The organism is Pseudomonas koreensis (genome assembly GCF_036668835.1).
GTDB lineage: Bacteria > Pseudomonadota > Gammaproteobacteria > Pseudomonadales > Pseudomonadaceae > Aquipseudomonas > Aquipseudomonas koreensis_I.
The window spans coordinates 1-57094 of the sequence record NZ_JAZEVW010000015.1 but is presented as its reverse complement, the minus strand read 5'-3'; the positions used below and the strand labels follow the sequence as shown (position 1 = coordinate 57094).

General features: G+C 61.4%; 54 protein-coding genes (1 of these 54 cut by a window edge). 27 read left to right on the top strand and 27 right to left on the bottom strand.

What is annotated here, in order from left to right; translation table 11 throughout:
- The 14 genes from V6F91_RS26300 to V6F91_RS27635 all read left to right on the top strand — a co-directional run.
- Positions 1–229: the end of a GspE/PulE family protein gene (locus tag V6F91_RS26300; RefSeq protein WP_332769624.1), read on the top strand. The gene continues 1493 nt to the left of window position 1, outside the view; only the last 229 of its 1722 coding nucleotides appear in the window; its start codon lies off the left edge, out of view; it ends in the stop codon at positions 227–229.
- Positions 210–1013 carry a hypothetical protein gene (locus tag V6F91_RS26295; protein ID WP_332769622.1) on the top strand — a complete coding sequence of 268 codons (804 nt, stop codon included), beginning with the start codon at positions 210–212 and terminating at the stop codon, positions 1011–1013. Before V6F91_RS26300 ends, V6F91_RS26295 begins: the two co-directional genes overlap by 20 nt.
- Position 1014: 1 nt before the next feature.
- Positions 1015–1560, top strand: coding sequence for a PilN domain-containing protein (locus V6F91_RS26290; RefSeq protein WP_332769620.1), 546 nt, complete (start codon positions 1015–1017; stop codon positions 1558–1560).
- Positions 1547–2095, top strand: coding sequence for a GspMb/PilO family protein (locus tag V6F91_RS26285; RefSeq protein ID WP_332769618.1), 549 nt, complete (start codon positions 1547–1549; stop codon positions 2093–2095). The genes V6F91_RS26290 and V6F91_RS26285 overlap by 14 nt, the downstream gene beginning before the upstream one ends.
- Entirely contained in the window at positions 2095–2613 is a 519-nt protein-coding gene (locus V6F91_RS26280; RefSeq protein ID WP_332769616.1) for a hypothetical protein, read from the top strand. Before V6F91_RS26285 ends, V6F91_RS26280 begins: the two co-directional genes overlap by 1 nt.
- Complete coding sequence (locus V6F91_RS26275; protein WP_332769614.1) at positions 2610–4457, top strand: secretin N-terminal domain-containing protein; 1848 nt, start codon at positions 2610–2612, stop codon at positions 4455–4457. The genes V6F91_RS26280 and V6F91_RS26275 overlap by 4 nt, the downstream gene beginning before the upstream one ends.
- A gap of 2 nt (positions 4458–4459) precedes the next feature.
- The gene (locus V6F91_RS26270) at positions 4460–4933 is read left to right on the top strand and encodes a type II secretion system protein (RefSeq protein ID WP_099758586.1); all 474 of its coding nucleotides are present in this window, start codon (positions 4460–4462) and stop codon (positions 4931–4933) included.
- 5 nt (positions 4934–4938) lie between these two features.
- On the top strand, positions 4939–5313 hold the full coding sequence (locus V6F91_RS26265) for a type II secretion system protein (RefSeq protein ID WP_150594830.1): 375 nt from the start codon (positions 4939–4941) through the stop codon (positions 5311–5313).
- Positions 5288–5827 carry a type II secretion system protein gene (locus V6F91_RS26260; protein ID WP_332769609.1) on the top strand — a complete coding sequence of 180 codons (540 nt, stop codon included), beginning with the start codon at positions 5288–5290 and terminating at the stop codon, positions 5825–5827. The genes V6F91_RS26265 and V6F91_RS26260 overlap by 26 nt, the downstream gene beginning before the upstream one ends.
- Positions 5824–6216, top strand: coding sequence for a curli production assembly/transport protein CsgE (gene csgE / locus V6F91_RS26255; RefSeq protein ID WP_332769607.1), 393 nt, complete (start codon positions 5824–5826; stop codon positions 6214–6216). Before V6F91_RS26260 ends, csgE begins: the two co-directional genes overlap by 4 nt.
- Complete coding sequence (locus V6F91_RS26250) at positions 6213–6644, top strand: curli assembly protein CsgF (protein ID WP_332769605.1); 432 nt, start codon at positions 6213–6215, stop codon at positions 6642–6644. The genes csgE and V6F91_RS26250 overlap by 4 nt, the downstream gene beginning before the upstream one ends.
- 29 nt (positions 6645–6673) lie before the next feature.
- On the top strand, positions 6674–7534 hold the full coding sequence (locus V6F91_RS26245; RefSeq protein WP_332769603.1) for a CsgG/HfaB family protein: 861 nt from the start codon (positions 6674–6676) through the stop codon (positions 7532–7534).
- A 1224-nt stretch (positions 7535–8758) separates the two neighbouring features.
- The gene (locus V6F91_RS26240; RefSeq protein WP_332769601.1) at positions 8759–9127 is read left to right on the top strand and encodes a DUF6124 family protein; all 369 of its coding nucleotides are present in this window, start codon (positions 8759–8761) and stop codon (positions 9125–9127) included.
- A 164-nt stretch (positions 9128–9291) separates the two neighbouring features.
- Entirely contained in the window at positions 9292–9585 is a 294-nt protein-coding gene (locus V6F91_RS27635; protein WP_423815363.1) for a hypothetical protein, read from the top strand.
- Positions 9586–9922: 337 nt separating this feature from the next.
- Here V6F91_RS27635 and V6F91_RS26230 read toward each other — a convergent pair whose 3' ends face one another.
- The 6 genes from V6F91_RS26230 to V6F91_RS26205 all read right to left on the bottom strand — a co-directional run bounded on the left by V6F91_RS26230 (position 9923) and on the right by V6F91_RS26205 (position 16343).
- Positions 9923–10216, bottom strand: a complete 294-nt coding sequence (locus V6F91_RS26230; protein ID WP_332769599.1) for a type II toxin-antitoxin system RelE/ParE family toxin — start codon at positions 10214–10216, stop codon at positions 9923–9925.
- Positions 10197–10403: an antitoxin gene (locus tag V6F91_RS26225; protein ID WP_332769597.1), complete on the bottom strand. Its 207-nt coding sequence runs from the start codon at positions 10401–10403 to the stop codon at positions 10197–10199. Before V6F91_RS26225 ends, V6F91_RS26230 begins: the two co-directional genes overlap by 20 nt.
- 311 nt (positions 10404–10714) lie before the next feature.
- Positions 10715–12166, bottom strand: a complete 1452-nt coding sequence (locus tag V6F91_RS26220; RefSeq protein WP_332769595.1) for a curlin — start codon at positions 12164–12166, stop codon at positions 10715–10717.
- A 26-nt stretch (positions 12167–12192) separates the two neighbouring features.
- Positions 12193–12657 (bottom strand): curlin, encoded by a 465-nt coding sequence (locus V6F91_RS26215; RefSeq protein ID WP_332769593.1) that lies wholly within the window; start codon positions 12655–12657, stop codon positions 12193–12195.
- Between the two features lie 72 nt (positions 12658–12729).
- Positions 12730–14961 (bottom strand): Ig-like domain-containing protein, encoded by a 2232-nt coding sequence (locus tag V6F91_RS26210; protein WP_332769591.1) that lies wholly within the window; start codon positions 14959–14961, stop codon positions 12730–12732.
- 35 nt (positions 14962–14996) lie between these two features.
- Positions 14997–16343 carry a hypothetical protein gene (locus V6F91_RS26205; protein ID WP_332769589.1) on the bottom strand — a complete coding sequence of 449 codons (1347 nt, stop codon included), beginning with the start codon at positions 16341–16343 and terminating at the stop codon, positions 14997–14999.
- A gap of 417 nt (positions 16344–16760) precedes the next feature.
- On the opposite strand from V6F91_RS26205, the gene V6F91_RS26200 reads away from it, so the two are divergent.
- The 5 genes from V6F91_RS26200 to V6F91_RS26180 all read left to right on the top strand — a co-directional run bounded on the left by V6F91_RS26200 (position 16761) and on the right by V6F91_RS26180 (position 25263).
- Positions 16761–18209, top strand: coding sequence for a sensor histidine kinase (locus V6F91_RS26200; RefSeq protein WP_332769587.1), 1449 nt, complete (start codon positions 16761–16763; stop codon positions 18207–18209).
- Between the two features lie 165 nt (positions 18210–18374).
- Complete coding sequence (locus V6F91_RS26195; RefSeq protein ID WP_332769585.1) at positions 18375–21182, top strand: multicopper oxidase domain-containing protein; 2808 nt, start codon at positions 18375–18377, stop codon at positions 21180–21182.
- Positions 21179–22279, top strand: a complete 1101-nt coding sequence (locus tag V6F91_RS26190) for an SCO family protein (RefSeq protein ID WP_332769582.1) — start codon at positions 21179–21181, stop codon at positions 22277–22279. Before V6F91_RS26195 ends, V6F91_RS26190 begins: the two co-directional genes overlap by 4 nt.
- Positions 22280–22373: 94 nt before the next feature.
- Complete coding sequence (locus V6F91_RS26185; protein ID WP_332769580.1) at positions 22374–23864, top strand: sensor histidine kinase; 1491 nt, start codon at positions 22374–22376, stop codon at positions 23862–23864.
- Complete coding sequence (locus V6F91_RS26180; RefSeq protein WP_332769578.1) at positions 23833–25263, top strand: sigma-54 dependent transcriptional regulator; 1431 nt, start codon at positions 23833–23835, stop codon at positions 25261–25263. The genes V6F91_RS26185 and V6F91_RS26180 overlap by 32 nt, the downstream gene beginning before the upstream one ends.
- A gap of 150 nt (positions 25264–25413) precedes the next feature.
- Here V6F91_RS26180 and V6F91_RS26175 read toward each other — a convergent pair whose 3' ends face one another.
- The gene (locus V6F91_RS26175; RefSeq protein ID WP_332769576.1) at positions 25414–25761 is read right to left on the bottom strand and encodes a hypothetical protein; all 348 of its coding nucleotides are present in this window, start codon (positions 25759–25761) and stop codon (positions 25414–25416) included.
- Between the two features lie 138 nt (positions 25762–25899).
- Between V6F91_RS26175 and V6F91_RS26170 the strand changes: the two genes are divergently transcribed.
- A complete protein-coding gene (locus V6F91_RS26170; RefSeq protein ID WP_332769574.1) occupies positions 25900–26697 on the top strand; it encodes a class I SAM-dependent methyltransferase in 798 nt (265 codons plus the stop codon).
- Positions 26698–26823: 126 nt separating this feature from the next.
- Here V6F91_RS26170 and V6F91_RS26165 read toward each other — a convergent pair whose 3' ends face one another.
- The 19 genes from V6F91_RS26165 to V6F91_RS26075 form a co-directional block, all read right to left on the bottom strand.
- Positions 26824–27132 (bottom strand): addiction module antidote protein, encoded by a 309-nt coding sequence (locus tag V6F91_RS26165; RefSeq protein ID WP_332769572.1) that lies wholly within the window; start codon positions 27130–27132, stop codon positions 26824–26826.
- Positions 27133–27134: 2 nt separating this feature from the next.
- Positions 27135–27428: a type II toxin-antitoxin system RelE/ParE family toxin gene (locus V6F91_RS26160; RefSeq protein ID WP_332769650.1), complete on the bottom strand. Its 294-nt coding sequence runs from the start codon at positions 27426–27428 to the stop codon at positions 27135–27137.
- Between the two features lie 240 nt (positions 27429–27668).
- On the bottom strand, positions 27669–28361 hold the full coding sequence (locus V6F91_RS26155) for an N-acetyltransferase (protein ID WP_332769570.1): 693 nt from the start codon (positions 28359–28361) through the stop codon (positions 27669–27671).
- 69 nt (positions 28362–28430) lie between these two features.
- Positions 28431–29222 (bottom strand): ChbG/HpnK family deacetylase, encoded by a 792-nt coding sequence (locus tag V6F91_RS26150; RefSeq protein WP_332769567.1) that lies wholly within the window; start codon positions 29220–29222, stop codon positions 28431–28433.
- Positions 29194–30381 carry a GNAT family N-acetyltransferase gene (locus tag V6F91_RS26145; RefSeq protein ID WP_332769565.1) on the bottom strand — a complete coding sequence of 396 codons (1188 nt, stop codon included), beginning with the start codon at positions 30379–30381 and terminating at the stop codon, positions 29194–29196. Before V6F91_RS26145 ends, V6F91_RS26150 begins: the two co-directional genes overlap by 29 nt.
- 4 nt (positions 30382–30385) lie before the next feature.
- Positions 30386–31075 carry an N-acetyltransferase gene (locus tag V6F91_RS26140; RefSeq protein ID WP_332769563.1) on the bottom strand — a complete coding sequence of 230 codons (690 nt, stop codon included), beginning with the start codon at positions 31073–31075 and terminating at the stop codon, positions 30386–30388.
- A 68-nt stretch (positions 31076–31143) separates the two neighbouring features.
- On the bottom strand, positions 31144–33063 hold the full coding sequence (locus tag V6F91_RS26135) for a hypothetical protein (protein ID WP_332769561.1): 1920 nt from the start codon (positions 33061–33063) through the stop codon (positions 31144–31146).
- Positions 33060–34364 (bottom strand): oligosaccharide flippase family protein, encoded by a 1305-nt coding sequence (locus tag V6F91_RS26130; protein ID WP_332769559.1) that lies wholly within the window; start codon positions 34362–34364, stop codon positions 33060–33062. Before V6F91_RS26130 ends, V6F91_RS26135 begins: the two co-directional genes overlap by 4 nt.
- Positions 34361–35362, bottom strand: coding sequence for a polysaccharide deacetylase family protein (locus V6F91_RS26125; protein ID WP_332769557.1), 1002 nt, complete (start codon positions 35360–35362; stop codon positions 34361–34363). Before V6F91_RS26125 ends, V6F91_RS26130 begins: the two co-directional genes overlap by 4 nt.
- 13 nt (positions 35363–35375) lie before the next feature.
- A complete protein-coding gene (locus V6F91_RS26120; protein ID WP_332769555.1) occupies positions 35376–36512 on the bottom strand; it encodes a glycosyltransferase in 1137 nt (378 codons plus the stop codon).
- A complete protein-coding gene (locus V6F91_RS26115; protein WP_332769553.1) occupies positions 36505–37473 on the bottom strand; it encodes a glycosyltransferase in 969 nt (322 codons plus the stop codon). The genes V6F91_RS26120 and V6F91_RS26115 overlap by 8 nt, the downstream gene beginning before the upstream one ends.
- The gene (locus V6F91_RS26110) at positions 37470–38840 is read right to left on the bottom strand and encodes an O-antigen ligase family protein (RefSeq protein ID WP_332769551.1); all 1371 of its coding nucleotides are present in this window, start codon (positions 38838–38840) and stop codon (positions 37470–37472) included. Before V6F91_RS26110 ends, V6F91_RS26115 begins: the two co-directional genes overlap by 4 nt.
- A complete protein-coding gene (locus tag V6F91_RS26105; protein ID WP_332769648.1) occupies positions 38837–39889 on the bottom strand; it encodes a glycosyltransferase family 4 protein in 1053 nt (350 codons plus the stop codon). The genes V6F91_RS26110 and V6F91_RS26105 overlap by 4 nt, the downstream gene beginning before the upstream one ends.
- 35 nt (positions 39890–39924) lie before the next feature.
- Entirely contained in the window at positions 39925–41517 is a 1593-nt protein-coding gene (locus tag V6F91_RS26100; protein WP_332769549.1) for a GumC family protein, read from the bottom strand.
- 16 nt (positions 41518–41533) lie between these two features.
- Positions 41534–42556: a polysaccharide biosynthesis/export family protein gene (locus V6F91_RS26095; protein ID WP_332769546.1), complete on the bottom strand. Its 1023-nt coding sequence runs from the start codon at positions 42554–42556 to the stop codon at positions 41534–41536.
- Positions 42557–42577: 21 nt separating this feature from the next.
- The gene (locus V6F91_RS26090) at positions 42578–43225 is read right to left on the bottom strand and encodes a CpsD/CapB family tyrosine-protein kinase (protein ID WP_332769544.1); all 648 of its coding nucleotides are present in this window, start codon (positions 43223–43225) and stop codon (positions 42578–42580) included.
- On the bottom strand, positions 43225–43971 hold the full coding sequence (locus V6F91_RS26085) for a sugar transferase (protein ID WP_332769542.1): 747 nt from the start codon (positions 43969–43971) through the stop codon (positions 43225–43227). Before V6F91_RS26085 ends, V6F91_RS26090 begins: the two co-directional genes overlap by 1 nt.
- A gap of 14 nt (positions 43972–43985) precedes the next feature.
- A complete protein-coding gene (locus tag V6F91_RS26080; protein ID WP_332769540.1) occupies positions 43986–45020 on the bottom strand; it encodes an NAD-dependent epimerase in 1035 nt (344 codons plus the stop codon).
- Positions 45017–46369, bottom strand: a complete 1353-nt coding sequence (locus V6F91_RS26075) for a UDP-glucose/GDP-mannose dehydrogenase family protein (protein ID WP_332769538.1) — start codon at positions 46367–46369, stop codon at positions 45017–45019. The genes V6F91_RS26080 and V6F91_RS26075 overlap by 4 nt, the downstream gene beginning before the upstream one ends.
- Before the next feature lie 389 nt (positions 46370–46758).
- Here V6F91_RS26075 and V6F91_RS26070 point away from each other — a divergent pair, with 389 nt between their 5' ends.
- The 7 genes from V6F91_RS26070 to V6F91_RS26040 all read left to right on the top strand — a co-directional run bounded on the left by V6F91_RS26070 (position 46759) and on the right by V6F91_RS26040 (position 55274).
- Positions 46759–48456: a sulfatase-like hydrolase/transferase gene (locus V6F91_RS26070; protein ID WP_332769537.1), complete on the top strand. Its 1698-nt coding sequence runs from the start codon at positions 46759–46761 to the stop codon at positions 48454–48456.
- A gap of 799 nt (positions 48457–49255) precedes the next feature.
- The gene (locus V6F91_RS26065) at positions 49256–49909 is read left to right on the top strand and encodes an ABC transporter ATP-binding protein (protein WP_332769535.1); all 654 of its coding nucleotides are present in this window, start codon (positions 49256–49258) and stop codon (positions 49907–49909) included.
- On the top strand, positions 49906–52377 hold the full coding sequence (locus tag V6F91_RS26060; RefSeq protein WP_332769533.1) for an FtsX-like permease family protein: 2472 nt from the start codon (positions 49906–49908) through the stop codon (positions 52375–52377). The genes V6F91_RS26065 and V6F91_RS26060 overlap by 4 nt, the downstream gene beginning before the upstream one ends.
- Positions 52367–53434, top strand: a complete 1068-nt coding sequence (locus tag V6F91_RS26055) for a lipocalin-like domain-containing protein (RefSeq protein WP_332769531.1) — start codon at positions 52367–52369, stop codon at positions 53432–53434. The genes V6F91_RS26060 and V6F91_RS26055 overlap by 11 nt, the downstream gene beginning before the upstream one ends.
- Positions 53435–54151: 717 nt before the next feature.
- The gene (locus tag V6F91_RS26050) at positions 54152–54394 is read left to right on the top strand and encodes a hypothetical protein (protein ID WP_332769529.1); all 243 of its coding nucleotides are present in this window, start codon (positions 54152–54154) and stop codon (positions 54392–54394) included.
- A gap of 11 nt (positions 54395–54405) precedes the next feature.
- A complete protein-coding gene (locus tag V6F91_RS26045) occupies positions 54406–54603 on the top strand; it encodes a hypothetical protein (protein ID WP_332769527.1) in 198 nt (65 codons plus the stop codon).
- An 86-nt stretch (positions 54604–54689) separates the two neighbouring features.
- Positions 54690–55274 (top strand): hypothetical protein, encoded by a 585-nt coding sequence (locus V6F91_RS26040; protein ID WP_332769525.1) that lies wholly within the window; start codon positions 54690–54692, stop codon positions 55272–55274.
- A gap of 323 nt (positions 55275–55597) precedes the next feature.
- Here V6F91_RS26040 and V6F91_RS26035 read toward each other — a convergent pair whose 3' ends face one another.
- Positions 55598–56425 carry a glycosyltransferase gene (locus tag V6F91_RS26035; protein WP_332769646.1) on the bottom strand — a complete coding sequence of 276 codons (828 nt, stop codon included), beginning with the start codon at positions 56423–56425 and terminating at the stop codon, positions 55598–55600.
- Positions 56426–57094: the final 669 nt, after the last annotated feature.

Genomic DNA, 57094 nt, shown 5'->3' with positions numbered 1-57094 from the left:
CTGCGGCCACTGCCGGGGCAGCGGCTATCGCGGGCGCACGGCGATTGCCGAGTTGCTGCACCTGGACGACGAACTGCGCCAGATGATCGTCGAGCGCCAACCGATCAAACAGATCAAAGCCCTGGCCTGCGCCCGTGGTTTGCGCCTGTTGCGTGAGTCGGCGCTGGAATTGGTTGAGCAGGGGCGCACCACGCTGGAGGAGATCAATCGTGTCACTTTTATCGCGTGAGCGTTTTATCGCCGTGCTCGGCGCCAGCGGCGTTGGCCTCGGTCAGCGGCGTGGCAGCGACATCCTGTGGCTGGGCAGCGTCGGTTACATCGACGAAGGCTTCCAGAGCTACGCGGTGGCGCTGGACACCCTCGATCGCCTGCTCGGTGAACACGCCGGCGCCGGTGCCGAATTGTGTGTGGTGGTGTCCGGGCATTTCAGCCGTTTCTGCCTGGTGCCGTGGAGCGCGCAGATCAGCAGCCCGGAAGAACTGCGCGGCTTCGCCCAGCTGTGTTTCGAAGACCTGTTCGGCGCGCCGACCCAGGCCTGGAGTCTGGTGCTGTCGGCTGAGCCGGCCGGCTACGACCGCATCGCCAGCGCCTTGCCGCAGGACTTGCTCGAACGTCTGCGCACGCTGGTCAGCGGTCGCGGTCTGCGTCTGCGCTCGGTGCAGCCATACCTGATGGCGGCGTTCAACCGCTTCGACCAAAGCCTGGATGCCGGCGACTTCCTGTTCGTGGTTGCCGAGCCGCAACGCAGCGTGCTGTTGCTGGCAAGGGAAGGGCGCTGGGCCGGGGTGCGCTCGGTCGGCGGCAGCGACAGCGATGCCGCGTTGAATGCTCTGATCGGTCGCGAACGCCAGTTGCAGGCCTCGACCAGCGAACGCGCCTTCAACGTTTATCTGCACGCGCCGGGACGCCTCGATGTGCAACCGGATGTGGCGGGAGCGCACTTGCGCACGCTCGAAGACGACTCGATGACCGTGCGTGACGGCTTGTACGTCATGTCCCGGGCGGTGGCCTGACATGCGCGCGCTCAATCTGGATTTTCAACCGCGGCCGCGTTCCGGTCCGCTGGGCTGGAGTCTGCTCGGCGCCGGTGTGCTGCTCGCGCTGCTGTGCTTCGGCGTGCAGCAGCACCTCGACGCACACACCGAACAGCAGCAGGGCCATCTGCAAACCACCCAGCGTCAGCTCAACGGTGACAGCGGGGCCAAGTCCACCCTGAGCCCGGCGCAAACCCGCGAGCAGGCGCAGAACCTCGCCGAGATGCGCAAGGTTTCGCAGCAACTGCGCCGGCCGTGGGAACACCTGTTCGCCATGCTCGAAGCGATGCCGCGCGATGACGTCGCGCTGCTCAGCCTGACCCCGGATGCGCGCAAGGGCCAGGTGCGCATCAGCGCCGAAGCGCGCGATCTGCAAGCGATGCTCGATTTCCACAAGCGTCTGGAAGCCAGCGACGAGCTGTCCGACGTGTCGCTGCTCAGCCACGAGATCGTCGTCAAATCGCCGGAACAGCCGGTGCAATTCAACCTGTCGGCGACCTGGGAGATGGGCGATGCGAATCCCTAGACTGATCGTCCACGAATACCTGCAAGGCCTCGGCGTGCCGGGCCTGGCCGGGCTGGCGCTGCTGCTGGTGGCCGTGGCCTGGGCACTCGGCGGTTTGCTGCCGGGCTGGCAATCGTTGCGGCATTTGAGCCAGCAGACTCAGGCAGCCACCGAGTACCTGGCCAAGGTTGAAGACGGCAGCATCGCGCCGCCACTGGTGCCGCAGCGTCAGCTCGACGACTTCCGTAACAAACTGCCGGCGCAGCCGCAAGCCACCGTCGCCATCGACCGCATCTACGCCTTGGCCGCGCAAGAGCACATCACCCTGGCGCGCGGCGAATATGCCCTCGGCGTCGACCCGAAAACCCATCTGGCGCGTTACCAGATCCTGCTACCCGTGCGCGGCAGCTACCCGCAACTGCGGCGCTTCGTGCACGCCTTGCTCGGTCAGTTGCCGGCGGTGGTGGTGGAAGACCTCGAGTTGCAACGCAAGAAGATTGGCGACACCGACCTCAATGGCCGGATCCGTATGACCCTTTTCCTGTCGAGGTCGTGATGAATACCAAGCGCGTGACCGGGTGGGTAGCGTTCTTCGCTGTGGCGGCCGCGCTGGCGTGGTTGCCGGAATATTTCTCGCCCAGTGAAGACGCCGATGCCAACGAAGCAGCGCTGGCTACCCCGGCAAAAACCGCCAGCCGTGGCGCGCTGCCGGCGAGCGACACCAAGGCCAAGGACACCCCGATCAAGGACTTGAGCCCGGCCGGTGACCTGTTCGCCGCCAAGTCCTGGAAGGCCGCACCGGTGCTCGCCACGGTCACCGAACAAGCGATCAACCCGGCCACAGTGGTGCAAGCCCCGAGCCTGCCACCGGTGCCGTTTCAGTTCGTCGGTCGGCTGCATGACCGCAGCGACCTGCAAGTATTTTTGCAGAACGGCGAAAAGATCTACGTCGTGCGCAACGGGGATGTGATCGACGACACCTGGAAGATCACCGGCATTTCCGATCTGGAATTGAGCCTGGTCTACCTGCCTTTGCATTTGTCGCAGACCTTGTCTGTGGGGAGTACGCAATGAACCGTTCCCGTTTGCTGATGAGCCTGGGCCTGTGCGCCGGGCTGGCCGCCTGTAGCACTGCGCAGGTGGCCAACAAGGAAGCCGCTGACCTGATTGAACAGGGTCAGTACGAGGCGGGGCTGGCGCGTATCGAGGAAGGCCTGCGCGAGGACCCACGGGACACCGAACTGCACTTGCTGCTCAACAGCGGTCGGGCGAAAGCGATCACCGCGTTATTGACCTCCGGCGACACCGACCGCGCCCGCCGCGATTTCGCCTCGGCTCGCGTGGCCTACAACCGCGTGCTGACCATTGAGCCGAACAACCGCCGGGCGCAGGACGCCCTGCGTCAGCTCGACTACCTGCGCAGCATGGAAGAAAAGCTCGAACTGGCCCGTGGCGATCTGCGCCGCGGTGACATTTACGGCGCCGATCGCCAGGTCAAACAGATCCTCGAACTCGACCCCAACAACGAGGGCGCGCTTGAGCTGCAAGGCAACATCCGGCTGGTGCAGAGCCGCAACGTGATTGCCTATCCGCAGCTGCGCACCAAGCTCGATCGCCCGGTGACCCTGGAGTTTCGCGACGCCAACCTCAAGACCATTTTCGAAGTGCTGTCGCAGGTCGCCGGGCTGAATTTCATCTTCGACAAAGACCTGCGCCCGGACATGAAAGCGACGATTTTCGTACGTGACGTGCGCATCGAAGACGCCGTGACCCTGCTGCTGCAACAGAACCAGCTGCACCAGAAAGTGGTGAACGAAAACACCTTGCTGATCTACCCGGATTCGCCGCAAAAGGTGAAGGATTACCAGGAACTGGTGATGCGCACGTTCTACCTGACCAGCATCGACGCCAACACCGCGCTGAACATGGTCAAGACCATGCTCAAGACCCGCGATGTGTTCGTCGACGAACGCCTCAATACCCTGACCATGCGCGACACCGAAGACGCCGTGCGCATGGCCGAGAAACTTCTGCAATCGCAGGATCAGTCCAACCCCGAAGTGATCCTCGAAGTGGAAGTCATGGAAGTTGCTACCCAGCGCATCCTCGACCTTGGCCTGCAATGGCCCAGCACCTTCGGCGTGGTCAACAGCGATGGCTCGCCGGTCACGCTGCTGGGCCAGCTCAAGGGCATCAACTCCGACCGCATCTCCATTGGGCCTTCGCCGCAAGCCAAGATCAACGCACAGGACAATGACATCAACACCCTTGCCAGTCCGGTGATTCGTGTCAGCAACCGTGAGCAGGCGCGCATTCACATTGGTCAGCGCGTGCCGATCATCAGCGCCACGTCGGTGCCTTCGACCCAGGGCCCGGTGATCACCGAAAGCGTCACCTACCTGGACGTCGGTCTGAAACTCGAAGTGCAGCCGACCGTGCACCTGAACAACGAAGTGGCGATCAAGATCGCCCTCGAAGTCAGCAACGCCACGCCGCTGGAGCCGACCCGCCAGGGCACGATTCCGGTGCAGGTCGACACCCGCAACGCGCAGACCTCGTTGCGCCTGCATGACGGCGAAACGCAGATCCTCGCCGGGCTGGTGCGTAACGACCATGGCGCCACCGGCAACAAGATTCCCGGCCTTGGCGACATTCCCGGGCTGGGCCGGCTGTTTGGCAGCAACAAGGACACCGTCGGCAAATCGGAACTGGTGCTGTCGATCACCCCACGGATCGTGCGCAACCTGCCGTACCAGAGCCCCTCGGACATGGAATTTTCCACCGGCACCGAAACCAGCATGCACATCCAGGCGCCGGACCGTTCGCAGAGCTACGCGATGCCGTCGCCTGCCGCGCAGCCGCGTGCAGTCGGTGAGTCGGCCGTGGCCACCACCCGCGTCACTGTCGAGAAGCCTTGATCATGAACGCCTCCCAGCGCGGTTTTACCTTGATTGAAGTCGTGGTGACGCTGGCCCTGATCGGCCTGTTGGCGAGCATGGCCGCGCCTCTGACCGAGACCCTGGTACGGCGTGGCAAGGAACAGGAATTGCGCAACGCGCTGTACCAGATTCGCGATGGCATCGATGCCTACAAGCGCGCCTTCGACGCCGGTTACATCGAAAAGTCGCTGAACAGCAGCGGCTATCCGCCGAACCTGAAAGTGCTGGTCGAAGGCGTGCGCGACGTGCGCAGTGCCAAAGGCGCCAAATTCTACTTTTTGCGGCGTATCCCGCGTGACCCGCTGGTGCCGGCCAAACGTGATGACGAAGGGGGTTGGGGCGTACGCGCCTACGACAGTTCGGCTCAGAACCCGCGCGATGGCGAGGACGTTTTCGACGTCTATTCCCACGCCCGCGGCAAGGGCCTCAATGGCATTGCCTACCGCGAGTGGTGAAGCTCATGCGCCGGGAAAAAGGTTTTACCTTGCTGGAGCTGATGGTGGTGATGGCGATCATCGCCACGCTGATGACCATTGCCTTGCCGCGCTACTTCAACAGCCTCGAAGCGTCGAAGGAAACCACCTTGCGCCAGAGCCTGTCGGCGATGCGCGAGGCGCTGGATCACTTCTATGGCGATACCGGGCGCTACCCCGATTCCATCGAGCAACTGATCGAACAGCGTTACCTGCGCAACGCGCCGCTGGACCCGATCACCGAGCGCAAAGACCAGTGGGTGCTGATCGCGCCACCGGACGGCGTTGCCGGTGGCGTGGCCGACATCAAGAGCGGTGCTACCGGGAGGGCGCGTGATGGCAGCCAGTATGCCGAGTGGTAATCGCGCGCAGCAGGGCGGCTTCACCTACCTGGGCGTGCTGTTCCTGATCGTGGTCATGGGCATGGGCCTGGCCAGTGCCGGAGAACTGTGGTCGACCGCCTCGCGCCGCGACCGCGAACGCCAGTTGCTCTGGGTCGGCACTCAATACGCCCAGGCACTGCGCAGCTACTACCGCAGTTCGCCGGGAGTGGCGCAGTACCCGAAAGAGCTGGCGGACCTGCTCGACGATCAGCGTTTCCCGGAGGCGAAACACCATTTGCGGCAGCTCTATCCAGATCCGATCGGGCAGGGCGAATGGGCGCTGCAGCGCGGTTTCGACGGGCGCATCACCGGCCTCAACAGTCCGTCGGCCGAGCTGCCGTTGAAGCAGACGGACTTCCCGTCGCAGTGGGCGGATTTCCAGGGCATGCAGCGCTATTCGGACTGGCAATTCGTCGCTGAAAAAGCCTTTCTCGAGGGCAGCAATGGCCCAACGAAAGGCCAGTCGAATCTGCCTCAGGCGCTGCAGCCATGACTCGCCAGTGGTGGTGCGCGCTGATCCTCACCGTGCTGGCCTGTGGCGCCCATGCCGGTGAAGAAGACGAACTGATGGGCTTTGTCGTCGACGACACGATCTCGCACATCGGCCACGACTTTTACTACTCGTTCACCGAACGCCTGCGCGACACCAGCCCGATGGATTTCAACCTGGTGGTGCGCGAGCGCCCCGACGCGCGCTGGGGCAGCCTGGTGACCGTGGAATATCAGCAACGCCTGGTCTATCGGCGCTTCCTGCCGCCGAACACCGTGGAACTGAAGGACGAGGCCTACGCGGCCGCCGACTGGGTTCGACGCCAGGTTGTCCAGCGCAAGCTGGAGGCTCTGTTGCAGGACACCACCGACCTTGAGAAGGACGAACTATGAACACGACAACGTTCTCACGGCGCAGCGGATTGTGGATCTCGGGGTTGTTGATCGGGCTCGCCAGCGCTGCCGCTGTCCAGGCCACCGAACTGGTCTACATGCCGGTCAACCCGTCGTTCGGCGGCAACCCGCTGAACGGCACCTGGCTGCTCAACAACGCCCAGGCGCAAAACGATCACGACGATCCAGACATCCAGAGCCGTTCGGCGGTGGCCGGTACCTCGGCGCTGGAGCGCTTCACCAGTCAATTGCAATCACGGCTGCTAGGGCAGTTGCTGGACAACATCTCCACCGGCAATACGGGGAGCCTGTCCACCGACTCTTTCATCGTCAACGTCATCGACGACTCCGGGGCACTGAGCATTGAAGTGACCGATCGAGCGACCGGTGAAGTTTCGGAAATTCAGGTGAACGGCCTCAACCCATGACGGGCTGACGGTTCCGGGGAGTGATGGACATGAAAAAAATAATTGCGCTAGGGCTGCTGTTGGCAACATTACAAGGGTGCAGTCTGCGCGAGCCGATGCCGGCCGAGCAGGACACCGAAACCCCGACCCTGACCCCCAGGGCCTCGACCTACTACGACTTGCTGAAAATGCCCAGGCCCAAGGGGCGGCTGATGGCGGTGGTGTACGGCTTCCGTGATCAGACCGGGCAGTACAAACCGACCCCGGCGAGTTCGTTTTCCACCAGCGTGACTCAGGGTGCGGCGTCGATGTTGATGGACGCGATGCAGGCCAGCGGCTGGTTTGTCGTGCTTGAACGTGAAGGGCTGCAGAACCTGTTGACCGAGCGCAAGATCATTCGCGCGTCGCAGAAGAAGCCGAATACGCCGGTGAATATCCAGGGTGAGCTGCCGCCGTTGCAGGCGGCGAACATGATGCTCGAGGGCGGGATCATCGCGTATGACACTAACGTGCGTAGCGGTGGGGAAGGGGCACGGTATCTGGGGATCGATTTGCAGCGTGAATATCGGGTCGATCAGGTGACGGTGAATTTGCGTGCGGTGGATGTGCGCAGTGGGCAGGTGCTGGCGAATGTGATGACCAGCAAGACGATTTATTCGGTGGCGCGCAGTGCCGGGATTTTCAAGTTTATCGAGTTCAAGAAGTTGTTGGAGGCTGAGGTGGGCTACACCACGAATGAGCCGGCGCAGCTTTGTGTTCTGTCGGCGATCGAGGCGGCGGTGGGGCATATGGTGGCGCAAGGGATCGAGCGGCGCTTGTGGCAGGTGGCGGGGGATGTTTCTACGCCTGGGCAGGATGATGTGCTGAATCGGTATTTGACCCAGAACAAGATTGATCCGGATGCCGAATGAGGTTTTTGCTGTTGAGCTTGGCGGCCTGATAGCCGACCAGGCTCTCTCGGTCGAAACCGGTTCAAACCTGTAGGAGTGAGCCTGCTCGCGATAGCTATCTATTGGGCATCGACGATATCGCGAATGCACTCGGACCTTGTGGGAGCTGGCTTGCCAGCGATGGCGGCCTCACAGCCGACCAATCTCTGGCAGATGTACCCAGTTCCCATTGTGGGAGCTTGCTCGCAAAGGCTTTCTGTCAGGCGGTAGGGTGCTTTCTGATTAAGTACATATCCATTCCTGCGGCAACGGCTGCTTAGGGTTTCGCCCTTACGGCGACTCACTTTTTTTACAAACGCCTAAAAAAAGTAAGCAAAAAAACGCTTGCTCCTACGTACGGCCCGCTCGCTAAAGCTCGGGGTTCCTTCGCTCCGTGATCGATCCGGGCGCAGCGGCTACGGTTTGCTTCGCTGCACCTCCTTCCGCTGTGTCTGGCTGCGCCAGACGGTCGCTGCGCTCCCACGCCCGGATCAATCCCTCCACTCAGCCTTCCGACGTCGCCGGTGAGTCAAGATCAAAAGCAGGCGAGCTGACACTCGGCCTATTGAGTGGTGAGAAGCGGCGCATGGCTTGGGATTTGCGGTGGATTCGCCCCTCACCCCAGCCCTCTCCCCCTGGAGAGGGAGCTGATCTGCGTTGGCTTTGGAATCGTGTACGACTCGGTATTTCACGTCGGCACATCTCTCGCATCCACCCCGGTCAGTCCCCTCTCCCTCCGGGAGAGGGCTAGGGTGAGGGGGCTTTTGATTTTCGAAACTCGAGATCGACTCGGTATTTCAGGCCGACGTACCTTTCGCATTCACCTCGGTCAGTTCCCTCTCCCTCCGGGAGAGGGCTAGGGTGAGGGCTGCGATCTCAAGTTTGTTTAAAGAAGTGTCTGAACTCGCAGAACCTTCCCACAAGGTTTTCAGGTTGTCCGTCGGACGGCCGGTCTCTAGCCTGTGCTTGTCGCTGCCAATTCAGCGGCCGGGCCTGGAAACCCGAAGACACGAGAGAGCGAATACGCCTTTCATAACGTATGCTTGCGCACTTCATTGTGTGCACGCTGTTATGGCGGTTGTGCGCGGGAGACATTCGTGTCTGCCGGGTTGCTCTCTCCCGGATTTCCAGCCTGCGTACAGCTGCCACCCATTTTTCCTGGAAGTCGAATGGGCCAGTTGCAACTATCAATGAGAGAGATTCACCATGAAAAAACCAACCCCCAACCCACCAGAACCAGACACCAACACCACATCCCCCTACGCCTGCGTCGACAGCAAAAAACTCCACAAAGCCGCCGACCGCGCCCTCGATTTCTACCTCAATCCCACCGCTCACATCATGTCCAGCGCCAACGAGCCGGAGGCGATGTACCTCGCCAACCCCAGCTACAACACCGAATCCCTGCTGGCCAACGCCAGCGAAACCCTCGGCTCGGCCGGTGAAATGCTCAACAACTTCGCCGCCTCCCTGGATCCCTCGCACCGCAAGACCGCGCTGGGCATCGCGCAGGTCGTCATGCTGGGTGAACTCGCCGTCAACCAAGCCCTCGATCACGTCGAACTCAAGCACTGAACACACCAATTGATCGTTCCCACGCTCTGCGTGGGAATGCAGCCCCTGACGCTCTGCGTCAAATTCGCAGTTTGGAACGCGGAGCGTCCCGAGAGGCATTCCCACGCAGAGCGTGGGAACGATCAAGAACAGAGACCGGCTTTTACCCTCGGTCAGGAGGCACCATGGATCCGCTGTTTTCCACAACCGTTCCAGATTTCGAAAGCGAAGAGCAGGCCGCCAGATACGACCGTTGGTTCCGTGCTGAAGCCCAGAAGTCACTCGATGATCCGCGCCCCAGCAGTCCGAATGAGCAGGTAATGGCAGAGATGAAGGCGTTGATGGCCGAGCTACGGATCAAACATGAGGCTCGTGAGGCTTTGCGCAAAGAAGCCCCGACGCCCCACATTGATCGTTCCACGTTCTGCACGGAAACGATCAAAACCCAAGACCTCGATCACATGGAACTGCACGATTAAGCGCCCTCGCCGTACGCTGGAACTCTTTTTACTGAAATTGACTGTAGGTTTTTTGAAAGAAACACAGGTTCCAAAGTAAACCTTGTCATTGATCATGTAATTAAATGGCTTTTTTTCACCATCCACGAACCCCATTACATTTAGGGCAGTGACGAGTGTCCCAGGAAATTTTTGAGAGGCTGTAATTGCAGAGACAACCTTAAAGGAGTTTTCAGAGCTTCCGGAATCGATAACCTTTGGTTTTGAGTTCACTGAGTTTTTCAGGGTGCCGAGGGTTACTGCTGAAGCTAAAAAACCGCGCTCCTCAAGGCAACGCGGTTTTTTGTTGATGAATGGCTCAGAAAGAGTCGCGTCGCGGATATTCCTGACGCGCATGCAGAACGTTCACGATTTCGATCCGATCCGTAACTCGATAAATGATCAGATAGCTGGAATTTACAACGATCTCCCGAGTACCGGCGATCCGGCCTGATCGATAGAGATAGGGATGATCAGGAAGATAAGCTATGGCCTTTCCAACTGCCTTCAAGATCTCCTTGGCTGCTCCAACATTCCTTTCGACTATGTATTCGAGCACTGTTACCAGCTTCGCCCGCGCTTCGGGCCTCCACTCAATCGGCCTCGAAACCATTGTCTTTTGCCTTGATCAAGGCATGTATCTCGGCCATTACTTGGTCATGCGAAAGATTCGGGCGGGGATCATCGAGAGAGGCCTGTACTTCCGCTCTGAACCAGCGGTCATAGCTCGCAGCCTGTTCTTCAGGATCAAGATCCGAGACGACTGGGCACAGCGGGTCAATCATCTTTGGGTCGATCATGGCACCTCCGGGATCAATGTCTGGAAGTCTATGCGGTAAGGGGAATGTTGTCGTGGTTGTCTGGATGAATTGCACGTTGGCAAGCTCCTTTGGGTTCAGGTTGTCCCGAAAAAATCCTAATCCTTGCGCTTCCGACGGCCAACCGCCAGACATGGTAGGAAAACGTGCAGCTTTTCTAGAAATCATTCCTTTTTCTGTAGGACGTGGCGGGTCTTAAGTTTTAAAGCGAGCGTGTCGTTGATTGGTCCTACGGACACAAAAAAACCGCGACCCCCCTCACCAGAGAATCGCGGCCCTTCAACACCCAACCCCTACTGCTGCAACACCGTCGCCTGGTTAGCCGACCCGAACTGCTGAATATTCGCGGTCTGGGTCATGCCACTCTGGTCGACATTGGCGATGTTTCCCGTCCCGCCCTGGGTCACGTACGCCACGTTCATGGTATCTGCCTGTTTCACCGTGATCTGGTTATCGCTGCCATACAGCTGCGCGGTATACGCCTGGTTGCCCGAGCCCGACTGGTCGAACGATGCGCTGTTGCCGGTGCCATTCGATGAACCCTGCACCAGGTTGCCCGTGCCGCGCTGATCGGAAATTAGAATGTTGTCGCTGCCATTCTGATCAAAGTACAGCTCGTTATACGACTCGGCCTGGCTGACGGTGGTCTTGTTGCCGGTCCCGGTCTGGCTGGTGGTCATCACGTGGCCGACGCCGTCCTGGGTGAAGCTGGCGATGTTGCCATTGCCGGCCTGGGTGACGGTGGCGCGTTGGTTGCTGCCGAACTGGCCGCCCGATTGCGGGCCTTTCCAGTTGCTGGCGTAGACCTTGTTGTCGTCGCCCACCGAGGTGGCGCTGAGGACGTGACCATCGCCGCTCTGGTAGGTGTAATGCACGTTGCCGTTGCCCACCTGGTACAACGCCAGTGTCGAGTTGACCGACTCGAACTGGTCGGCGTAGATCGCGTTGCTGTTGCCGAGCTGGGTGACGGCGGCGTTGTTGTTGGCGCCGAAGCTTTGGTCGACCACGGTTTCGTTGCTGTCGCCGTACTGGTTGATCGTGGCCTGGCTGGCGGTCTGCGCGTCTTGCCAGATTTCGGTGCCGTTGAGGTTGCCGAACTGGTTGATGGTGATATTGCCGCCAAGGCCGTTGCGCTGATCGCTGTAGGCGTAGTTACTGTCGCCGGCCTGGTTGATGCCGATCTGCCCGCCGTTGTGCGTGACCTGTTCGGCGGTGCCGTAGTTGGCGGTGCCGAACTGGGTGATCACCGAGCTGTTGCCGCTGCCTTCATAGAGTTGTTCGATGTTGGCTTCGTTGTTGTCGCCGTACTGGAAGGTTTTGCCTTCGCTGCCGTTCTGCGAGTCCTGGTAGACGAACGAGAAGTTGCCGCTGCCTTGCTGTTGTTGCAGGGCATTGTTGGGGGCACCGAAGCCCAGCGACTGGCTGGCGTGGGCGGTGTTGAAGGCGCCGACCTGTTGTTGAGTAATGGTGCCGTTGTCTTCGTAAAGCTGCTCGGCATAACCGGCGTTGTAGTCGCCGACGGCGTCCTGGATGATCACGCTGCTGGCGTGGTCCTGCACGGCGGCGGCGTCGTTGCCCTGGCCGAACTGGGTCTGGGTGGCGGTGCTGAACGGTGCCTGAGTCTGTTTCACGTTGGCGATGTTGGCGGTACCGGCCTGGCTCTGGCTGGACAGGCTGTCGTCCGCCATGGCCTGGGCACTGATCATGACCAGGATGGCGGCGGTGAGGGGCGTCAGTTTGAACATGATGAACTCTCCGATGATTGCAGTGCTTAGCGATATTGCTTGACCGAAACGCTCATGCCGTTGCCCGACTGGGTCACGGCGCTTTGCAGCCCCGCGCCGGCCTGCTCGATGCTGGCGTCGTTGTTGTTGCCGTTTTGCGCAATCTGCGCGCGGTTGTGGCTGCCGGTCTGGGTAATCGAGGCGGCGTTGCCGTAGCCGTTCTGGTTGATCAGCGCCATCAGGTCGCTGCCTTGCTGCAGGATGTACGCCTCCTGATTGCTGCCCGATTGCACGATCTGCCCGAGCAGCGACTGACCGTTCTGTTGCAGCAGGGCGACGTTGGCCTGGCCGAGCTGGTCGATCAGGGCTTGCTGACCCACCGGTGGGGGCAGTTCGCCGAGGTCGCTGCTGGTCGGGGCGAGGTCGTCGTTGTCCATCAGGTCGTCGGCGCGCGCGCCTGCACTGCTGCACAGCAGGAGCAGGCAAAGCAGGGCGGCGGTCGGCGTGTTCATGGCGAAATCCTGTGTCGCGTTATCCGGTTGCAAGCCCTGGCCCAGCCACTCGCAAGTGGCTGGGCGGCAGGCTCAGAGGGTGTTTACAGGCACGGTGCGCACGGTGCCCTGGGACGAGCGGATCGTCGCGGTCGGGTTGGCCGACGGCACCACCAGCGTGTTGTTCAGCGTCAGCCGCCAGCGACCGGTCAACGGCACCGTTGTGCTGCCGAGTGTCACCAGCCCGGTCGGCGTGGTGACCTGCACGGTGATGGTGTTGCCGGTGGTCACTGACGACGTGCCGGTGAAGTCCCAGTTGAAGCGACCGCCGGAGCGGGCCAGCACCGTTGACGTGGTGATGGCGAACGTTTCCGCCGCTGGCCGTGGCGACACTTGCACCGTGACCGTCGCGGGCGTCGACAGGGCGCCGAAGCTGTCCCGGGCGATGTAGGTGAAGGTCGTGGTGAATGCCGTGGTCACGCTGGCTGGCGGGGTGTAATTGATCACCGTGCCGTCAGTGCTGACCGTGCCCCGGCCGGCGGCCGGTTGGGTCAGGCTGGCGACGCCCAGCGGTACGTTGCCTTCCGGATCGGTGTCGTTCGCCAACACGTTGATCGGGATCGCCACACCCAGGGTGGCGACGCTGTCGGCGACGGCGGTCGGTGCCTGGTTCGGTGCGACGGTGATGGTTACGGTGGCCGGGTTGGCCGAGGCCAGGCCTTTGGCGTCCTGCGCTTTGTAGGTGAAGGTCGTGGTCAGTGGCGCGTTGACTACCGCTGGTGGGGTGTAGACCACCGATGTGGTGCCGTTGAGCGCGACGGTGCCTTGGCCGGCGGCCGGTTGAGTCAAAGCGGTGATGCCCAGCGGATTGTCACCATCAGGATCGCTGTCGTTGGTCAACAAGCTGAGGGTGATTGGCACGCCGAAGCTGGTGCTGCCGGTATCGGCATTACTCAGCGGCGCCTGGTTTTCCCCGGTGTCGGGTGCGGTGCCGACCACTACCACGGCTTCGGTGTCAGTGCCGCCGGCGGCGGATTTCACCGTGACGCTGGCCGGTGGTTGCGTCAGGTCGGCGACAGTGATGCGTTGCAGCGTGCCGGATTTCGACAGGCGGCCATAGCCTTCAGCGACCATGTCGGGGATTGCCACTTCATCGGTCGACGTCGCTTCGATCAGCAGGCTGTGGGTGGCCCAGCTGTAGCGTGCGGTCTGTATTTTGACCACGTCGGTGAGTTTGCTCGACACGGCTGTCGGGCGTGTGGTGCCGGTCGGATTGCTCGCGGTCACGACGATCACTGCCGGCACCGCGCCTGCGCCCAGACGCTGGCCGAAGAACGAACCGTTGTTGTCGCCCAGCAGGCTGGTCTGGCACGGTGTTGGCGGTGGACCGGGGAGCAACGCAATGGATTCCCGGAAACACAAAGACGAGCTGCTGTCAGCCTTGGCAAACACCTCCGCGCGGGTACCGGCGGCTGTCCTGCGATAGGTTGCGCGATCAATTTCAACGTGAGTCTGCTGGCGGTTGTCGAGCACTTTGCCGGACAAGCTGAACAGGTTCGACTGGATCGTCCCGGCGGGGCCGGTGATTCGCACGAAGTTGGTGTTGAACGGGCTGCCGGTTACCGCTTCGTTGAGGTTCGGGTCGCCGACGAAGGTTTCGGTGGCGCCGGTGTCCGGGTTCACTTCGGTATACGGGCCGTTGACGCTGCGCAGGAACGGTCCGATGTCGCCGTTGACCGCCCCCGTGAAGTTGCCCGGCGCGCCGATGCCGATGTCGCGGGTGATATTGATCGCGCGCCGACCGGGCGTGGTGACATTGACCGTTTCGACGCCGTACGGGTGAGTGATGGTGTAGGTGCCAGCGGTAGGCACCGAGACGCGGATGCGAATGCGCGCAAAGCTTGCCTGGTCGCCATCGACCGGATTTTCCGAGGCGAACGCCGCTTCGATACCGGCCACATACGCTTCCATTTCGTAACCGCTGTTGCCGACCTGCGGGATGGCGGTTTCGGCAAGGAACCAGAAGGCTTCCGGCGGCCAGTTGTCGGGGAAGATCATCGGCTGTGCATCGTCGTAGATACCTGGCTCGGCCAAGAGAATGCACATGTAGGCGGGCGGCGTGGTTGCCGCAACGCGCGAGCTGGCAGCACGCGACTGGCACAGTTCCATCGACAGCAGATTGTTGTCCTGATACCACATCGGGAATTTCCCGGTGGCGAAGGTGTAGGGGCCGGGGTCGACGGCGGCGAGTTGCGCATAGGCACTGCCGGTCAGCGAGAGAGCGAGCCCGAGCGCGTTGAGCGCAAAGCGTGGCCACTTGTTCATGATGCCTCCTGATGCGGATCTGGGCATGTGAGCGTTCATTGCACGATGACCACTTCTTCGGTATCGCTGCCGCCGTTGGACGACGTCACGTGGACTTTGGCCGGCGGTATTGGCGAGATCCCGGTGGCCAGGGTTTTCACTGCGCCGTCGCCGCCCAGCGCACCGATGGCGGCGCCGCTGCCGGAGGTGGCGGTGAGTACCGGCGGCGAGGTTTCGTCACTGGTCGAGGCGACCACGGTCAGTTGTCCGGAGCTGAGGCTGTATTGCGCGCTCTGGATCACCACCAGATCGGTGAGGGTCATGGGCAGGGTGGTCGGCGTGCTGGTGGCGATGGCCAGATGATTGTCGGCGGTCACTTGCAGCGTGGTCGGCAAGGTCGGGTTGGCCGACGATTGCGCGTACCAACTGCCGGTGGAGTTGGCCTCGGTCATGTTCAGCACCGGGGTGCTGCTGGTCACGGCGACAGTGCCCGGCGCTGGCGGCGCGAGGACGAACACGTCTTGTTGAGCGACCGGCGCACTGGTTCCCGCTTTGCGCGAGTAAGTGCTGCGCTGGGTGATCATTGGCGTTGGCCGTACCACCGTCGACAACTTGCCGGAGACGGCAAACGCGGTGGAGCGCAGGTCCAGGCCGTTGGGCCCCTCGATGCGCACGAAGTTGGTGTTGAACGGGCTGCCCGTCACCGCTTCGTTAAGGTTCGGGTCGCCGACGAACTGTTCGGCGGCACCGGTCAACGGATTGGTTTCGGTGTACGGGCCGTTGACGCTGCGCAAGAACGGGCCAATGTCGCCTTTGAGCGCGCCGTCGTAGGTTTGCGGTGTGCCGATGCCGATATCGCGAGTCATGTTGATCGCGCGGCGGCCGGGGGTATCGATGTTGAACACGTCGACCCCGTACGGGTGAGTGATGACATAAGTGCCGGCAGTCGGCACATCGACGCGGATGCGGATCCGCGCGAAGCTGACCTGATCGCCTTCGACCGGTTCTTCCGCAGCGAACGCGGCCTCGATGGCGCTGACATAGCCCAGATCGATACCGCGTGCGGCATCGACAATGGCGGTCTCGCCGGTGAACCAGAACGCTTCGTCAGGGAAGTTCGTCGGGAAGACAATCGGTTGCGCGTCGTCGAAGACACCGGGCGTCGGCAGCAGCGAACACATGTACGAAGGCGCGCCGGGTGTGCTCGGTACTCGCGAACTGAGCGCCTTGGACAGGCACAGGTCCAGGGTGCGACCGTGGGTGTCCTGATACCAGCCGGCGAAACCGCCGTTGGCCGGCGTGTATGGGCCAGGGTCAACAGCAAACAAGGCGGCCTGGGCGACGCCATGGGCCAGAGCGCTCACGACCAGGACGGTCGCGGTTTTGGACAGTAAAGGGTGCATGAGTTAATCCCTCTATCAAAGTACCTGCCCCTTGGGGATGGGTCAGTTGCAACGGCCTGTACACCTTCCATGCCAAGGTGCGGCGGATGGGGCGCAGAGGGCCGGGATAGAGGCTTCGGCGGGTAGGCGATCGAAGTTTTGGTTTGACGGGGAAAGGGCGTCAGTCCCCAGAGTTGGGGGCGTTGGGGATGAACATTCATGGGCAATGCGCAGTCCCCCCCTGTAGGAGTGAGCCTGCTCGCGATAGCGGTGGGTCAGCTGGACAACTGGGGTACAGGAAGACCGCTATCGCGAGCAGGCTCACTCCTACAGGGGGTTGGTGGTGTTTGCGGGTGAAACCGGGCCGCTGTCCCCGCATCCGGGCAAATCCCCACCGGTGGGCTATAACCCTATAGGGACGTCTCGGGAAGTCGCGCCATGAACATGCAGTCGAAATTGCTTGCGCTTGACGAGGGCAAGCTTCGCTCGGGCGCGCGCGGGCGGCCGTTCAACCTTTTGCGCTGGTTTTCGCTGATCAGCATGGCGGTGATCGGCACCGTGGCCGTGGCCCTCGGCACCGTGTCGACCCGCTTTGTGATCGAAGAAAGCGTGCAGCGCGACGCCTTGCTGACCGCGCAATTCATCCAGGCCATCGCTTCGGCAGAAGTGCGCCACGTCGCGATTCCCAACATCCGCACCATGGGTGAATTGCTCGATCCGCGCCAGGACAAGGATTTTCCCGACGTCGATCCGCAGGCCCGCGCCGGTGCGCGCGGGGAATTTCTCGATCACATTGAACATTTGCCCGACGTCATTCTCGCCAATATCTACGCCCCGGACCGCATGGTGATCTGGTCGACCAACCCGGCGCTCGTCGGCACCAGCATCCATGCCGACGACGATCTCGATCGCGCCTTCGATGAAAAAATCCCCGTGTCAGCCAGCTATCACAACGTCGACAAGGCGCGCGAGGAGCAGAAGTTCGTCACGCCGCCGGACTACATTTTCATCGAGAACTACATTCCGCTGTTCGACGCTGAGGGCAAGCTCGTCACGGCGATGGTCGAGATCTACAAGGAACCCAAGGACCTCATCGCCCGAATGGAGCGCGGCCTGGCGCTGATCTGGCTGGCCACGGCGCTCGGCGGCGGGCTGATTTATCTGGGCTTGTACTGGATCGTGCGGCGCGCAGCGAAATTGCTCGCCGCGCAGCAAAAACAACTGATCGCCAACGAAACCTTTGTCGCGCTAGGCGAAATGTCCTCGGCCGTGGCGCACAGCCTGCGCAACCCGCTGGCGACGATTCGCTCCAGTGCCGAACTGGCGCTGGAGTTCGATGCGGGCCCGGCAGAAAAGAACATCAATGACATCATCGGTCAGGTCGATCGCATGTCGAAGTGGGTCCGCGAGCTGCTGCAGTCGCTGCGTCCGCTCAACGACGACCCGGAGCCGGTGAACCTCGTGGCCACGCTGCATGAAACCCTGGTCGCGTTCGAACAGCAGATCGCCCGAGCCGGAGTCAAGGTGGTGTTCCAGCCGCAGAGTACGCCGATGGTGCTCAGCCAGGCGGTGCAGCTGACGCAGATCCTCAACAGCTTGCTGGCCAACGCGCTGGAGGCGATGGACAAGGGCGGCACGCTGACCGTCAGTCTCGAGTCGAGCAACGACCACGACGTGTGCGTGGTGCTCAGCGACACCGGCAAAGGCATGAATGAAGAACAGCGGAGCATGGCGTTCCGGCCGTTTTTCACCACCAAATCGGGCGGCCTCGGGGTTGGCCTGGTGCTGGTCAAACGCATCATGGAACGCTTCGGCGGTGGCGTGACCCTCAGCAGCCGCGAAGGCGAGGGCACTACGGTGCGTCTGGCGTTTCAGCTGGTGCCGTGAGCGCGAAAGATTTTCTGAACTTTCCCCAGCAGTGGGTGTCAAGCCCCGGTCACCGGGGAGTGGGGAAAGCCGCAGCGCTGGCAAGTCTCTGTAACAACTGGAAATAAATTCTTGGCGCACTCGTTGCAAAACACCATCACCCCTTCCTGAATGAGGCGGCTGGTGATGGACACAACAATGCGTGACCCAAGCAATATCTTCCTGCTGACGCCGCTGAGCCTGTTTGTGCTCGCAACCTTCGGCACCGTGGCCGTGGTTCAAGCGAGCCCGATCGATGACGAAAGCCAGCCCGAGACCTCCGATCCGTCGGCCTACTATGACGAACCGGCCGACCGTGCCGGAGCGCTCAACGGCATCTTGACCATGCCGGAGGCCAACGAAGACTCCTTCGACCTGCCCGACGGCATCAAAGGCACCCGCGCCACGATGCGTTCGGAAAACGTCCTGCCGCCGGCGATCCAGACCAGTTTCAACTACCCCACCAATGGCAAGCCGAGCCCGCTCTACGGCGCGCAGCCATTTACCCAGCAACTGCTGTTGTTCGAAGAGTTCGGCCCGGAAAGACTCGATCCGACCACGCCGGCCGCACCCTTGCCGTTTCCGCCGGCCGCCATCGGCCCGGCACCGGCGCAAGACCCGAACAACATCGCCCGCAGCGCGCCGCCCGGCAGCGCCCTCGATGCGTTTCTGCGGCAACCGGGGCTGACCCCGTTCCCCAGCCAGTTTGCCAATGTCGTCGACCGCAATCCGTGGCAGGCGCAGATCGAGGTGTTCCTCAACCGGCACATCGGCTCGTCCGCGGAAGGCCGGCCACCGGGAAAAGGCTGGGCTCACCAGCGCTGGAACGAGTTTTACCCGCAAGCGGCCTACAAGACTGTGCAGACCGGGGCGCGGCTTAACGGTGGCCTGCGGGACAGTCGGCAGATGCACGGCTACGCCATGGGCGAGTTCGGCCCCGGCGGCCTGTATCACAACGTCGCCGGCATCCCGGCGACCGATGGCACGGCCAAGGGTGTCGACGCGCGTTTTCACCCGAACATGCCGGTGCAGAATCACAACGCGGTGTGGACATTCGACGGCACGCTGCCGCCGAAACTGTTGATGGTGCGCTACGGGCAACCGGTGATGATGCGGCACTACAATGGCCTGCCGATCGACCCCTCGGCCAACCGCGGTTTTGGCCTGCACACTATCAGCACCCACGAACACAACGGCCACGCGCCGGCGGAAAGCGACGGCTTTGCCAACGCGTTTTTCTTCCCGGGGCAGTTCTACGATTACCGCTGGCCGATCCAGCTGGCCGGTTACGACAGCATCAACACCAAGGCTGAAGATCCGCGCGCCGCGTTCCCTTGCGCAGCGGGCGAAACCCTGTGGGTCAACGATGTCGTGCCGAGCAAGAAGACCTGCGATCACGGCACCATCAAGATCCGTGGCGACTGGCGCGAAACCATGAGCACTCACTGGTTCCACGACCACATGCTCGATTTCACCGCGCAGAACGTCTACAAGGGCAACGCGGCGATGATGAATTACTACAGCGCCCTGGATCGTGGCAACGAGGCGGTGGATGACGGCGTCAACCTGCGCTTGCCCAGCGGCAGCGCCTTGCCGTGGGGCAACCGCGATTACGACGTTAACCTGGTGTTCGCCGACAAGGCCTGGGATCAGGAAGGCCAGTTGTGGTTCAACCCGTTCAACACCGACGGCTTTCTCGGCGATCAGGTGCTGGTCAACTGGCAGTGGAAACCGACCCTCGACGTACGCGCGCGCAGCTATCGCTTCCGCATGCTCAACGGTTCAGTGTCGCGCTACTTCAAACTGGCGCTGGTGCGGGAAATCAAAGGCACCGGCGGCGAGTTTCAGGGGCCGAAAAACTCCGGCGTGTCCTACAGCCGCGTGCCGTTTCACATGATCGCCAACGACGGCAACATCATGGAACACAGCGTCCCGTTCGACGGCAGCATGGACCTCGACGCCGACGGCGATAAGCAGAACCACAACGCGATCCTGCCGACCCATGGCATCGCCGAGCGCTTCGACATCATCGTCAATTTCTCGAAAAACGGCATCAAACCGGGCGACAAGCTGTTCTTCGTCAACCTGCAGGCCCACGACGATGGCAAAGGCCCGAAAGAGCCGATTCCGTTGGGTGACGTCCTGTCAGAGAAATACCTCGCAGTGCTCAAACCGACCAGCAAGGGGCCGCAGTGGGACCGTGGCGATCCAGCGGTGGGCAAGGTCCTGCAGCTCAACGTCAAGGCCTACACCGGGCAGGATCTGGCGATGAACCCGGCAGCCTATGAACCGGCCAAACCGGGCAAGGCCGAAGGGCTGGTAATGATTCCGCTCAAGCTGCACCGCGACAACGCGGCCGACAAGGCCGTATTGGCCAAGGCGCGGCACCGGACCTTCACGTTCGGTCGCTCCGACGGTACCGATGAAGCGCCCTGGACGGTCAAGACCGATGGCGGCTTCGGCTTCCACATGGATCCGCGCCGGCTGAATGCCTCGACGCAGTTGTCCAGCGGCCCGACCGATGCCGGCGTGGCCGGGTTCGGCACCCTTGAGGTATGGAACATCAAGGCCGGCGGTACAGGCTGGAGCCATCCGGTCCACGTGCACTTCGAGGAGGGGATCATCCTCAGCCGTGGCGGCAAGGCCCCGCCGGAATGGGAAAAATGGGCGCGCAAGGACGTCTATCGCATCGGCTCGGAAAAGGACGGTCTGGATAATGTCGAGATGGCGATCAACTTCCGCGAGTTCGCCGGGACCTACATGGAGCACTGTCACAACACCCAGCATGAAGACAACTCGATGCTGCTGCGCTGGGACCTGGAGAAACCCGGCCAGTTGCAACTGATGCCGACGCCGCTGCCCAGTTGGGACGGGGTGCGCTACGTCAACTCCGCCGCGCTGCCAACCTTCCGCAGTGGTGACGGTTTCGGCCCGCAAGTGGTGGTCAAGCCATGAACCGCCGCCACGGTGACCGTCCTGTGCAGACCCCGCGCTCCCGGGCGCTGGGCATGCACCTGGTGCTGATACTGGTGGTCTGTGTGCTGGCCAGCCGCGTGCTGCTGGCACATCAGGCCAGTAGCGCCGAGCCGGCCACCACCAGCGAGTCCGCCACCCCTTGGGGTGGCGACTATTTCCCCAACACCCTGCTGACCGATCAGGACGGTCGGCAGGTGCGTTTCTTCGATGACCTGATCAAGAACAGAGTGGTGGTGATCAATTTCATCTTCACCTCGTGCAGCGATTCCTGCCCGTTGGAGACCGCACGCTTGCGCCAGGTGCAGAAATTGCTGGGCGATCGGGTCGGCCAGGACATTTTCTTCTACTCGATCAGCATCGATCCGCTCAGCGACACCCCCGAGGTGCTCAAGGCCTATGCGCAGCGCTTCAAGATCGGCCCCGGCTGGAAATTCCTCACCGGCGAGTTCCAGGACGTCACCGACCTGCGCAAGAAGCTCGGCCTGTTCATCGACGGCGTCGACAATGGCCGCACCAAGGATCACAACCTCAGCCTCATCGTCGGCAACCAGAGCACCGGGCGCTGGATGAAAGCTTCGCCGTTCGAAAATCCGTGGATCCTCGCCGATCAGCTGGCCAACACCCTGCAAAACTGGAAACAGCCCAGCCGCGAAGAAAGCTACGCCGATGCCCCGCAAATCCGTCCGCCGAGTAATGGCGAGGAGCTGTTTCGCACCCGCTGCGCCTCCTGTCACAGCCTCGGCCCCCAGGACGGCCAGGGCATCGGCATGCGCAGCATCGGCCCGGACCTGATCGGTGTCACACAACATCGCGACCGGACGTGGCTGAACCGCTGGATTCGCGAACCGGATCGCCTGCTGGCGGAAAAGGACCCGATTGCCCTGCAACTGTACGAACAATTCGAGCGAATCCCGATGCCCAACCTGCGTCTCGACGAGCAGTCGGCGCAGGCAATCATCGATTTCCTCAGCGCCGAAACCGAGCGTCAGCAAGCGTCGAACAAGGCCTTGGCCGACGGTACGCTGGCGCCAAAAACACCGGCCGACAGCGCCGCGACGGTCAGTCATATGCAATAGCGGCGAAATAACATTATTGAAGCGTGTGTCACGGTCAGAGCCACCTACACTGATGGCTGTGACCGGCCCGATTATCCCAATCCAGGGCATTGCCATGCAGCGACTGGAAGCACAAGAAACCACTGCGCCGCACACATCGGCAGCAGGCAAGGGCTGGCGCGAACAGTTCAATCTGCTGCGCTGGTTTTCCCTCGCCAGTTTTTTCATCATCGCCGCCGTCGCACTGGGGCTCGGATACGTCTCGACGCGTTTTGTCGTCACCGAAAGCGTCGAACGCGACGCCTTGCTCACCGCGCAATTCGTCCAGGCCATTGGCGCTGCGGAAATGCGCCACGCCAACATCAGCCCGGCGCGCACTATGGGGGAAATGCTCGACCCGCGGCAGGACGGCAACTATGCCGATGTCGAACCGGGTGCACACGCCGCGGCCCGCGCCGAGTTTCTCGATCACGTTGCGCACCTGCCCGACATGCTTCTGGCGACGGTTTACGCGCTGGATCGTACGGTGATCTGGTCGACTAACCCGGAACTGATCGGCGTGCGCATCGAGGATGACGACGAACTCGACGAGTCGTTCGAAATGAAGGTGCCGGTGTCTTCGAGCTACCACAAGATCGACGAGGAAAAACCCGAGCAGCGCCTGCTGCGCGAGCCGAAATACCTGTTCATCGAGAACTACATTCCGATGTTCAACGCCGACCAGAGCAAGGTCATCGCCATGGTCGAGGTGTACAAGGAGCCGGCGGATCTGGTTGATCGCATCGACCGCGGTTTCGCCTCGATCTGGGCGGCGACGTGTTTTGGCGGTGCGGCGATCTTTCTGGCGCTGTTCTGGATCGTGCGGCGGGCGGCGAAACTGCTGCAGAGCCAGCAACGGCAACTGATCAGCAACGAAACCTTCGTCGCCCTCGGCGAGATGTCCTCGGCAGTGGCGCACAGTCTGCGCAATCCGCTGGCGACCATCCGTTCCAGCGCCGAACTGGCCCAGGAAATCGCCAGCCCCGGCGCGCAGCGCAACATCGGCGACATCATCAGCCAGGTCGATCGCATGTCGCGCTGGGTGCGCGAACTGCTGGTGTCGCTGCGGCCGATGAGTGACGACGGCGAGGCGGTGGATCTGCTGATGGCGGTCGAGGACACCATTGGCGCTTTCGATGCCTTGATCAAGCGCAGCAACGTCGAGGTGCGCTTGCAGGCGCAGAGCTGCCTGCCGGTGCTCAGCCAGAAAGTCCTGCTCACGCAAATCCTTAACAGTCTGTTTGCCAATGCGCTGGAGGCCATGCCCAAGGGTGGGGTGCTCAGCGTCGAATTCGAATCACCGCAGCCGGACCGTGTGCGCATGACCCTCAGCGACACCGGCAAGGGCATGAGCGCGCAGCAGCAGCTGTTGGTGTTCAAGCCGTTTTTCACCACCAAACAGGGCGGCCTCGGCGTCGGCCTGGCGTTGGTCAAACGCATCATGGAGCGTTTTCAGGGCTCGGTCGTGCTGACCAGTCGCGAGCAGGAGGGAACCCGCGTCAGTCTCAACTTCAAAGTGGCATCGGGAGGGGAATATGGAACACAGCATTCTGCTGGTCGAGGATGACGAACTGCTGGCCGACAATATTCAGACCTACCTGGAGCGCAAGGACTTCGAGGTGACCGTCTGCCACTCGGCTGAAGACGCGCTGGAGCAATTGAACAGTTACCTGCCGGACATCGTGCTCACCGACAACTCGCTGCCGGGCATGAGCGGCCACGACCTGATACAGAAGCTGCGCGTCAGCGCGCCGGATCTGAAAGTGATCATGATGACCGGCTACGGCAACGTCGAAGATGCCGTGGTGGCGATGAAGGAGGGCGCCTTTCATTACGTCACCAAACCGGTCGCCTTGCCGGAGCTCAAGCTGCTGCTGGACAAGGCCCTGGCGACTGAGCGGCTGGAGCGCACGCTGTCGTTCTATCAGGATCGCGAAGCGCAGAAATCCGGAGTACAGGCGCTGATCGGTGACTCGCCGCCCATGCAGTATTTGAAGAACACCATCGGTCAGTTGCTCGACGCCGAGCGGCGCATGGCCAACACCGATCTGCCGCCGGTGCTGGTCGAGGGTGAAACCGGCACTGGCAAGGAACTGGTGGCCCGCGCGCTGCACTTCGACGGCCCGCGCAGCAAAGGCCCGTTCATCGAATTCAACTGCGCCTCGATCCCGTCGAATCTGGTCGAGTCGGAGCTGTTCGGCCATGAAAAGGGCGCGTTCACCGACGCCAAGGATCGCCGGGTCGGGTTGGTGGAAGCGGCGGATGGCGGCACGCTGTTTCTCGACGAGATCGGCGAAATGGACTTGCTGTTGCAGGCCAAGATCCTGAAGTTGCTGGAGGACCGCACCATTCGCCGGGTCGGTTCGGTGAAAGAGCGCAAGGTCAATCTGCGGGTGATCAGCGCGACCAACTGCAACCTTGAGCAGATGGTCCAGCAGGGTAAATTCCGCCGTGATCTGTTTTTCCGCCTGCGGATCATCTCGATCAAGGTGCCGCGCCTGTACGCGCGCGGTGACGACATTCTGCAACTGGCGCGGCATTTCCTCGCCAGCCACGGCAAGCGCTATGGCAAACCTGATCTGCACTTCAGCCAGCAAGCCGAGGAGTTGCTGCTCAGTTACACCTGGCCGGGCAACGTGCGCGAGCTGCGCAACATGCTCGAACAAACCGTGCTGCTGGCCCCGAGCGACACCATTGCCGCGCATCAGCTCAACGTCTGCATGAGCCTGGTCGACGAACCGCCCATGCATTTGCACGAAGTGCCGAGCCATTACGAGGCGCGGCCGGCGAGCAATACTGAATCGATGAACCTGCCGGAAGTCGAACGTGACATGGTGCGCAAGATGCTCGACAAGACCGACTGGAACGTCACCAAGTCCGCACGCCTGCTGGGCCTGAGCCGCGACATGCTGCGCTACCGCATCGAAAAACTCGGCCTCGCCCGGCCGGACAAGCGGCAGTGGTAACCCAGGTACACCGCATTTCCCCTGTGGGAGCGAGCTTGCTCGCGAAAGCGGTGGTTCAGTCACTTTTATGTTGGCTGACACACCGCATTCGCGAGCAAGCTCGCTCCCACAAGGGTATTCGGTGTCTGCGAAAGACTTGGCCAATCAGGATCAATGTTGCTGCCGGCTCAAACACTCCAGCACACAACTCGGATCCTGCACCTCGTCATTCACATAAATCCCGCGCTCGGCATCGTAGGTGCGAATAAACACCCGCACCGTCGCATCCGCCACAGTCGGCAATTGTGAATCGGTAAACTCCTGGCCTCCCGGCAGCACGATGAAGTCTGCCGGCGCGGTGTCCTCGTAAGGTCTGGGTGGCGTAGCGTTCAGCGAGTACGGAGCAGGGTGGGCGAAGGGCTGGTTGGGCCCGTAATAAATGAAGTTGCTGTCCAGCGCTTGCGCCTGAGTGGCAGCGAGCAGACAACCCGTCAACAGCAGCCGATCGAGCTTTAGCATGGCGGCACCTGCGAGTGCGGTTTTCCCCAAGGCTGTTAACTATAGCTGTGAAACCGCTTACAAGTTTGCAACACACCCGGTCACCACGCTGATCTAGACTCTGCCCGGCTCAATCACGAGCCTCATCCGGAGTGCGCCATGGAAGTGCCTGATCCCAAAACCGCCATCGCGAGCAATCGACAGGCGTGGAACGATTCCGCCCGCCATCATCAGGATTCACCGGACTGGCAGGCATTGCTCAGCGATGTTGCGCAGGCGCAGTTTTGCTGCCTTGATGACACCCTGCGCGGCTTGCTGGACGTCGACGGCAAAGACGTGATTCAACTGGGTTGCAACAACGGTCGGGAAAGCCTGTCGCTGTTTGCGCTGGGGGCGCGCAGTGTGGTCGGCGTGGATCAATCAGCAGCCTTTCTCGCACAGGCCCACGAGCTGAACAGCCGCTCGCCGCGCAATGCCGAATTCGTCGAAAGCGATATCCACCATCTGCCCGCATCGCTGCATAAGCGCTTCGACGTCGCCCTGATCACCATCGGTGTGCTCAACTGGATGCCTGACATTGGCGAATTCTTCCGCCATGTTGCGAAGGTGCTGAAACCGGGCGGCAAGCTGGTGATCTACGAAACCCATCCGTTTCTGGAAATGGTTGATCCGCAAGCTGAAGATCCCTACCGCCTCGTCAGCTCGTATTTCCGTGCCGAGCCGTTTGTGCTGGAAGAACCGATTGTGTATGTCGGCAAGGTCGAGCAGCCGGCAGCAAAGTCGTACTGGTTCGTACATACGCTGGGGGCGATCTTTAGCGGCGCCATCGAAGCGGGGCTGAGCATCGTGGATTTTCAGGAGTATGCGCATTCGAACCGGGAAGAGGTGTATGACCGCTACCTGAACCAGCAGGCGCAGATGCCGATGTGCTTTACCTTGATTGCCAGCAAATCCTGAAGTCTGTCGGTGTAGCCAATGACCTCATCGCGAGCAGGCTCACTCCTACACTGGAACTGTGTAATGCCACTGTCCAGTGTAGGAGCGAGCCAGCTCGCGATGGCGGCGTTGCGACCGCTACAAAATTCAGGGAACGGCGTGATTCACTACGTGCCCCGGCTGCGCATAAAGATCAATGCCCAACGCATGAATCACCTTCAACACTGTGTCAAAGCGCGGCTTCGCTCCGGGAGCAAAAGCCTTGTACAAACTTTCACGACCCATGCCTGAATTCCTGGCGACCTGCGTCATCCCTCGCGCCCTTAACACGTAGCCGATTGCGCGCAGGAATTCTTCGCTGTCTCCGTCTGCAAGCACCTGTGACAGGTACTCACTGATGGCTTCGTCACTGTCGAGCAGCGCGACCATGTCGAAATTCGTCAAAGTCTGGCTCATGGTTAAACCTCCTTTGCCATTTTTTGTGCGCGTCGGATGTCTGCGCTTTGTGAGGATTTGTCGCCTCCGGCCAGCAGAATAATTACTGCGCCGTTGCGGATTGTGAAATACACCCGGTAGCCCGCGCCAATATCCAGACGCATCTCAGAGACCCCATTGCCCACGGATTTAGCGTCGCCGAGATTACCTGTTGACGCCCGATCAATGCGACGGGCAATAGCTACTCTGGCGCGCAAGTCTTGAATCGAGCGGTGCCAAGCCAGGAAGGTTACAGTTTGCTGGATAAGATAAGTCAGTACTCGACTGTATCCAAGTGGATACGGACAAGCAGTCAGCCAAGTCTTTACTGGATGTTGGAAGTGTCGCCCGGGTTTGTAGGCAACTAGTCAATCGATTGTAGAGCTTCGGGTGCAGCTACTGGCCTCATCGCGAGCAGGCTCACTCCTACACTGGATCTGTGTAATGCCACTGTCCAGTGTAGGAGCGAGCCTGCTCGCGATGGCGGCCTGGCGGCCGCCACATTTCCCGAGTTTGGTTCAAGCCTGCGCCGGCGCACTCACCACTGGCCGTCCCGGTTTACGCAGCGGGTCCAGGCGTGACCCTTCGTAGCGCGTTTCGCGGAAAAACTTCCAGCGGCCGAACAGGCAGTAAACGTGGGTCACCCGGCCTTGTTCCTGATAACCCATGCGGATATGCAGTTTCAGCGCCGGGATGTTGTGGGTTTCACAAACGTCGACCACCTTGGTGCAACCCTGCGCCGCCATGGCTTGCCACAGCGCGACCTGCACGTCCACCGACAGGCTGCTGCCGAAGTAGGCGCGGATCATTTCGCCGCCGAATTCGAAGAACTCGCCGGGTTTGACCGGGAAGGTGCAGCCGTAATAGTGGCGGTCGTGGTAGTCGCGGATGCTGCCCCAGATAAAACCCACGGCGTGGCCAGCGGCGTCGAGGTACATGTGCCCGGTGTGGCCCTCGGCAGCCAGTTCGGCCATGGTGCCGACGCGGTCACCGAAGTGCTTGCTGAACGCCACCGCGTTCTCTGGGGTGATGTCGACTTTGCGCAGGCCTTCATACGGACGCAGTTTGTGCGGCGGCACCGGGCTGACCAGGTCGCGCTCCATCCACAGCAGTTCCCAGTGGAAGAATACGTAGCGTTTCCACAACGTCCCGACGGTGCGGCCCAAGCCTTTGTGTCTGATGCGATCTTGCACTTTGGTGATGATGCTCATGATGCCCCTCCTGGGTCTCGGCCCGGATGTTGTGGTGAGTGTCGTGTCAGCGTGCGTTACAGCGTTGATTCATTCGAGCGCCGTGGCGCCTTGTGTTTCTTCTCGATTGAGGTCGGCATACGAGACTCGCGCGACGCCTCTCAAACCCTGTTCGAGTACCTCGCTCAACGACTCACCGGAGTCGAGATAGGCATCGCCGAAATCGACGCCGAGGCGGGTCGGGTGGGCGACGATTTCCAGCACGCCATCGCACGGCACGCTGGCATTGCGCAGGTCCACCGGTGTGCAAACGTAATCGGCGGTGACCCGCGCCAGGCTCTGCAAACGGCCGTTGAGCAAACCTTTGAATACGCGTTTGGGCAAGGTGAGGTTGTGCCCAAGGTTGCGCGCCAGCCGGATCGGTACGCCTTGCTCGGCGGCAAACCGCGCGACGATTTCACCGATCGGCCAGATGTTGTGTACGTGCTGGTGCGAGTCGATATGGCTCGGGCGCATGTCCTGATCGACGCAGCGTTGCCACTGCGCCTGTAATTCCTCGCGCACCGCCTCGCGGTCCTCTCGGCCGAGCCACAGGCAGTGGCGGGGCAGGCTGAGGTCGAACACGCCGTGGTCATCGCAGAAGGTTCGCCGCGCCACAATCGCCTGGCTCAAAGGGCGCCCGTAGGTCAGGTTGAAGTGCAAACCGATCCGGCCTTTCAACGCCGGATGGCGGGCCATGGCGCAGGCGGCGTCGAACGCCGGCATATTGGCCATGGCCGTGGCCGAGCTGATCAGGCCGGCCTGAAAGGCAGCGAAGATCACCGCGTTTTCGTTGGGGCTGAGACCGAAGTCATCAGCGTTGACTATGACTTGGCGAGGCATGGCCGCCCTCCGGCGTGATTGCGACAGGTTGCACGTCCTGTGCGGGTTTTGGATTGGCGCGCTTGGCCCGCCACTGTTGCACGACAGGTTTGCAGCGATACCAGATGCGCAGCGCCAGACCCAGCGCCAGACCGCTCGGACGCCACGAATAGAAACTCCAGCGCCAGTGTTCCAGTTGTCCGGTCATGCGTTCGTGCAGTTGATGGCTGGAATTTTCCAGGCTGACCCGCGAGGCATCGATCCAGTGCCAGTGCTCCTCCAGCCCCCAGCGAATCCATTCTTCGAGTAACACCCGGCCACTGCCCAGGTCGGCGTATTGCGGCAGGAAGGCGAGGTTGTAATCGTAGAGCCGGCCCTGTTCGAGCAGGCCGAGGCGATAGCTGATGCAGCGGCCGTTCAGCTCAAGCATCACCACGCGCACCAGGCCCTGGCCAGCGAGGGCGGTGAAGGCGCGCTCGATCCATTGGCGGCTGCGTGGCGTGGCGAAAATCCCGACGCCTTCGTCACCTTTCCAGCTCACCGCCTCGACTTCACCGATGGTTTGCAACAAGGCGCCCATGCTCAGCGCATCCGGGGTAATCCGGCGGATCTGCGCGCCACACGCGGCAATTCTCTTACGCGCCCGTCGCAGTTTGTAGCGCGGGTCGCCGGAGACTTCCTGACGGTCGGCGTCGCTGATCAGGTGCACCGGCACCCGGCAACTCAGGCGTCGTTCGGCAGTGGAACTGCGCGCCATCCATTCGGTAAGCGCACTTTCTTCACCGGCCGGTTCCGACAGTTCGTTGAGTTGCAGCAGTGCGTGGGGCAGGCGTTGGCGAATCAACACCAGCGCTTCGCACATGTCCTCACTGCCGAGCAACGACAACAGCGCGAGGCGATCGGCCAGCGGATAACCCAAGTGATGCAAAACCCGAAACGGCACACCGGCGAAGCGCTCACTGCTGGCCACCAGGGGCAGGCACAGACGCAGTTCCTCTGCTTGCCAACCGAGCAGAATGTGCAAGTGTTGATCCGCGGCGAGCGCCTGTTGCGCCGCACACAACCAGCCGAGGTTGTTGAACGGCGTGTGGTCAGTCACGCGCAAGCGCAACGCTTCGTACGCAGTTGCCGGGAAGTCGGCGGCGCACAGCGACGTGCGCCATTCGAATCGCATCACCATAGGTTCAGGTCGCCGTGGCTGTGACAGGTGAACGGGAGGGTTTACGCAGCGCGTCCAGGCGCGAGCCGCTGTAGCGGGTCTCGCGGTAAAAGCGCCAGCGGCCGAACAGCGTGTAGATATTCATGATCCGCTGCTGTTCGGTATAGCCCATGCGCAGGTGCAGCTTGAGCGCCGGGATGTTGTAGAACTCGCAGACGTCGACGACTTTGTTGCAACCTTGCGCGGCCATGGCTTTCCACAGCTCCAGTTGCAGGTCTACCGACAGCTCGGTGCCCCAGTAGGCGCGGGTCAGTTCGCCGCCAAACTCGAAGAACTCGCCGGGTTTTACCGGGAACAGGCAGCCGTAGTAGTGCCGATCAAAATAGTCGCGCGGCGTACCCCAGATGAACGCCACGGCATCGCCCTGATCATCGACGTGCATGTGTCCGGTATGACCTTCCCGGGCCAGTTCGGCCATGGTCCCGACGCGGTCGCCGAAGTAGCGCGCGAAGGCGCTGGCGTTGTCCGCGGTGATCTTCTTCACCCGCAGCGGCGGGTAAGGTTTGAGGCTGTGCGGCGGCACTGGGCTGACCAGGTCGCGCTCCATCCACAGCAGTTCCTGATGGGCAAAAAAATACAGTTTGCGAATCTTGCCAAGCGTGGCACGCAGGCCTTTGCGACGAATATGAGCGGTGAGTTTTTGCCAGACATCCATGATTGTTTCTCCAGATGAGGTTGCCTTGCGCGGCGCAAGGCTCGCGGGGCAGAGCATCAAAGGGCGGCTCATGAAGCGCTCCAGTTCAGGGCAAACAGGGTCTGCCCCGGCAATTCGAAACGCACGCGCCCGTTTTCACAGGCAAACGGTGCGTCACGGCTGCGATTGTCGGCACCGAAATAACGCAGGGCGCCCTTGTTCAGCGGGCACCTGGCGCCGCTCAGATCCACGCGTTGCAGGCGCGTGCCTTTGTTCACGCCGAGCAGGCCACGCTGCGCGTCATCGGCCATCGCCAGCACATCGACTTCAAAGGCGTCGTTGTCCAGTTGCAGCACTTGCCGCAGCCAGTGCTGTGCAATGAATTGCTGGGCCAGGCCCACCGGTTTCAGCTCGAAGCGATCGTCGCCGAGTACACGCAACATGCCTTTGGGGTACTGCGGCTCATCGGCAGCCTGGAACCAGTTGAGCATGGTCAGCAAGCCATCCTGCGAGGCGTTGATCACCACCGAGGCCCACCACAGCGAGGTGTAGTGGGTGTCCTGATCGTAAGGGCTGAGGCTGGAGCCGCTGGACAGGTTGGTCTGGTCGAGCAGCAAGGCCTTGCGCGGCTGACCCTTGGCGTCGAGCCCGACCAGTTCAGCGGCGCGGCGCACGCTGTCGCGGTAGACGCGGGTGGCGAGCACGTCGCGGATCATCCATTCATGCCAGGCCAGCGCGTCGACCTGATCGGCGGATTCGCTGAGCAAGCGCCGCGCCCAGTCGATGCCGCGCTTGTCTGCAGCATTGTCGGCAAACGGCCCGTTGACCAGCCGCGAACTGGCCGGCACGGCAATGCGCACGCCGGCTGCGGCATTCGCCGGATCGTTGCGCACCTGGCGCGCCATGCTGGCAAAAATCGCCTGATACTGCGCGTAGTTCGAATAGTTGAGGTTCGGCTCGTCGGCAAACCCAATGTAATGCGTGCCGTTGCCGCCGAGCGCGCGGGTTGCGGTCAGCCATGCATCGAGGCCGCTGTTGCTTTGCCCATCGGCGCGCAAATCGGCCTGGCGCTGGCTGCCCGCCAAAAGGGTGATGTCCTGACGGATGCCGAAACGCTCCTGATAAACCCGGCGGAAGGCGTTTTCGAACTGCGGATTTTTCGCCGTGACGTCGACAAAACTGTAGTAACTCGCCGCCGTCGGTTGCAGCGCGTCGAGAGCGGCGTGGCTGGCGGTTGGCGGCATCACGTAAGGCAGGGCGATGCCCAGGTCCGGCGTGCGCCCGAGAATCTTGTCGTGCAGCACCAGCCGCGTCTGCCCCGGCTCTTCACGCAGCGGTTGCAGTTGTTGTGGACTCTGCGCGAACAGATTGGCCGTGCCATCGAGCCAGAACGCCGCTTTGCCGCTGCCTTGCAGGCTCAAGCGCCAGACCTGTTCGCGGGTGCTGACCGGCAATGCCAGTTGATCGAACTGCCAATAGGCACGATAGGGTTTGAGCGCCAATGTCAGGGTCTGCGGGTCGCCGATACGCTGCGCCTGCAAGCTGCTGACGCCACCATGAAACTTGCCGGCGAGCACCGCGCGCTCACCCGCGGCGACTTTGAAATACAACACATCGCCGCCATGGGTTTCGGCACTGAAATGCACCTTGGCCGGGGCGAACAGCGCGACGGTACGTTCGTCGTGCTCGACGCGATAATGGCGGAAACTGTAGCCGGGAATCTCCAGCCGATAACTGGCCGCGCCGGGCACCAACGGCCAGCTCTGCGTACCCCGCACCTCGCTGGCCTTGATCAAGCGGTCGCCCTGCAGCTTGCCCTGACCGTCCAGCAGATACAGATGTTCTTCGTTGGCGTCAGCCTGCCACGCCGGCGTCCAGCGTACGGTCAACGTGTCGGGACGATCGGTTTGCAGATACAGACTGCCGTCGCGGATTTCACCCCAGCGCATCGACGCAGCAAACGCGTCCAGCGACAGACCGAGGCCGAACAGCAGAGCCAGATGCCTCATGCCGTCCTCCGTTGCAGCATCAGCCACATGGGCAAAACGTCGCGCGGCAGGATGATCAGCGTCTGCCAGAACGGCACGCCGCTTAAACGGCAATACAACACCAGCATCGCCACGGTTACCGCCAGATAGGCGATCGACGAGGCAGCCGCCGCGCCGACGATGCCGTACGCCGGAATCAACACTAGGTTCAGCGCCAGATTCAGGAGTGCACCCAGGCCCATCAGCAACGACACCGTGCCGGGGCGGTCTTTGCCCAGCAGGTCCAGGCGCAGAATGCTCGCATAGCACAGGCCCAGCAGCCCTGGCAGCAGCGCCAACAGCGCCGGATAAGCCGGTTGATAAGCCGCGCCGAACAGGCTGATGATCAGCCATTCGCCGATCAGCGCCATGCTCAGGCAGGCGCCAAGCATCACCGTCGCGGTCAGCCGCAGCGCCAGCGGCGTGACCTTGTCCATGCCCTCGTCCTGTTGCAGCAGGCGCTTCATCAGCGGCGTGGTGACCGCTTCGGGGACGATCAACAGCAGTTCGGCGGCCGCGCTGGCCATGGCGTAATGACCCAGGGCGGTACTGCCGAGCAGGGCGCCGATGAACAGATAATCCGAACGCAGGATCACCTGCTGGAACAGCAAATCAGGATGGCTGCGCGCGCTGTAGCGCAGCAGTTCGTTCTGGCTGGCGCGATCCCATTGCAATTGCAGCGGTTGTGCGCGCTTGAGCCAGACCCAGCCGGCCAGGACCACCAGACTGATCCCGGCCAGCCAACTGATCAGCGCCGCCTCCAGCGCCGCGCTTTGCCACATCCAGAACAGCGCGACGAACAACAGCAGCGGCGCCAGCGACTCGATCAGCCGCAAGACGTTGAACGCGACCACGCCGCCCGACGCGTTGTGCAGGGTCAGCAGGCCGCTTTTCAACACCGTCAGCGGCACGGCCAACAGCAACAGCCAGGCGAGCAGGCCGAGCTGCATCGTCACGTCCAGTTCGCTGCCGAATTCACGCACCAGCGCCACCACCAGCAAGGTCAACAACCCCGCCAACAGGCAACCGAACACCAATACCTGACTGAGCAGCAGGCCCATCGGCCGTTGCTTGGCCGCCTGATAACCGACCGCCGAATTCAGCCCGCCACTGGTCGCCGCGCTGATCAGGTCTGGCAAGGTACTGAGCAAGGCGAACAGGCCGCGCTCGCTCGGTCCGAGAATCCGCGCCAGCAGTACGTTGCGCAGCAAACACAGGGCAATCATCGCCAGTTTGGTGCCCATGCTCAGCGCCAGGTGCTTGAGGTAGTGGCCGCGACTCATGGCCGCGCCCCGCGAAAGATTCGCCACGACAGCAATTGCGGGTTACGCGCGCTGCGTTGGCTGACGCCGAAACGCGGCAGGTTCAGCGGCTCGCCTTCGCCGCGATAAAGGCCGGTGCCGGTGCCGAGCGCAAACGGATAATCGTGATTGGCGACCTGTTCGCGCACGCGTTCGTCGTTGTCGCCGTTGGGGTAGCAATACACCGGCAGCGGCCGGTTGCAGCCATTGTGCAAGGCATCGCGGCTGCGGCTGATTTCTTCGCTCAGGCGCACATCGTCAAGGCCGGTGAGGATCGCGTGGCTGGCGCCGTGCGGGCCGAAACGCACCAGGCCACTGGCCTCCAGCGCCCGCACCTGATGCCAGTCCAGTGCCTGCGGTTGCGATTCCTGCGGGCATTGGTCAGTCAGGCGTTCGAGTTCTTGCGGTTCAAGCGACTTCAACCCTTGCAGGTAATGCAGCAGTGCCAGGCTGCGGCGCTCGACGTCGATGTCATCGAGCAGCACCGGCAGCGGATGATGCGTGGCATGCAGGCATTCGATCAGGTGCATCCGCGCCTTGTCGCCGTGGCTGCCCCACAAGGTTTCACCGACAGCTTCCCACCAGAAACGCTGCCGGCTGCCGATGAAGTCGGTGGAGAGGAAAATGCTCGCCGGTATCTGGTGTTTCTGCAGCAGCGGGAAGGCATTGACGGCGTTGTCGCGCCAGCCGTCATCGAAGGTCAGCGCCACGCGCGGGCGCTCGGTGCGCAGTGAGTTGGGCTGGAGGATTTCCATCAGCGGCACGCAATCGAAATGCTTGCGCAACCACACCAGCAGATGCTCGAACGCCTTCGGCCCCACGCACAGTTCGTTGCGATGCGGCAAGTCGGCGGCGCGGTCGTTGCCCAGCACGCGGTGGAGCATCAGAATCACCCCGGCCCCCTGCAACTGGTTGCGGCCCACCGGCGAGTGCAGATAGAGCCAGCCACTGGTGCGTTTGAGCAGTTGTTTGATCGCCATCGCCTCGGCCCTCCTAACGGTTCTGTTCGGGATTCCACTGCGCATACCGCTGGCCGCGCAGGAACTGCCACAGGCCCAGGCTCATCCCGGCGAGGGTGACCAGCAGGAATGCGGCGAGGCGGAACGGTTTCGGCAAGCGGTGTTGTGCGTCGAGTAACCCGGCAATCGCCACCGCATAGCCGAACAGCTGCGCGATCAGGCTCAGGCGATAAAAACCGTGCTCCTGCCACAAGCAGAAATTGCTCAACAGCAACGGCAGCAACAGGATCGGTGCGAGGCGGCGGATCAGTTTGTGGCTGATCAGTGCCAGCGAATACAGGCCATGCTTGAACGGGTTGAGCAGTTCGCTGCGCTGCGCCAGGCTTTGCAGGCCACCTACGGTGACGCGCTGGCGACGGCGGAATTGCTTGTCCGCTTCATCAACGCCATGGTCGATGACCTGCGCCTCGGGCACATAGACGATGCGCTTGCCGGCCACCGGTGCGCAGGTGCTGATAAAGAAGTCATCGTTGACCTCGGCCGGCACGTTCTGGAACAACTCGCGGCGCAGGGCAAGCAGCGCGCCGTCGGCGGAAACCATGCAACCGGTGCGGTTCTCCACCCGGCGCAACCAGCCTTCGTAATGCCGATACAGGCTGTCGCCCACGCTCAAGCCACCGCCGGTGACCGGAATCACCATGTGCCCGGCGCAAGCACCGACCTGCGGATCACTCAGCGGCGCAAGCAAATGGCCGAGGGTGTCGCGTGACCATTGGTTGTCGGCATCGGTGAACACCAGAATATCGCCCGTACTCAGCGCTGCGCCGGCGTTCAGCGTCGCGGCTTTGCCCTGGCGCGGCAGGTCGAGCACGGTAATGCGTGGATCGACAACCTTTTGCGCGCAGGCCACGGTGTCATCGGTCGAACCATCGCTGGCGAGGATGATCTGCAACGCAGCCGGCTGATAATCCTGGGCCAGCAGCGTGCGCAACTTGTGTTCGATGTGCCGCGCCTCGTTGTGCGCGGCAATCACGATGCTCACGTTGAGCGGCGGCGCCGGCGCATGCCGCCACGCCGGGAACAGCGGGGCGAGCAGCGTCAGCAGCAACGGGTAACCGATATAGGCGTACACCGGCAGCAACAGGCACATCCAGAAAATGACTTCAGCCACGGGCAGGCCTCCTTGCGTTCCACTGACACAGACTGAGAATGAAAGCGGCGCCGGCCAGGTGCAGGCGCAGCCAATGCAAACCCCACAATTGCAAGGTCAGGACGGGATCGCGGTGTTTGAGGCTTTGCCGCACGCTGAGGACCAGACCCGGCATCAGCGTCAGCGCGATCATCACCGCGGCATGGTGTGGGAAACCGTCAAACAGGGCCGAGATAGCCAGAAAGTCCAACAGCCAGACCAACAGCGACAACGCCGGAAAGCGCAGCAGGCGCACACTCATGCCATGGTTGCGCAGCAGTTGCAGATGGCTGCCCTGACGCCACATTTCCTTGCCCATCCATTCGCGCCAGTTCATTTCGTAGCCCCAATGCAGGGCGGCCTTGTCGTTGACCGACAGCAGGCGCGCGCCCTGCTTGTGCAGGCGCAGGGTTAACTCCTTGTCCTCGCCGGTGCGCAGGGTTTCGCTGAAGCCACCGACCTTGTCGAACCACGCGCGACGCATCAGCAGATTGGAGCTGGGCAGCCAGTCGACGCTGTGCCAGGCCTGATGTGCAGGCGCCGAAGCACGACGCTGCCAGGCGGTGGCGAACCATGGCGCCTCGGCCGGTGTGTGCAGACTCAGGCCGAAAACGTCAGCCTGGCCGCTGGCTTCGATGTCGAACAAGGGTGCCAGCCAGTTCTCCGGCATCTCCACGTCGGCATCGATGAACGCCAGCCATTCACCGCTGGCAACCGCCGTGCCGCGATTGCGCAAGGCGCCGATCAGCAGCCCCGGCAGGCTCAGCACGGTCGCGCCGAACTGACGGGCAATGTGCGGGCCCTGATCGGTCGAGCCGTTGTCGACCACAATCAGCTCGCACTCGACATTGGCCGCGTGCGCGGCTTTTTGTGCCGCCAGCAAGGTGCGACCAATGTGCCGCGCCTCGTTGTACATCGGAATGACAATACTGATGCGGCTCATGCGCCAGCCTCCGGATTCAAGGGTGCATGCTCGGCCTTGAGGCGCAGCACGCTGGTCAGCGCGAGCATGATCCACACGTATTTCTGGTTTGGCGCGCTGAGGAACATCAGGAACAAGGTCAGCGACAGAAAACTCACGCCCAGGTGCGTCATCAGGTCAGCCTGGCGCCAGTCCCGGCGTCGCAGCCATGCCGCCCGCGCCCGGACGAGGTTGTAGGCACCGAGGCCGAGCATGCCGACGAAAAACAGCCCGGCAGGTACGCCCAATTCACTGAAGATTTCCAGATAGGTGTTGTGTGCGCGGCGGTATAAGTCGCCGATCTTGCGATTGGCGGAAAACGCCTTGGCATAACCGGTGGTTGCGTAATGCAGCGGGAAGGTGCCGGGGCCGGTGCCGAGCAGCGGATTGTCGCGGATCATCTGGCCGCCGACGACGATATACGAAGCGCGCCGACCGAGGGATTCGTCCTGCGCCTTGGCGCCGGCGCTGAGGATGCTCAGCGACTGGATCCGCGCCAGGTAACCGGCCGGCATCGCGTAGATCGCCAGTGGAATGACGATGGCCGCGCCGAGCATGGCAAAACCCAGGTGCCGTGGCCGAATCCGCGTCAGTTGCGCGCGGTAGTGCCAGACGCCGATCAACAGGCTCAGGGCCAGCACCACCAGGCCGGAACGCGATTCGGTCTTGGTCATGCCGCCGAGCAACAGCAGGCAGCAGCCGCCCCAGAACAAGCGGTGCAGCAGGTTCGGGCTGCGGATCACCAGCAGCAGCCCCAAAGGAATCGCAAAGGCGATCAGCATGGCGAAGGCGTTGGGGTCTTCAAGCAGCCCGGCAGCGCGGCCCTGATCCTGGAATTTCACCGAGAACATCGCCATCGCGCAGGTGGCGGTCACCGCGAGGGTCACCAGGCGTGCGAACAGGTCCAGGTTCAGCTCGCGACCAATCAACAAAGTAATCACAAACAGGATCAGGCCGACGCTGAGTTCGCGCAGATGCCCCAGCGACATGCCCATGTCATCGGTGTTGAGCAGGCTGAGGAAGTACAAAACCATGAAGCCGATCAGGCCGCGCCAGATATTGCTGCGCAGGCGTTCCGACGGGATCTGGTGCAGCGCCAGTTGCAGCATGACGATCACCGCCAGCGAAGCGCCGATCAGTTTGCTCCCCGACAGCGAACTGTCCTTGAAGAAACCCTCGAACGGCACCAGGGCGACAATACCCAGCAAACCCCAGCTCGGCTTGCGGTAGAGCACCGCAACACCCACCAGGCCCAGCACCGCACCCGGCGCCAGATAGGGCCAGGGGCTGGCCAGCAAACCGAGGCTGACCAGTGCGAACAGACTGACGATCGAGAGCGGGAAAATCATGCGCGTGCCTCCCGTGCCGTGCGGATGTACAACTGCGACCAGCGTTCGGCCAATGCCTTGAGGTCGTAGCGTTCCTGTTGTGTGCGTTTTGCGTTGTCACGCAGTTGCGCGGCCAGCTTCGGTTCAGCCAGCAAGGTGTCGAGCTGACGGGCGAGGGCGGCGGTATCGGTCGGCGGCGCGAGCAGGCCGTTGTGGCGGTCCTGCAAGACATCGGGAATACCGCCGACCGCGAACGCCACCACCGGCACGCCGGCTTGCATCGCTTCAAGCAAAATCATCGGCGTGCCCTCGGTGCGCGAGCTGATCACCAGTGCATCGAGTTGCTGCCACCACGGTTGCATCACCGTTTGGTAACCCGGCAGGCGAATGCGCATGTGCAACCCGGCGTTGTCGATTCGCACCTGCAGCGCCTCGTGTTCCGGACCGTCGCCGAGCATCACCGCATCCAGTTGCGGATGCTGGTGACACAGCGCGATGACCGCGTCGAGGAACAGATCCGGGCCTTTCTCGCTGCTCAAGCGGCCGACGTAACCGACCAGCCAGCGTTGCCGGCCAGCTTCGGGAACCACGGCTGCTGCGGCAGGCAAGCCATTGGGTATCACCTGCAGTTTTTCCGCGCGAACGCTGGCCTGACGGTGCAGCACAGCGATGCTTTCAGCCACGCAGACCACCCGGTCCACGGACGCCGTGCGGCACAGTTGCAGGCTCAGCCAGGTGTAGAACTTCTGCTTGCGGCTGCGCGGGGTGAAGCCGTGCTGAGTGATCACCAGCGGCAGGCGCAACAGCGTCGCCGCGACCCAGCCAAACAGCAGCCCTTTGAAATTGTGCGTATTGAGCAACGGTTGTTCAGCGCGGCGCTGGCGCACGTGCCGCAGCAGATCAGCCAGCCCGGCACAGCCGCGACAATCCACCCCGGCCTCGCGAAAGCGCTCGATCAGTGCGGGTGGCGCATCGAGAAACAGCACCTGATGCTGCCCCGGCGTCGCCAGACAATGATCCAGCAACATCCGCTCGGCCCCATAGAAACCGCCGCTGCTGAGCACATGCATGATCGGCAGCGGGGCGGTCGGGGTGCAGAGGCTGGTCAATTGCGCACCCAGTGAACGAAGCTCGGTACGGTCCAGTTGCGGTGCGGATTGCTCGGCAGCTTGTTCTCTTCGTTGAGCACCAGCAGCACCGGTACGCCCAGTTCACGGCTGATTTGCGCTGGATGCTTGAAGCGGTGATCGAAGAACTCACGCACGTAGACCAGGGCAATCGCCAGCAGCAGACCGGTGAACAACCCGAACGGAATGATCAGCAACGGTTTCGGGAACGCCGCTTCGGTCGGTTCGAACGGTGGGCTCAGCACCCGAGCGTTGGACAGGTCATCGTTGAGCGAGCGCGTGGTGCTGCTTTCGGCAAAACGTTGGGCATACGTCGAAAACGCCGCGTGCAACGCATCGATCTCGGTGTCCATCTGGCGCAGTTTGCTCTGGGTTTGCTGCAGGTCGCGGATGCGGTTCTTGAACTCGGCGATGCGCGCGGTTTTCTGCGCGATCACCTGCTGCACCACAGCCAGATCGTTGGTGCGTTCCTGGATGCGGTTGCTCACCACTTTGAGAAATTGCTGACGGGTGCGGGCAATCTGCTCGCGGGTCAGCAGCATCGGTTCGCTGCCGGGCTGGAACACTGCCAGATCGTTCATGTAGCGGCTGACCTGGCTGGTCAGTTGCTCGCCCATCTGTTTGATCTCACGGTCTTCGAACGCGACGTTGTCGACGGTGGTGGTGAAGGTGTAGGGAAAGGTGTAGTCGTTGAGCCGGTTGTTGCTCGCCGCCGCCAGCGCGGTTTTCAGGTATTCGAGCCAGCGCTGGCTCTGCAGCAGACGATCCTGATACAGGTTCAGCGCCTGCTCTTCGGTGTTGATCGCATTGAGGCGGAAAGTGATTTCCTCCTTCGGATCAGCCGCGCCGACGCTCTCCAGCAGGACCTGGCGGTTGCCTTCCAGCCCATCGAGACGCACTTGATAGAGATGCTTTTTGGTCTCGTAGAACGACTGCGGCAGGTCGATCGATTGCAGCGCCTGACGGCTGACCAGATAGTTCTGCAGCAGGGCGCTGACAAACGTCGTGCCTTGCTGCGGATCCGGGAAGCTGTAGGTGATCGAGATCACGTTGGAGCCGGGCAGGGTCTCGATCTTCAGGCTGTCGACGGCTTGCTGGGTCAGCGCGTCCAGCGTGGTGTCACGCACCGGATCGGTCTCCATGCCCAGTGCGTTGCGCAGCGGATTGATCACGTATTCACGCAGCGGCGTGGTGACGTAGCGCTTGACCGGTTCGCCCAACAGTTTGGCAAGCATGCCCGGCGGCGGGCTGTACTCGCCCTTGTCGCGCAATTCGCTGATGGTCTGACGGATCAGTGCCGGCGAACGCAGGATGTTGCTCTCGGTTTCCATGTCTGCCAGCGATGGCGGAATGAACGTGGCGTTGTCCACCGTCAGCGACGTGGTGGCGTCGCCCTGGGAGAGTTTTTTCGACTGCACGATCACCTGCGCGGTGATATCGAAGCTCTGTTTAAGCAGCAAGGGCAGAAGCAGGGCGATCACTGCAAAGGTCAGGAAGACGCGCTTCACCAGTTGCTTGTTGGCGAAGAAGATCCTGAAGAACTCATGCAGGTAGTTTTCCTTTGGGTTCATGTCGGTCACCTGAGAGTTAGTTGTCACTGTCTTTGTTGTCGACGCGGTAGCCGAAGCTGAACCCCACGCCCTGGAACAGCACCACATCGGCCAGTTGGCGGGCGAGTTCGCCGGCGCTGGCCAGTTTGGTTTTCGGCACGTACAGCATGTCGTCCGGTTGCAGATAGGCGATTTGCGGTGCGTCGCCGGACAAGGCCTTTTCCACGTCGTAGCGCACGGCCTTCACTTGATTGCCGTTGCGCCGCATGATCACCACCGAATCGAGGCGTGCCTTGACGTTGGTGCCACGGGCCAGGGTCAGCGCCTCAAGTACCGAGACCGGCCGGCGGATCGGGTACGAGCCCGGTTGTGCGACTTCGCCCAGCACGTAGATCTCGTTGCCGGCGGTGGACTTGAGCAGCACGTCCACGGTCATCCGGCCTGGCAGTTGCGCGTATTTCTGGTTGAGGAAGGTTTCCAACTGATTGACGGTCATGCCTTGCAGTGGCACCGCGCCGATTTCCGGAAAACTCGCGTAGCCGTCGGTGCCAACCGTGATTTCGCGGCTCATGCCGGTGGCCGGGTGGTTCAGCGCGCTTTTGAGGTTCTGCTCGTTGCTCAGCGGGCTGATGATCTGCACGGTCAACTGGTTGCGGTTGGGCTGGAACAGTTGCTTGCGCTGATAGGCGCGCTGGATTTCCTGGCGCGCTTCTTCGCTGGTCAGCCCGGCGATTTTCACCGAGGTGTTGGCGCCCGGCAGTTCGATGGTGCCGTCGGGCAGTACCAGTTGGTTGCCGTTGAGCTGGCTGGCGGCAGTGAAGTTCAGGCCGATCTGGTCACCCGATTGCACGCGGTAGGCGTCCGAGCCGCTGGTGCTGATATGGAAGATCACATCCAGCACATCCTGCGGGCGCAGGGTCTGCTCGATCTTCGGCATGTCGGTCGCCTGGGCGTTGGCCGGGCTCGCGGTGAGAATATTCACCGGCATGTTCTGGGTGTCGGAAGTGCTGGAGCAGCCTGCAAGCGGCAGCATCAGCAGGACAAGCATTTTGGCGTTCATGGCGTCATCCTTCGCGTTCGCTTACAGGTTTTTGTAAAGCCATTTGGGCATGTAGTACTTGCGCCGGTTGAACACGCTGCCGACCACTTTCGCTCCGGCCTGGGTCAGGCGTTGCACGGCGGCCTGGGCGACTTCCCAGCGGGTGTCTTCGGCGCGGACGACAAACACCACACCATCGACTTGCGTACTGATGACCAGCGTGTCGGCGGCGGAATACACCGCGTCGCCGTCGATCACCACAAAGCGGTACTGGCTGCCCAACTGGTCGAGCAACGGGCTCAGGCGTTCGGCGGTCAGGTGTTCCAGCGTGCGGATCGGCCGGCCGTTGGGCAGCACATGGAAGGGCAGGCTGGAGGACTGCACCACGCAGTCCTGCAACAGCGGCGGGTTGCCCGAGCTGAACAGCAGGTCGCGCAGACCGCGTTCCTTGCTCAGGTTCAACTGCTGGGTGAGGTTGCTCGTCGACTGGCTGGCATCGACCAGCAGCACCTGGCCGCTGCTCATTTGCGCCAGTTGGCTGGCCAGCGCCATGGCACTGGTGGTGGTGCCCGCGCCGGGGTTGGCGGCGGTCAGCAACAGGATCCGCAGATCGAGATCCAGCACGGTCGACGTCAGGTTCGATTCGCTGGGGTTGGCGATGCTCAGGCTTGTGTTGGTTGAACCGTCCATTAGCTTGCTCCGTGGCCGCTGAATACTTTGAAGGGGGTTTTCAACAGAATCTTCAGATCAAGCAGAAGGCTCTGCTCGGCGATGTAGCTGAGATCCAACTCAACGCGCTGGTCGAAGTCGATATTGCTGCGTCCGGAGATCTGCCACAGGCCGGTCATGCCGGGGTAGATGCTCAGACGTGCGAGGTGATTGTCCTTGTAGCGATAGGTGTTGAACGAGGTCGGGCGAGGGCCGACCAGGCGCATGTCACCGGTCACCACGTTGATCAGGTTGGGCAACTCATCAAGGCTGGTCCGCCGCAGGAATGCGCCGATGCCGGTGACGCGCGGGTCCTTGTCGATCTTGAAATCGATGGCGTCGGCCCCGTGTTTGTTCAGGTGCCGCAGCGACTCCTTGAGTTCTTCAGCGTTGCTGACCATGGTGCGGAATTTGTACATGCCGAACTTGCGGCCGCGATAACCGGTGCGCTTTTGCACGAACATCACCGGGCCGGGGCTGGTGAATTTGATCGCCAGCGCCAGGCCGAGCAGCAAAGGCGAGATCAGCAGCAGGATCAGCAGCGCGCCGAAGCACGCAACCACCCGATTGGTCCGCGACAATTGCCACGGCCGACCGCCGTCACGGCCGCTGAGCCAGCCACGGCCCTGGCGGTGAATCGCCGCGTCGAGGCGCATGCGATGTTCCGGGTCGACGCGCTTGTCGGGGCGCATCTGTGCAATCGACACACTTTTTTCATGTCCAGTCATGAGGTCCTCCGCATTCATTGAGCCGCAAGCGGCGCACGGGCATTGGGGTAGTAGCTGCGAAACCAGGCGATGAATCGCCCCAGCCCTTCGTCCAGCTCGATGCGGGGCTGGAACCCGGTGGCCTGGGCCAGATCGCTGGCCTCGGCGCAGGTGTTGAGCACGTCGCCCGGTTGCAGCGGCAGCAGCTCGACAATGGCGTGTTGGCCGAGGTGTTTTTCCATCAGGGCCAGGTAGGTTTTCAGCGCGACCGGCTGCTGCCCGCCGATGTTGAACAGCCGCCACGGCGCCATGCTGCTGGCCGGGTCCGGCTGTTCGCGATCCCACTGCGGATTGGCCTGTGGGGGCTGATTGATGAGGCGTGCGATGCTCTCGATGATGTCGTCGATGTAGGTGAAGTCGCGCTGGTGCTCGCCGTAGTTGAACAACTTCAGCGGCGTGCCTTCGCTGATAGCTTTGGCGAACTGGATCGGCGACATGTCCGGCCGGCCCCAAGGCCCATACACGGTGAAAAAGCGCAGGCCGGTGCAGGGAATGCCGAACAGATGGCTGTAGCTGTGCGCCATCAGCTCGTTGGCTTTCTTGGTCGCGGCGTACAGCGACAGCGGATGATTGACGCCGTCCTTGACCGAGTAGGGCGTGTGCTGGTTGGCGCCGTACACCGAACTCGACGAGGCGTAGATCAGATGCTCGACCGGGTGACGCCGGCAGCTCTCCAGAATGTTCAGAAAACCGTTGAGGTTGCTGTCCAGATAGGCCCGTGGGTTGTCCAGCGAATAGCGCACCCCGGCCTGCGCCGCCAGATGAATCACCACTTGTGGCTGCTCGCGGGCAAACAGTGCATCGATCGCCGAGGCGTGCGCCAGATCGACCGTGGCCAGTTGGAAATCGCCAACTTCTTCGCGCACCCACTGCACACGATCCTGCTTGAGCTGCGGGTCGTAGTAGTGGTTGAAATTGTCCAGGCCAACCACCGTGTGCCCGTCGCGCAGCAGGCGCAGCACGCAGTGGGCACCGATGAAACCGGCCGCGCCGGTGACCAGCACCTTCATGGCCGTAGCCCTTCAGGGGCGATGTGGCGTAGACCGATGCCGCTGTAATGCAGACCGGCAGCCGCTACCTGTTCCGGGTTGTACAGATTGCGCCCGTCGATGATCACCTTGGAACGCAGCTTCTCGGCGAGCAGTTCGAAGTCGACCACACGGAAATTTTTCCACTCGGTGCAGATCACCAGCGCGTCGGCATCTTCGAGGGTGTCGTCGCGGGTCGCACACAGATGCAGGTCGTTGCGATAACCATAGAGGCGGCGGCATTCGGACATCGCTTCCGGGTCGTAGGCCTGCACGCTGGCGCCCTCGGCCCACAGCGCGTCCATCAGATAACGGCTGGGTGCCTCGCGCATGTCATCGGTGTTCGGCTTGAAGGCCAGGCCCCAGATCGCAATCGACTTGCCGGCCAGGCCCTGGGGAAATTGCGCTTTGAGTTTGCTGAAGAGGATGTGCCGCTGGCTGTCGTTGACGTCGGTGACGCTGCGCAGCAGTCTCAGCGGCATGCCGTTGTGTTCGGCGGTGTGCAGCAGGGCACGCAAGTCCTTGGGAAAGCACGAACCGCCAAAGCCACAACCGGGATAGATGAAGTGGTAGCCGATGCGCGGGTCGGAGCCGATGCCTTTGCGCACGGCTTCGATGTCGGCGCCGAGCAGTTCGGTGAGGTTGGCCAGCTCGTTCATGAAACTGATGCGTGTGGCGAGCATTGCGTTGGCTGCGTACTTGGTCAGCTCGGCGCTGCGGTTGTCCATGAACATCAGTTTTTCGTGGTTGCGGCAGAACGGCGCGTACAACTCGCTTATCTGCTCGCGGGCTGCGTCATCGCGGGTGCCGACGATGATCCGGTCCGGGCGCATGCAGTCGGCGAGGGCGCTGCCTTCCTTCAGGAATTCGGGGTTGGAGACCACGCGCACCGCTAGCCCGGTCTTGCCGCGTCGCAGCAACTCGCTATTGGCCGCGGCCAGAACCTGATCCGCCGTGCCGACCGGCACCGTCGACTTGATGATCAACGTGCGATCAGCCTCCATGAAGCCGGCGATCTGCCGGGCGACATTGAGCACGTGGCTAAGATCAGCGGAACCGTCTTCATCAGCCGGGGTGCCCACAGCGATGAAAATCAGCTCGGCATGTTCAACCGCATCGCTGGCCTGGGTGCTGAACAGCAGGCGCCCGGCCTTGATGTTTTCTTCCAGCGTGGCGGATAGCCCAGGCTCGCTGATCGGCGGTACTGCTTGTTGCAGTTGTCTGATCTTGTTGGGGTCAATATCAATGCATAAAACCCGATGACCAACATCTGCAAGTGCGGCGGCTTGTATAAGTCCAACATAGCCCGTGCCAAATACGCTCACGTCCATCTGCGCACCTCGATAAAACCAAAAAAGTTAACTACGGAAAGAGATCGTTAAAGGGGTATAGCGCAGTGTTTGAAAAACGTGTCAGCAAAATGACATGTTGCGCGGGTATAACACTTGAGGCGTTTTTGGCGATTGGCCATCAAGTCATTGCTGCCATTGAAATTGTTGCGTTAGTGCAGATTTGTTCAGATTTCAAATAAACGATAAACGGTCGTAAGCCGCTATTTTAAAGGCCTGTAGCGCATTACCTGTGTCAGATTTGAGTCACCGTTTTTTTGACGCTTAATACGGCCATCAGTCATTTCTTGCGCTTTGTTGGCCGGGTGCTAGTGTCAGGTTCTGGCTGACAAACCTTTGACTTTTAGCCGTTTCGGACGACCGGTATCGCCATGTTCAGATTTGCCAAAGAACTGCTGTTAATTGCCTGGCTATTACTTTTTTCCGGTTATTACATTGAACGGTTAAATGCTATCGGCTGGAGTTTTAATGTACTTTTTTTTGGCGCGATGTTTTTGGCGCTGACGTTAGCGTTGTATTTAACGGCCTATATACGACAGGCACTCATCCGCCACGTATTCGCATTAACGATGTTTGTTTCGGCGGTTTTCTTTGATGTGTATACCCGCGTCACCGCTGACTACCTGAGGTACAGCGATTTCGTCTCGCTGGTCTATTCCGGTGGCTTCATTCAGGAAGCGGCGTACCAGTATCGCGAGGCGATCCTGCGTAGCGTGCTCTGCGGGTTGTTGCTGCTATTCGGCATCGGGCTCAAGCCACGGCATGCGCTGGTCATACCGAACGCGTGGCGTGTGACGGCGCCGTTCGCCGGCGTGCTGATGCTCAGTGTGCTGCTGTTTCTGCGTGCGGGTGAGGGCGCCCGGGGCTTGCCAATCCTGTACACGCCGCTGGCCTACCTCAACCTGTTTGCCTACGAGGCGCTGCACAACAGCGTCGGCCCGCGTGAACCCGTCACCCTCACGCGCAGCACGGCGGCTGTCGGCCATGACATTGTGCTGATCATCGACGAAAGCATTACCGGCAATTACCTGGACATCAATGCGCCATTCGGCGTGCACAGCAATCTGAAGCAGGCACCGGCCGGCGTCGACATCTTCAATTACGGTTACGCCGCCTCCATTGCCAATTGCAGCGCCGACACCAATGTCACCCTGCGCTACGGCGGCACCCGCAACGATTACATGCGCATCAACAGCACGCTGCCGTCGATCTGGCAGTACGCGAAAAACGCCGGGCTGCGCACGGTGTATATCGACAGCCAGCGCACCGCCGGCAACCTGCAGAACCTGATGACCGCGAGCGAAAAAAATGACATCGATCTGTTCGTGCAGTTCGACCAGACCAGCGTGCGCGACCGCGACATGGCGGCGGCGGCGAAGCTCATCGAACTGCTCAACGATGACACGCCAGAGCTGGTGGTGATCAACAAGGTCGGCGCGCATTTTCCGGTGCATGACAAATACCCGGACGCGTTCATGGCGTACCGGCCGGCATTGCCACGCGGGCAGTTCACCGAAGTCGCCGACACCGGTGAGCGCGCCGGTTTCAACGGTCAGCCGGATGACTGGGTGCTGTACCGCAACGCCTACAAGAACACCGTGTTGTGGAATGTCGGTGAGTTCTTCGCGCGGGTGTTCGCTCAGGCGAGGCTCGACAATGCGCTGCTGATCTATACCTCCGATCATGGCCAGGATTTGCACGAACGGGGCAATCCGGGCTTGAACACCCATTGCGGCGGCGATCCGGTGGAGGAGGAGGGCCTGGTGCCGTTGGTAGTGATTTCCGGCAGCAAGCTGAAGACCCTCGACTGGTCGGCGCAACTGGCGGCGAACAAGGATCGCTCCAGCCACTACAACATTTTTCCGACGCTGTTGCAGTTGATGGGGTATGACCTGGCGGGAGTCGAGGCGGTGTATGGCAAACCGCTGAGTGTGCCGACCGCCGATGATTTCACCTTTAACTATCGGTTCAATGCGCGGTTGGGGGCTAAACCTGAGTGGAAGCACATTGATCTGGGGAGCATTGTCACTCCGGGGCAGGCGCCTGCGAGTGTGGCGGTTGGGCAGTGATTTTGGGGGGGCTTTATTGTTCGTGGTTGTGAGGGGTTGATTGGGGACATATCCGTTGCTGCGGTAACGGCGGCTTAGGGTTTCGCCCTTACGGCGACTCACTTTTTTTACAAACGCCTAAAAAAAGTAAGCAAAAAAACGCTTGCTCCTACGTTCGGCCCTCGCAGGCTCGGGTTCCTTCGCTCCGGGATCGATCCGGGCGCAGCGGCTACGGCTTGCTTCGCTGCACCTCCTTGCGCTGTGTACGACTTCGTCGTACGGTCGCTGCGCTCCCACGCCCGGATCAATCCCTCCACTCAGCCTTCCGACGTCGCCGGTGACGCAAGATCAAGAGCACTCGAGCTAACGCTCATTGTTGAGTGGTTAGAAGCGTCGCATGGCTTGGGATTTGTGGTGGATTCGCCCCTCACCCCAGCCCTCTCCCCCTGGAGAGGGAGCCGATTTTTGAGCGTTTCAAATTCTGCGTACGACTCGGTATTGCAGGTTGGCGTAGCTCTCACATCCACCACGATCAGTCCCCTCTCCCTCGGGGAGAGGGCTAGGGTGAGGGGCTTTTGATTTTCAGGACTGAGTCAAGCATTTGCCTGTACCACCACCATCGCCAGCAGGCCGGCTCTCACAGGTTGACCGCGTTCCAACTAAAAGAATGCGATCAAAATGTGGGCGCTCGCCTGCAAGCGATGAGGCCTTCCCGAGCGACGCCAATAACAAGCGGGGCAACCCTGTCGAGCTCTATCAATGCGCACAAAACCGGTCCATGCCGCTATCCTTGGCCCAGACTCATTGATCAGGTTCAGCCATGCTCGAGGTTCGCAACGTCTACAAAAGCTACTCCACGCCGCAAGGTTCGCTGCCGGTATTGCAGGGTGTCGACCTGACGCTCGCGGCCGGCAGCAGTCTGGCGCTGATGGGCGAGTCGGGCAGCGGCAAGAGCACTTTGCTGCATCTGGTCGCTGGCCTCGACAAGGTCGACCACGGCAGCATTCACAGCGGTGAACATCGGTTGGAGTCGATGAGCGAGGCGCAACTGGCGAACTGGCGGCGCACGGAAATCGGTCTGGTGTTCCAGCAGTTCAACCTGATCGGCAGTTTGCGCGTCGAGGACAACCTGGCGTTTCAGGCGCGTCTGGCCGGCCGCCATGAGCCGCGCTGGCAGGCGCATCTGGTGCAGCGCCTGGGCCTGGGCGATTTGCTCAAGCGCTATCCCGAACAACTCTCCGGCGGTCAGCAGCAGCGGGTCGCGCTGGGCCGGGCGCTGGCATCGCAGCCCAAGTTACTGCTGGCCGACGAACCCACCGGCAGCCTCGATGAAGCCACCAGCGATGAGGTGCTGCGGCTGTTGCTGGAACTGCTCGATGACACGCCGACGACGTTGTTGATGGTCACGCACAGTCCACGGGTCGCGGCGCGTCTGGCGCAGCAAGTGGTGCTGTCCAGCGGGCGCCTGACGTGAGGGTTTTCCGGCAGACGTTGCGCGCGCTGCTCAGTCATTGGCGGCGTCATCCGGTGCAGTTTTTCAGTGTGCTCACCGGGTTGTGGCTGGCGACCAGCCTGCTGACCGGCGTCGAGGCGCTGAACAGTCAGGCGCGCGACAGTTATGCGCGGGCCAGTCAACTGATCGGCGGCGAACCGCAGGCCAGCCTGAGCACACCCGGCGGGGCGACGTTTACCCAACAATGGTTCGTGGACCTGCGCCGCCAGGGCTGGCCGGTGTCGCCGCTGTTGCAGGGCCGCTTGTTGCTCAGAGGGCACGAAGACCAACGCCTGCAATTGATGGGCATCGAACCGGTGTCATTGCCGTCTGACTCAGCGGTGGCCGGGCAGGCCATGCCGATCGAACGGGTTGTCGAATTCTTCACGCCGCCAGGCAGTACGTGGATTTCCGCCGATACCTTGCAAGCGCTGCAACTGCGCGAAGGCGCTACGCCGCAAACCGTCAACGGCCAGGTTCTGCCGCCGCTCGTGGTTCAGAAAGACATGGCGCCCGGCGTGTTGCTGGTTGACATCGGCGTGGCGCAAACCGTGCTCGAACAACCCGGGCAGCTATCGCGAATGCTGCTGCCGAAGGATTTTCACGCCGAGTTGCCCGCCTCGTTGAAAGGCCAGTTGCAAATCAAAAGCAGCGGCGAAGAAAATAACCTCGCGCGGCTGACCGAGAGCTTTCACCTCAATCTCGATGCATTGGGCTTTTTGTCTTTCGTGGTCGGTTTGTTCATTGTGCACGCGGCCATCGGTCTGGCGCTGGAACAGCGCCGTGGCCTGCTGCGTACGTTGCGCGCTTGCGGGGTCAGCGCGCGGATGCTGATCACCTGTCTGATCGTCGAGCTTGGTGTGCTGGCGTTGTTTGGCGGGGTATTTGGGGTGATCAGCGGCTATTGGCTGGCCAGTGTGTTGCTGCCGGATGTTGCCGCCAGCCTGCGCGGTCTGTACGGCGCGGAGGTGGCGGGGCAGTTGCGTCTGAGTCCGTGGTGGTGGTTCAGCGGCATCGGTTTGAGTCTGCTCGGCGCCTTGCTCGCCGGCGCCAGCAGCCTGTTGCGGGCGGCGCGTCTGCCATTGCTGGCGGTCGCCGATCCGCAGGCCTGGCACGAGCAATATTCCCGTTGGTTGCGCCGGCAGGCTTGGTTGGCAGCGGCGTTGCTGGTGATTGCACTGGCGGCGCTGATCTGGGGCGACAGTTTGAGCAGCGGCTTCGTCTTGATGGCCGGGCTGCTGCTCGGCGCGGCGCTGGCCTTGCCGGTGTTGCTCAGCGCACTTTTAAAGCCTTTGCTGGGGCGCAGTCGTTCGGTGCTGGGGCAATGGTTTCTCGCCGATTGCCGGCAGCAATTGCCAGCGTTGAGTCTGGCGCTGATGGCGCTGCTGCTGGCGCTCGCCGCCAACATCGGCGCGGGCAGCATGACCGCCGGGTTTCGCCAGACCTTCAACGACTGGCTCGAACAGCGTTTGAGCGCCGAGCTGTACATCAACCCGAGCAATCCGGCCCAGTCGCGGGAAATGTACAGTTGGCTCAAGCAGCAGCCCAATGTCCGCGCGGTGCTGCCCAACTGGGAGGTCACGGTGACGCTGCAAGGCTGGCCGGCGGAGCTGTTCGGCATTGTCGATCATCCGCATTATCGCCAGCACTGGCCGTTGCTCGACAGCAGTGGCAGCGACCCGTGGGCGCATCTGGCGACAGACGACGCGGTGATGCTCAGCGAGCAACTGGCGCGCCGGCTCAAGGTGCGCGCGGGCGATCGACTGACGATTGCTGCGCCGAATGGCACATGGTCGCCGCGTATCGTCGGGATCTACGCCGATTACGGCAATCCCAAAGGCCATTTGCTGGTCAACAGCAATCATCTGCTGCGCGGCTGGCCGCAATTGACGCCGAACCGTTTCAATTTACGCATCGACCCGCAGCACATTCCGGCGTTCCTGAGTGCCTTGCAGACACGTTTTCAACTGGACGACAGTCGCATCATTGATCAGGCGCGGCTCAAAGGCTGGTCGCTGCAGGTCTTCGAACGCACCTTTGCTGCGACGGCGGCGTTGAACAGCCTGACCCTGGCGGTCGCGGGCGTCGCGTTGTTCATCAGCCTGTTGACGCAGAGCCAGAGCCGTCTCGGCCAGCTCGCGCCATTGTGGGCGCTGGGCGTAACGCGGCGGCAGTTGATGCTGCTCAATCTCGGCCAGACCTGGCTGCTGGCGGTGTTGACGCTGATTTTGGCGTTGCCGCTGGGCATCGCGCTGGCGTGGTGCCTCGATGCGGTGATCAACGTGCAGGCGTTCGGCTGGCGCCTGCCGTTGCGCGTGTTCCCGTGGCAACTGCTGCAACTGATGGGGCTGGCACTGCTGGCGACCTTGCTTGCTTCGGCGTGGCCGCTGTATTCGCTGTACCGCACGCAACCGGCGGATCTGCTGAGGACGTTTGCTCATGAGGATTAAGCTCGTCGCGCTGCTGGCCGCGCTGTTGCTCACCGCCTGCGATCAGTCCGTACCGGAACAGAAGGGCTTTGCCGGCATGGGCGCGCAGGCGCAGGCGTTCACCCCGGTAGTGCCAGGGCGGGCGTTCAGTTTTCCGGCGGATCACGGCGCGCATGATGGCTTTCGCATCGAATGGTGGTACGTCACGGCGAATCTCAAAGATCAGCAAGGCAACGATTTCGGCGTGCAATGGACCTTGTTTCGCAGCGCCTTGAAACCTGTGGCAGAGCAGGCAGGGTGGGGCAACCAGACGGTGTGGCTGGGGCATGCGGCGGTGACGTCGAGCACGGTGCATCACGCTGCCGAACGATATGCACGCGGAGGCGTCGGACAGGCCGGTGTGCGCCTGGCGCCGTTCGAGGCGTGGATCGATGACTGGATGTTTGCCGGCAAGGCTACGGATTCTTTGAGCGACATGCAGCTGCGCGCTCGCGACAGGAATTTCAGTTATGACTTGCGACTTACGTCCAGCCGCCCGCTGGTGTTGCAGGGTGATAATGGGTTCAGCCAAAAATCCGAACAGGGACAGGCGTCGTATTACTACAGCCAGCCGTTTTTTCAGGCCAGCGGTACGTTGCAGATCGATGGTCAGACTTATACGGTCAGCGGGCCGGCGTGGCTGGACCGGGAATGGAGCAGCCAGCCGCTGACCGCCAATCAGACCGGTTGGGACTGGTTTTCCCTGCATCTGGATAGCGGTGAGCATGTGATGCTTTATCGGATGCGGCAGAAGGAGGGGGCGGCTTATCTGACCGGTACGTGGATCGCTGCGAATGGGCAGATTCAGACTTTGCGCAGTGAACAGATCAGTCTTGAGCCGCAGGACACGGCTGAGGTTGCTGGGCGGTCGATGCCGGTGAAGTGGTGGGTCCGCATTCCTGACAAGCGCCTCGATATCAGCGTCGATGCGCTTAATCGCGATGCGTGGATGGATTTGCGTATTCCTTATTGGGAAGGGCCGGTGGGGATTGGCGGGAGTCATTCTGGTCGGGGGTATCTGGAGATGACCGGGTATTGAGCGGGTGCGATTTTTTGCGGGCGGCTCGATATTCCTTGTAGGAGTGAGCCTGCTCGCGATGGCTTTCTTTCAGGCGCTGAGTATGGGTACATATCCGTTGCTGCGGTAACGGCTGCTTAGGGTTCCGCCCTTACGGCGGGTCACCTTTTTCAAACGCCAAAAAGGTAACCGAAAAGGCTTGCTCCTGCGTTCGGCCCTCGCAAGCTCGGGTCCCTTCGCTCCGGGATCGATCCGGGCGCAGCGGCTACGGTTTGCTTCGCTGCACCTCCTTCCGCTGTGTCTGGCTGCGCCAGACGGTCGCTGCGCTCCCACGCCCGGATCGATCCCTCCACTCAGCCTTCCGATGTCGCTGGTCAGGCAAGATCAAGATCAAGGGCACTCGAGCTAACGCTCATTGTTGAGTGGTTAGAAGCGGCGCTTGGCTTGGGATTTGTGGTGGGTTTGCCCCTCACCCCAGCCCTCTCCCGAGGGAGAGGGAGCCGATCTTTGTGCTTTTCAGAATTTGTGTTCGACTCGGTATCGCAGGTCGGTTTAGCTCTCGCATCCACCGCGGTCAGTCCCCTCTCCCTCCGGGAGAGGGCTAGGGTGAGGGGCTTTTGATTTTCAGGCTGTTTCAAGCCTCATCCAGCAATCCCGATCCGCGCCCAGACAAACTGCCCGGAACTCTCCCCGCCACCCGCCGCTCTACCCAGAAACCCGCAAATTTCCGGACTCACCATGAGCGACGACTTGCAACCCCCAGACCTCAATACCTGGCAACGCCTGTACGACGATCAGTCCTATTGGCAAAACTCCCCGGACGCTCACTACCTCGACCTGCAGCGCATCGCCGACGATTTGCTCGGCCAAGGCGCCATCGACCTGGAGCAGTGGCAGCTCCTGCGCGCCAAGGCCGATGATCTGCACAAGGACTCACCCGCGGTCAACGTCGCCCGCGAACTCGACGACCCCCAAGCTTGAGGACTCGCCCCATGAACACTACCGTCAGCCGGAACGACAATCCCGATGAGCCGCGCCCGGCCGGTGAAACCGAGCGTGATAATGATGCGCTGAGGCCGACCGATCCCAAGCAGCGGCAGGGCAGCAAAGGCACACCGAGCGGCGAATCCACCGCTCAGGAGACCGCGAAGCCGCACACGCGCGGGCCACAAACGCAAGTCAAGCCCTGAACAGCGTCTATGCTCATTGGCACGCCCGCCGCTGAAGTCGCTTCGGCGGCGGGCGTCGCCATTTCATAACAGGGAAAGTCATGCATATGAAGCTCGACGCACTGGCCAAGGCCATCACTCTCGCAACGCTCCTTTCTGGGACCAGCTTCGGCGCCTGGGCTGCCGATATTCCGTTGTCCGCCACGGTTGAAGCGGATGTCGTCACTACCAAAGTGCTGGCGGTTGATCCGGCCAATCATCAGGTTGTGCTGGAGGGGCCGGAGGACGCAAAGGTCCACGTTCAGCTCAGCGACAAAGCGAAGAACCTGGCCAATCTCAAGGTGGGCGATCTGGTGAAGATCGAGGTGCAGCGCTCGGTCGCCGCTTATCTCGACACCGATGTGGATAAAGGTCTGCCAGGCACCACCGAGCGCACCGGTGAATTGCGCAAGGCGCCGGGCAGCGACAACCCCGGTGGCGAGGCTTACCGGCAGATACAGGTGCAGTTGAAAATCAGCAAAATTGATTTGAAGGCCAATCAGGTCACCCTTCAGAACCCGTCCGGACAATCGAAGACGCTTGATGTGAAAAAGCCGGAGATTCAAGCGAAACTCAAGGATTTGAAAGTGGGGCAGAGCGTTATTGTCACTTACACCGATATCCTGAAAGTGACCAGTCAGCACGATACTTGAGTATTAACTCTACAAGATGGTTGTTCTTGTACAGCTTTGTGTATGAGAACAATCATATAAAAAACCGTCGTAGGAAGTTTCCCGGTAAATATCGACGAGACACACTTTTTAACTCGCCAGTACAAAAAATTCATGTTTAAGCCTGACGACATATCCGCCGTCTTCAATTAAAATCCTCTCGGTTCGCCCAGTGTCAGGGCTCTTTACCGGTGCATGGATTGCCAGGCCATTACACTGGGCGGACACCTCTCTGGAGAGCTGTATACAATTTTCTGCAACAAAAAAGGGCGACTAATAAGTCGCCCTTTTTTTGTTGCTTCGAATTACGCCGAGGCTCGAATATCCGGCTTGTTTTGCTGCCCCTGGAAGCGCTTCAGCGTGGCCTGATACATCTTTGTCCGCCGGTGGTTTTCCCCGTAGAGACCTGCCGCAGCGACGGTGCCGGCCTGGATGTGATCCAGATAACTGAAGATCTTGCGCGGCGAGAGGAATTTAATGCCATAGCCCTGATCACTCATGCGATCTTGCAGGGCATAACCCGGAACTTGCTCGTCCATGCAGAAGTGCAGGCCCAGCGATTTCACTAGACGTGCATTCCACAGTGTGCAGAAACTTTTCAGATGTGTTTCTTTAAAAGGGCGCGGCTGTTTCGAGCGCATACCCAAGTGCAGTTTCAATCGACGAACATGGTGCTTGCAGAATCGCGAAGTTAACCTCCACGTATCGCGCAGCAACCCTCGGTTGAGTTGCTCGACACAACCCACTGCTGCCATATCCGGTGACTTGGCGCACTCGCGCATCATCATCGCAAACACTTCCTTGTCGTAGACGAAAGTGTCCGTGTGCAGCAGGAACAGATAATCGGTTTCAACTTTCTCCAAAGCCAGATCCAGCGCCTTGCCATGCGCGATATGTCCCGCTTCCTTGCCTGGCGACGGACGCTCGATCAGGTTGATCCAGTCCAGCGAGCGCAAGTAATCGAGGCTGGCATCCGCCGAATCGTTATCCACCACCCACACCGGAATACGCTGCGCCTGGACGTGCTCACGCAGCAGCTCAAGGCACATCCGGGTGATGTCCGGGGTTTTGTAATTGACCAGGACAAGGCTGAAATTCGCTGGCGGCTGGCTGGGTAGATCAAAGGCTTGCAGGTCGGAAGGATTCATTCACGGCTCATGACGACAGGGTTCATGAGGCGCGATGCTAGCGAGGGAAGCTTAGGTGAAGCTTAATTTGCGGGTGTGGCGGTGCCCATCGATATGCGCGCTGCCCCAGATTACGCATTCACCGCGAAACCTGTGGGAGCGAGCCTGCTCGCGAAGGCGTCAGCCCAGACAAATCGTCGCTGACTGACCCACCGCTTTCGCGAGCAAGCTCGCTCCCACAGTGGACTTGTGTTGTCCCGGATTCTGCACCCAGCCACAGGATTAATGGATTGCCGCGAAGCTTGAGTCCACCGCGAAACTTGTGGGAGTGAGCTTGCTCGCAAAGGCGTCGGGTCAGGCAGATCATTGGCGACTGACCCACCGCTTTCGCGAGCAAGCTCGCTCCCACAGTGGACTTGTGTTGTCCCGGATTCTGCACCCAGCCACAGGATTAATGGATTGCCGCGAAGCTTGAGTCCACCGCGAAACTTGTGGGAGTGAGCTTGCTCGCGAAGGCGTCGGGTCAGGCAGATCATTGGCGACTGACCCACCGCTATCGCGAGCAAGCTCGCTCCCACAGTGGACTTGTGTTGTCCCGGATTCTGCACCCAGCCACAGGATTAATGGATTGCCGCGAAGCTTGAGTCCACCGCGAAACCTGTGGGAGTGAGCTTG

Excerpts from the sequence above, each read along its gene's own strand:
- V6F91_RS26110 (WP_332769551.1), bottom strand. The coding sequence starts at position 38,840 with ATGATTTTCCCGCTCTCGATCGTCAGTCTGTTCGCACTGGTCAGCCTC.
- V6F91_RS26210 (WP_332769591.1), bottom strand. The coding sequence starts at position 14,961 with ATGAACAAGTGGCCACGCTTTGCGCTCAACGCGCTCGGGCTCGCTCTC.
- V6F91_RS26225 (WP_332769597.1), bottom strand. The coding sequence starts at position 10,403 with ATGATCGACCCAAAGATGATTGACCCGCTGTGCCCAGTCGTCTCGGAT.
- V6F91_RS26055 (WP_332769531.1), top strand. The coding sequence starts at position 52,367 with ATGAGGATTAAGCTCGTCGCGCTGCTGGCCGCGCTGTTGCTCACCGCC.
- V6F91_RS26090 (WP_332769544.1), bottom strand. The coding sequence starts at position 43,225 with ATGGACGGTTCAACCAACACAAGCCTGAGCATCGCCAACCCCAGCGAA.
- V6F91_RS26050 (WP_332769529.1), top strand. The coding sequence starts at position 54,152 with ATGAGCGACGACTTGCAACCCCCAGACCTCAATACCTGGCAACGCCTG.
- V6F91_RS26240 (WP_332769601.1), top strand. The coding sequence starts at position 8,759 with ATGAAAAAACCAACCCCCAACCCACCAGAACCAGACACCAACACCACA.
- V6F91_RS26125 (WP_332769557.1), bottom strand. The coding sequence starts at position 35,362 with ATGGCGATCAAACAACTGCTCAAACGCACCAGTGGCTGGCTCTATCTG.
- V6F91_RS26135 (WP_332769561.1), bottom strand. The coding sequence starts at position 33,063 with ATGAGGCATCTGGCTCTGCTGTTCGGCCTCGGTCTGTCGCTGGACGCG.
- V6F91_RS26085 (WP_332769542.1), bottom strand. The coding sequence starts at position 43,971 with ATGACTGGACATGAAAAAAGTGTGTCGATTGCACAGATGCGCCCCGAC.
- csgE (WP_332769607.1), top strand. The coding sequence starts at position 5,824 with ATGACTCGCCAGTGGTGGTGCGCGCTGATCCTCACCGTGCTGGCCTGT.
- V6F91_RS26250 (WP_332769605.1), top strand. The coding sequence starts at position 6,213 with ATGAACACGACAACGTTCTCACGGCGCAGCGGATTGTGGATCTCGGGG.
- V6F91_RS26065 (WP_332769535.1), top strand. The coding sequence starts at position 49,256 with ATGCTCGAGGTTCGCAACGTCTACAAAAGCTACTCCACGCCGCAAGGT.
- V6F91_RS26130 (WP_332769559.1), bottom strand. The coding sequence starts at position 34,364 with ATGAGTCGCGGCCACTACCTCAAGCACCTGGCGCTGAGCATGGGCACC.
- V6F91_RS26095 (WP_332769546.1), bottom strand. The coding sequence starts at position 42,556 with ATGAACGCCAAAATGCTTGTCCTGCTGATGCTGCCGCTTGCAGGCTGC.
- V6F91_RS26145 (WP_332769565.1), bottom strand. The coding sequence starts at position 30,381 with ATGGTGATGCGATTCGAATGGCGCACGTCGCTGTGCGCCGCCGACTTC.
- V6F91_RS26070 (WP_332769537.1), top strand. The coding sequence starts at position 46,759 with ATGTTCAGATTTGCCAAAGAACTGCTGTTAATTGCCTGGCTATTACTT.
- V6F91_RS26170 (WP_332769574.1), top strand. The coding sequence starts at position 25,900 with ATGGAAGTGCCTGATCCCAAAACCGCCATCGCGAGCAATCGACAGGCG.
- V6F91_RS26280 (WP_332769616.1), top strand. The coding sequence starts at position 2,095 with ATGAATACCAAGCGCGTGACCGGGTGGGTAGCGTTCTTCGCTGTGGCG.
- V6F91_RS26175 (WP_332769576.1), bottom strand. The coding sequence starts at position 25,761 with ATGCTAAAGCTCGATCGGCTGCTGTTGACGGGTTGTCTGCTCGCTGCC.
- V6F91_RS26215 (WP_332769593.1), bottom strand. The coding sequence starts at position 12,657 with ATGAACACGCCGACCGCCGCCCTGCTTTGCCTGCTCCTGCTGTGCAGC.
- V6F91_RS26150 (WP_332769567.1), bottom strand. The coding sequence starts at position 29,222 with ATGCCTCGCCAAGTCATAGTCAACGCTGATGACTTCGGTCTCAGCCCC.
- V6F91_RS26260 (WP_332769609.1), top strand. The coding sequence starts at position 5,288 with ATGGCAGCCAGTATGCCGAGTGGTAATCGCGCGCAGCAGGGCGGCTTC.
- V6F91_RS26165 (WP_332769572.1), bottom strand. The coding sequence starts at position 27,132 with ATGAGCCAGACTTTGACGAATTTCGACATGGTCGCGCTGCTCGACAGT.
- V6F91_RS26270 (WP_099758586.1), top strand. The coding sequence starts at position 4,460 with ATGAACGCCTCCCAGCGCGGTTTTACCTTGATTGAAGTCGTGGTGACG.
- V6F91_RS26290 (WP_332769620.1), top strand. The coding sequence starts at position 1,015 with ATGCGCGCGCTCAATCTGGATTTTCAACCGCGGCCGCGTTCCGGTCCG.
- V6F91_RS26180 (WP_332769578.1), top strand. The coding sequence starts at position 23,833 with ATGGAACACAGCATTCTGCTGGTCGAGGATGACGAACTGCTGGCCGAC.
- V6F91_RS26205 (WP_332769589.1), bottom strand. The coding sequence starts at position 16,343 with ATGCACCCTTTACTGTCCAAAACCGCGACCGTCCTGGTCGTGAGCGCT.
- V6F91_RS26220 (WP_332769595.1), bottom strand. The coding sequence starts at position 12,166 with ATGTTCAAACTGACGCCCCTCACCGCCGCCATCCTGGTCATGATCAGT.
- V6F91_RS26100 (WP_332769549.1), bottom strand. The coding sequence starts at position 41,517 with ATGAACCCAAAGGAAAACTACCTGCATGAGTTCTTCAGGATCTTCTTC.
- V6F91_RS26230 (WP_332769599.1), bottom strand. The coding sequence starts at position 10,216 with ATGGTTTCGAGGCCGATTGAGTGGAGGCCCGAAGCGCGGGCGAAGCTG.
- V6F91_RS26155 (WP_332769570.1), bottom strand. The coding sequence starts at position 28,361 with ATGAGCATCATCACCAAAGTGCAAGATCGCATCAGACACAAAGGCTTG.
- V6F91_RS26190 (WP_332769582.1), top strand. The coding sequence starts at position 21,179 with ATGAACCGCCGCCACGGTGACCGTCCTGTGCAGACCCCGCGCTCCCGG.
- V6F91_RS27635 (WP_423815363.1), top strand. The coding sequence starts at position 9,292 with ATGGATCCGCTGTTTTCCACAACCGTTCCAGATTTCGAAAGCGAAGAG.
- V6F91_RS26195 (WP_332769585.1), top strand. The coding sequence starts at position 18,375 with ATGGACACAACAATGCGTGACCCAAGCAATATCTTCCTGCTGACGCCG.
- V6F91_RS26140 (WP_332769563.1), bottom strand. The coding sequence starts at position 31,075 with ATGGATGTCTGGCAAAAACTCACCGCTCATATTCGTCGCAAAGGCCTG.
- V6F91_RS26115 (WP_332769553.1), bottom strand. The coding sequence starts at position 37,473 with ATGAGCCGCATCAGTATTGTCATTCCGATGTACAACGAGGCGCGGCAC.
- V6F91_RS26075 (WP_332769538.1), bottom strand. The coding sequence starts at position 46,369 with ATGGACGTGAGCGTATTTGGCACGGGCTATGTTGGACTTATACAAGCC.
- V6F91_RS26285 (WP_332769618.1), top strand. The coding sequence starts at position 1,547 with ATGCGAATCCCTAGACTGATCGTCCACGAATACCTGCAAGGCCTCGGC.
- V6F91_RS26040 (WP_332769525.1), top strand. The coding sequence starts at position 54,690 with ATGAAGCTCGACGCACTGGCCAAGGCCATCACTCTCGCAACGCTCCTT.
- V6F91_RS26185 (WP_332769580.1), top strand. The coding sequence starts at position 22,374 with ATGCAGCGACTGGAAGCACAAGAAACCACTGCGCCGCACACATCGGCA.
- V6F91_RS26200 (WP_332769587.1), top strand. The coding sequence starts at position 16,761 with ATGAACATGCAGTCGAAATTGCTTGCGCTTGACGAGGGCAAGCTTCGC.
- V6F91_RS26245 (WP_332769603.1), top strand. The coding sequence starts at position 6,674 with ATGAAAAAAATAATTGCGCTAGGGCTGCTGTTGGCAACATTACAAGGG.
- V6F91_RS26105 (WP_332769648.1), bottom strand. The coding sequence starts at position 39,889 with ATGCATGTGCTCAGCAGCGGCGGTTTCTATGGGGCCGAGCGGATGTTG.
- V6F91_RS26265 (WP_150594830.1), top strand. The coding sequence starts at position 4,939 with ATGCGCCGGGAAAAAGGTTTTACCTTGCTGGAGCTGATGGTGGTGATG.
- V6F91_RS26275 (WP_332769614.1), top strand. The coding sequence starts at position 2,610 with ATGAACCGTTCCCGTTTGCTGATGAGCCTGGGCCTGTGCGCCGGGCTG.
- V6F91_RS26045 (WP_332769527.1), top strand. The coding sequence starts at position 54,406 with ATGAACACTACCGTCAGCCGGAACGACAATCCCGATGAGCCGCGCCCG.
- V6F91_RS26080 (WP_332769540.1), bottom strand. The coding sequence starts at position 45,020 with ATGAAGGTGCTGGTCACCGGCGCGGCCGGTTTCATCGGTGCCCACTGC.